Genomic DNA, 57,671 nt, shown 5'->3' with positions numbered 1-57,671 from the left:
CCAGCTCATGGTAGGAGCCGCTGACCTGGATATTGATCGGCAGCTCGATGTAGAAGTCACGCTTCTGTTCCGCCTGCAACTGTATTTCCCGCAGGGACAGGCCACTACCCAGCGCCGTGTTCGTGATATCCTCCAGCAGGCCAGGTACCTCGGTATCACTGGGCAGCTGTCGGACCAGGGCGCCGAAGGTTTCTTCCATCTCTACCATCTGCTGCTTGAACACTTCCAGGTTGGCCACCTGGTATGCCTTGCGCTCATACTCCTGGCGAAGCTCTGCCTCCTGGCGCTCCACCCGCTCCAGCTGGGCATACTGATCCTTGATGAAGAACCAGTAACCGCCACCGACGATCAGGCCGACAAGGATGAGAATAACGATGAACTTGACCGGCGCCGGCCAGATACCGGCGTTATTGATATCCAGGTCATTGATGTCAAATTCGTTCAGGCTTTTGAGAGAGTCCGACAGGCTCACTGGTTGCTCTCCTCTTCCGGCTCAGGAGTGGTCTGGTTGACCGACAGGTCAAAGGCGCTGTAGCCGGCACGGCGGTCATCCGCTGCAGCCACATTGGTCAGGTTGGGGTTGGTAAACCACTCGGACCGCTCAAAATTGCGCATCAGGCTGGAAATCCGACTATTGGACTCAGCCATCCCGTTGATAGCCAGTTGCTCGTTGGTCTTGCTCAGTTCGGTGTAGAACAGACCTTCCGGAAGCGTTCGCACCAGCTCATCGAATACACGCACGATTACCGGGCGCTTGCCCTGGAGATCCTGGATAACTTCCATCCGTGCGAGCAGTTCTTCCCGTTTCTTGCGAAGTTCTTCGATCTCCCTGATCTGGCTGTCCAGTTGGCGGGATGCCGCTTCGATGTAGTCGTTGCGAGACTCCTGGTAGGCGATGCGGTTATCCATATCGGTTTTCCAGAGAAACACCAGACCGGCAGCGACAATGGCGGCCCCCAGCAAGGTGGCCACGAACCGCTTCTGCTTCTCTGCCCTGAGCTCCTCGCGCCAGGGACGCAGGTTAATCTTGGCCATTAGTCAAAGCTCCTCATCGCCAGTCCACAGGCAATCATCAGCGAGGGGGCGTCGTTGGTGAGTGCGGACGCATTCACCCGGGAGCCAACGGCCATATCCGAGAACGGATTAGCGACGATCGTGGTGGTGGCCGTCTTTTCCTCTACCATGCTGGCGAGACCCGTAATCGAGGCGGTTCCGCCGGCCAGCAATACATAGTCCACCGCATTGTACTGGCTGGCGCCGAAGAAGAACTGCAAGGCCCGAGCCACCTGCTGCACTACCGCTTCCCGGAATGGCTCGAGCACTTCACTCTCGTAGTCATCCGGGAGGCCTCCCTGTTTCTTGGCAAGGCCGGCCTCTTCAACAGACAATCCGTAACGACGCTGGATTTCCTCGGTAAGCTGCTTGCCGCCGAAAATCTGCTCACGGGTGTAAACTGTCTGGCCACCGGCCAGGACGCTAAGGGTGGTCATGGTAGCGCCCACGTCGACAATGGCGACCACCAGCTCTTCACCGTGGGACTCCAGCTGGGGTTCGATGAGACTGTATGCCCGCTCGAGCGCATAGGCCTCGACGTCAACAATCTTCGCAGTGAGCCCGGCTATGTCCAGGGCATCCTCGCGGATATCGACGTTCTCCTTCCGGCATGCCGCCAGCAGGACGTCGACCTGGTCGGGATTGGTTTCGGAGGGCCCCTGCACTTCGAAGTCGATGGCGACTTCGTCCAGGGGATAGGGAATATACTGGTCCGCTTCAAGTGCGATCTGGTCTTCCAGCTCGAACTCGTTGAGTCCGGCATTCATCTGGATCACCTTGGTGATCACCGCTGACCCGGAAACCGCCACGGCAGCCTGCTTTACACCGGTACGGGCCTTGCTGACGACGCGCTTGATGGCGTCACCAACTGCCTCCACATCGGTAATGTTCTTCTCTACAACCGCATTTGCCGGTAGCGGCTCGACAGCATGGCTTTCCACTTTGTAGCGACTGCCCTGCCTCGAGAGCTCCAGCAGCTTTACCGAACTGGAACTGATATCCACTCCCAGCACGGTACTGGACTTTTTTCCTGATAATCCGAACACGCGCTCACCTTATACCTGGACAACCTTGCACCTGGCGTATCGCCGGGCTCCGGCCGTAAAACCCTGGCCTGACTGCCTTTTACGCTATGGTTCTTCTAATACTGCGCAGCAGTTCCATTTATATGTTTTTTATGTAAGAGAATTTCCGGGCTATTAGGTCTACAATGCCCCCTCGTTGTTTTGAGAGGTTGCGGGAGCATTGACTCCCTTTAACACCTAAAGCAATTTCTCAAATGATAGACTTATAGCCAACAGTTGTCAGAAAAAAATGTCCCGACTGATTACAGCATCACGCTTCTTTATCTGGCTGACCATTTTCGGGGCCAGCTCCGCCATGCTGGTTGCCGCCGGCTTCTACCTGCACCTGCGCCCAGAGCTCCCGGCAGTGCACCAGTTACTCGATACCCGGCTGCAGACGCCTCTCAGGATCTACTCAACGGACGACAAATTAATAGCAGAATTCGGGGAAAAGAGAAGGACGCCTGTCACAATCGACCAAATCCCCGAACAACAGCTCCAGGCCTTCCTCGCCGCGGAGGATTCCCGCTTCTATGAACACTTTGGCGTAGACTTCATCGGCCTTGGTCGGGCGGCCGTCGAACTGGCTTCAACCGGGGAGATCCAGTCAGGCGGCAGCACCATCACCATGCAGGTGGCGCGAAACTATTTCCTCACCCGGGACCGCACCTTCGCACGGAAATTCAATGAAATCCTGCTGTCCTTCCAGATCGAGAAGGAGCTCGACAAGCAGACCATACTCGAGCTGTACCTGAACAAGATCTATCTCGGCAATCGGGCCTACGGCCTGGCTGCCGCCTCCCAGGTCTACTATGGCAAGCCCGTGGACCAACTCAATCTGGCACAAATGGCCATGCTGGCGGGCCTGCCCAAGGCCCCCTCCGCGTATAATCCCCTGGCCAACCCGGAAAGGGCCAGGATTCGCCGGGACTGGATCCTCGGCCGAATGGCAGAGCTTGGCTATATCACCGAAGAGCAGCGTGACGAGGCACGCTCCCAGCCGCTCACGGCCCGCTACAACACCACACCCACCGAAGTGGACGCTGACTATGTCGCCGAGATGGCGCGGGCAGAAATGGTGGCCAGGTATGGGGATTCGGCCTATAACGACGGCTTCCGGGTCACCCTGACGGTGAACAGCGAGGACCAGCAAGCAGCAACCCGCGCGCTGCAGCAGGGACTGGAAGCCTACGATCGTCGCCACGGTTACCGCGGACCCGCCGGCACCACGAACCAGCTACCGGGAGACGAGGCAACCTACCAGGAGGTACTCGAAGCCTACCCAAGGGTTGAAGAACTCTATCCGGTGATCATTACCCGGGTCAGCGACGAAGAACAGCGGGCAGAGGCCTGGTCCCGTCACCTTGGCAAAGGGTTTATTCCCTTCGAAACCATGACCTGGGCGCGGGCCTACCGTACGGCAAACGCCATGGGCCCGGAACCCGGCAGGGTCTCGGATGTGCTTGAAGAAGGCGATATTGTCTACGTGCGCCGCCAGCCCCCCAGTGAATCGTCGGAACCGACCGAAAGCGGTGATAACCTCGCCGAAGAAACAAACTCGGGGGAGAACGAAGCGCCTGTAATCGCCCCGGTTCCCATGACCCTGGCCCAGATACCCGACGTGGAAGGCGCCCTGATATCCCTGCAGGCGAAAACCGGCGCCATCCGCGCCCTTTCGGGGGGATACAGCTTCAGCCAGACCAAGTACAACCGCGCTATCCAGGCCCGCCGCCAGCCCGGCTCCACTTTCAAGCCCTTCATTTACCTGAAAGCACTGGACCAGGGCATGACGCCCGCCACCATTTATAACGATTCGCCCATCGTGCAGGAAGGCAGTGAAACAGAACCGGGATGGCGTCCCAAAAACTCTGGCGGTGAATTTCTCGGCCCCACCCGATTGCGGGAGGCCCTTTATCGCTCCAGGAACATGGTCTCTATTCGCCTGCTCCAGGACCTGGGCGTGGATGAAACCATTGCCTTCCTGGACAAGCTGAAGCTACCTACGGATGACCTGCCACGGGAACTTTCCCTGGCACTGGGCAGCGGCTCCCTGACGCCGATGGACATGGCTCGCGGCTTTGCAGTCATCGCCAATGGCGGCTACGACGTTCAGCCCTACCTGATTCAGACCATTGAGAACAGTCAGGGCGAGGTACTCTACGAAGCATCACCGGCCATCCTGTGCGACACCGATTGCGACCGCCTGAGGGAAAACCGGCCTGACCCCATTGTCGGCTTCCCGGCTATCCGTGTGGCAGAGCGCCTGGCGGATGAGCAGTCGGTATACCTGTTGCATTCCATGCTGAAGGATGTGATCACGCGGGGCACAGCCACCAAGGCCCGAGGACTGGAACGGAATGACCTGGCCGGCAAGACCGGCACGACCAATGACCAGAAAGATGCCTGGTTCTCAGGATTCAACCATGAGATCGCCACCACCACCTGGGTAGGGTTTGACCAGCCAGCGACCCTGGGCTTCAGGGAATTCGGCGGCACGGCGGCCCTTCCGATCTGGATGGACTATATGAGTGAGGCCCTCGCAGGCACACCAGAATCGGAAATGGCACGCCCGGGCGGTATCGTGCAGGTCAGGATTGATCCCAGAACAGGCGAACGGGCAGCACCGGAGCAGGACAACGCTATCCAGGAAGTGTTCCGCTCTGACAACGTCCCCGAAGAGCAGGCCGGAAACGGCCTCAGCGGCGGCAAAGACGACGCCAACCTGCCCCGCAACCTGTTCTGAAGCGATCACCCACAAAAAACCGACGGCTCTCACCGTCGGTTTTGTGGGCTCAGTTCGCTGAAACTCAGCGAATATCGTCCATGGACTTGAGCGGATAGTGCGCCGGATAACCCTTGCGAGCCACACCGGAATCAACCGCAGCACGGGCGACGGCAGCAGGCACCACTTCCAGCAGACGAACATCCATCGGCTTGGGAATGATGTAGTCCTTGCCGAACTCCAGGCTGTCTACGTCATAGGCTTCGCAAATCTCCTTGGGTACCGGCTCCTTGGCCAGCTCCCGGATAGCGTGAACCGCAGCAACCTTCATCTCTTCATTGATGGCAGTCGCACGAACGTCCAGCGCACCACGGAAAATGAACGGGAAGCCAAGCACGTTGTTAACCTGGTTTGGATAATCAGAACGGCCTGTCGCCATGATCAGGTCATTCCGGGCTGCCATGGCCAGTTCCGGCTTGATTTCCGGATCCGGGTTGGAGCACGCAAATACGATCGGGTTCGGAGCCATCTTGTTCAACTGCTCAACAGTGAACAGGTCAGGGCCAGACAGCCCCAGGAACACATCCGCACCGTCAATTGCGTCATCCAGGGTACGCTTGTCGGTATCGTTGGCGAACATGGCCTTGTACTGGTTCAGGTCGTCACGCCCGGAGTGGATCACACCCTTGCGATCCAGCATGTAGATGTTCTCGGAGCGAACACCGCAGCTGACCAACAGCTTCATACAGGCGATAGCGGCAGCGCCAGCGCCCAGACAAACCACCTTGGCCTCTTCAATCTTCTTACCCTGAAGCTCGAGGGCATTGATCATGCCGGCTGCAGTTACGATGGCCGTACCGTGCTGATCGTCGTGGAAGATCGGCACATCGCACTTCTCGATCAGTGCACGCTCGATCTCAAAGCATTCCGGCGCCTTGATATCTTCGAGGTTGATACCACCGAAGGTATCGGCAATGCGCTCAACCGTTTCAATGAACGCCTGGGGGCTCTCGGAATTGACTTCGATATCAAACACATCGATACCGGCGAAGCGCTTGAACAGGACACCCTTGCCTTCCATCACCGGCTTGCTGGCCAGGGGGCCGAGATTGCCGAGGCCGAGGATGGCGGTACCGTCAGAAATAACGGCTACCAGGTTACCCTTGGCAGTGTACTTGTATGCATTCTCGGGGTCCTTTGCGATCTCGCGGACCGGTTCCGCAACCCCGGGGCTGTACGCCAGCGAAAGATCGCGGGAGGTCTGGGTCGGCTTGGTGATTTCGACACTCAGCTTACCCGGCCGCGGCTGGGCGTGATATTCAAGGGCTGCTTCTTTCAGATCTTGAGACATTGCCACTGTTCCGTTTGTCACGTTTAAAAGAGGACTTTCGACCATTCGCGAATTGACACCAAGAGGGGGCCACCGCAAATGTTAGCGCGCCATTATGGACCGAACCCTGACCCCAAACAAGGCCCTCCATACGTAATACCCCCTATCGGCACACAGTTGCAGGCACAAAAAAAGCACCCCGAGGGGTGCTTTCCAGACTTCGGTGCTGCCCGGAGGGCGGCGCGAAATCAGTCCTTCTTGCCACCGATACGACCACCGAAACGCTTCTGGAAGCGGTCGATGCGGCCAGCGGTATCCATCACCTTCTGCTTGCCGGTATAGAACGGGTGGCACTGTGAGCATACGTCCAGCTGAAGATCCTGGCCATAGGTGGACCGGGTCTTGAATGAGTTACCACAGCTGCAGGTTGCGGTAATCTCGTGATACTTGGGATGAATACCTTCTTTCATGGCGAACCTCTTACGGTCATGCCGCCACCTGGTCACGGGTAAAAAGACCGTTTCGCAACGATTTTCAATACCTTGGCGCCGGGCACCGCATGTTTGAATCCATTGGAAAGACAGGGCACAATCAACCCCGCCTGAATCAGACCGCGCATCTTACGTGCAATCGCTTCCCGACGCAAGATACGCAACCCCCGAAACACTTGCCCAGCACGGCCCTGGAGCCCCAGTGTCGCGCAGTAGGTCAGTGAATTAACCAAACGGGACACCAGTGAGCCAGATCGTCCGCGTTGCCCTGAATCGCCCCATCCGGCGCCTGTTCGACTACATCGCCACCGACGAGGTGCCGCTGCAGGCCGGCCAACGTGTGCAGGTTCCGTTCGGACGCTACCGGGCCACAGGCCTGGTGGTTGAAACCAACGTCGTCCCTCCGGAAGGTATTGACCTGAAACCGGTCACCTCGGCCCTGGAAGACTGGCCTGCGCTGCCAGAAGAAACACTTGAGATACTGGGCTGGGCTTCAAGCTACTACCAGCACCCCCTGGGGGAATGCCTGTTCATGGCTTTGCCCCCGGCCCTGCGCAAGGGCCGGACCACCGACGCGCCAGCTGCGGAACAGTGGTGGGCGCCAAAGCCGGATGCTGACTGCAACCAGGTCCCTGCAAATGCCCACCGTCAGCAACAATTGCTTGCACTGCTCCAGGAGAGCGGCCATGGGCTGTCCTGGGGCCAGATCAAGGAAAAGGGATTCACCCGTAGCCAGCTCAATGCCCTGGCACAACGCGCCCTGGTCAGTGCCACCGAGCCCCCCGAGTCAACGGCAACCAGCGACCAACAGCCTCTCGCCACACCGGCTTTGACAACCGCCCAGATGGAAGCAGCCCGGGCCCTCCCCGCTCGTCACGGTTTTTCGGCGAGCCTGCTCTATGGCATCACCGGCAGCGGCAAGACCGAGCTCTATCTGCATTACCTTCATCGCGAACTCGATGACAGTGGCCAGGCACTGGTGCTGGTACCTGAAATCAATCTGACGCCCCAGACGGTCGCCCGCTTCCGCTCCTACCTCGGCGATCGCGTTGTGGTCTGGCACTCAGCCCTGAACGATCGTCAGCGGCTGGATACCTGGCGACGAGTGCGTAATGGGGAGCCGGTCATCCTGATCGGTACCCGGTCTGCTGTGCTGCTACCGTTTACCAATCTGCAGGCCATTGTGGTGGATGAGGAACACGACAGTTCCTACAAACAAGGCGAGGGATTCCGTTACTCAGCCCGGGACCTGGCAGTATTCAGGGCACAAAGGAACCGGTGTCCGGTTATTCTTGGCTCAGCAACGCCTTCACTCGAATCCCTGCATAACGCCGCCCGAGGCAAATACCGGCAAATCAACCTGACGGAACGGGCTGGCTCCGCCCGGCCGCCAGCCATCCAGCTACTCGATATCCGCAGTCGCCCGCTGACTGGCGGGCTGTCCCGGCCCGCCACAGAGGCCATCCGGGACACACTGGCGGCAGGTGAACAGGTGCTGGTCTACATTAACCGTCGCGGCTTTGCGCCGGTACTGATGTGCTTTGATTGCGGCCATATCGCCGAGTGCCCCAACTGCGACACCCGCCTGACCTATCACCGCCGCGACCGGGCGCTTCGCTGCCACCACTGCGATTACCAACAGCCTGCGTTTCACCGCTGCCCCAAATGCGGGGGCGAGGCCTGCGAGCCCGTCGGCCAGGGCACTGAACAGACCGAAGCGATACTTGCCGAAAGCTTTCCGGAAGTACCGGTCATCCGCATTGACCGGGACAGCACCCAACGCAAGGGCAGCATCCAGAATATCCTGGACAGGGTAAACAGCGGCGAACCCTGCGTTCTCGTAGGCACCCAGATGGTAGCCAAGGGCCATGACTTTCCCAATGTCACCCTGGTGGTCGTGATCAATGCCGACGGAGGCCTGTTCAGCGTTGACTTTCGCGCGCCGGAACAGATGGTGCAGACCCTGCTACAGGTGAGCGGCCGGGCTGGCCGGGGTGAAAAACCGGGGCGGGTGCTGATCCAGACCTGCCACAGCGACCACCCGCTGCTGGCCAGACTGGCCCAGGGAGATTACCTGGCACTTGCGAGACAACTGCTCGCCGAGCGTGAACAAGGCGCCCTGCCACCTTACCGCGCCATGGCCATCGTCAGGGCAGAAGCGCCCACCATGGAGGCGGCGCTGGCGTTTCTCGAGCAGGTTCGCACAGCCCTTCCGGAACGTCCCCTCGATATCTGGGGCCCATTACCCGCCGCACTCGCCCGCAAGGCAGGCCGCCACCGGGCACAACTGGTACTGCAATCAGAAAGTCGTGGCCACCTCAACCGGGTCCTCACCCAACTGTGCCAGCACCTGGAACAACATCGGCAGCCGGGCAACCTGCGCTGGGTGGTGGATGTGGACCCGCTGGAAACCGGGTAAAAGAAACCGTGTGATTTTGCTAAGCCCTGCCCTTTCCGGGATAATACCCGCCCTCAAACCCTGTGCGTCTTTTGATCAGAGCATCTGATCAGAGCAACACCACATCCCGAACCAAGGGTCACCGGATAGCATGAAAAACACCGTAACCGAACTCCTCGGCGCAGCACTGGCCGCCCTCCAGTCAGAGGGCACCCTGCCCGCCGACCAGTCCTTTACGCCGCAAGTTGGTAATACCAAGGACAAGACCCACGGCGACTACGCCTGCAATATCGCCCTGGTGGCCGCCAAGGCGGCAGGCTGTCCACCACGAAAGCTGGCAGAGGCACTGGTAGAGCGATTGCCGGAAAGCCCGGCTGTTGCGAAGGTGGAAATTGCCGGTCCCGGGTTCATCAACTTTTTCATGACCGCGGAGAGCGCCGTCAGCATTGCCGGTGACATCCTGCAAAAAGGCGCGGGGTTCGGACGCAATAACGATGGCCAGGGCGAGAAGGTGCAGGTGGAATTCGTATCGGCCAACCCCACTGGCCCCCTGCACGTGGGCCATGGACGCGGTGCAGCAATCGGCGACAGCCTGTGTCGCCTGCTGGAAGCCAACGGTTACGATGTGACCCGTGAGTTCTACTACAACGACGCGGGGGCCCAGATCGACAACCTGACCAGGTCTGTCCAGGCCCGGGCCAAGGGGCTGGGGCCGGATGACGAGTCCTGGCCAGAGGATGGCTACCGGGGTGACTACATCACGGACGTGGCTGAGGCCTACCTGAAAGGCGAAACCGTGACCGCCGACGACAGGGGTGTCACCGGCAAAGCGGACCCGGACGATATGGCCGCCATTCGGGAGTTTGCCGTGGCCTACCTGCGCCGGGAGCAGGACCTCGACCTGAAAGCCTTCGGTGTGGAATTCGATGTCTACTTCCTCGAGTCCTCCCTGTATCGGGATGGCAAGGTGGAAGCCACCGTCGAGCGCCTGAAGGAAAACGGCTACACCTATGAGCAGGACGGCGCCATGTGGCTACGCACCACCGAGTTCGGTGACGACAAGGACCGGGTCATGCGCAAGAAAGACGGGGGCTACACCTATTTTCTGCCGGATGTCGCCTACCACCTCGACAAATGGCAGCGCGGCTTTACCACCGTCATTAACGAACAGGGTGCCGACCACCATTCCACCGTGACCCGGGTGCGTGCGGGCCTGCAGGCCCTTAAAGCCGGCATCCCCCAGGGCTGGCCGGATTATGTATTGCACCAGATGGTGATGGTGACCCGGTCCGGCCAGGAGGTGAAGATCTCCAAGCGCGCCGGCAGCTACGTTACTGTGCGGGACCTTATTGACGAAGTAGGCCGTGATGCCACCCGTTTCTTCCTGGCCGCCCGTCGGGTGGACTCGCAGCTGACTTTCGACATCGACCTGGCTCGCTCCCAGACTAATGAAAACCCGGTCTACTACATCCAGTACGCCCACGCCCGCATCTGCAGTGTTCTTCGCAAGCTGGCCGAAGAGCACGGAGTCCAGCGTGGTCGCAACGAAGTTGCTGGCAACCTGTCGCTGCTTGTACTGGACGAGGAAAAGGAGCTGGCCAACCAGCTGGCGAAGTACCCGGAGCTGATCCGCAATGCGGCCGCCACCCGCGAGCCCCATCACCTGACCCATTATCTCCGGGAACTGGCCGGCCAGTTCCACACCTACTACAACGCACACAAGGCCCTGGTCGACGATGTCGAACTCCGGGATGCCCGCCTGACCCTTTACCTGGCGGTACGGCAGGTGATTGCTAACGGCCTGGACCTTCTGGGCATCAGCTCACCGGAAGAAATGTAGCCGGCTGGAGACCACGAATTGGCCAGGGATTACGCCCGCAAACAGTCCTCCGGTAAGGGCGCGGTGAACAGTTCACCGCCTCCCCGGAAGACCCGTGTGCGCGCGGAAAAATCCCGCAAACCCTCTCCCCGCCCCGCGGCGGCCCGCAAACAGAGCGGAGGATTATCTGTGCGCTGGATCCTGTCACTGGCAGCCGTCGGTGCCTTTATCGGTTTTATTGTCTACCTCAATACCCTTGAGCCGGTGGATGGCGCGGCACCCGAGCAGCGGCAACCTGCAGTCAGCCAGCCCTCAAAACCTGCCACCAGCAAACCGGAGCAGAACACGGAGCAGGGGCCCAAGTTCAAGTTCTACGACATGCTGCCGGAGTCCGAAGTGGTGCCGCCCACTGTGGAGGAATATACCCCCAGCCCTGCCACCCAGGACTTCCGCTACCTGGTCCAGGCTGGCTCCTTCCGAACCGCCGGGGACGCCGAACGCCAGCGCGCGCAGATTGCCTTCCAGGGACTGCAAACGAAGGTGTCGCAGATCACAACCGATGAAGGCAAGACCTGGTACCGGGTTAATGTCGGCCCGTTCGACAGCCGCAGCCAGATGAATTCGGCGGTAGACAAACTGGTGGCCATCAATATCCAGCCTCTGGTGCGGAAGATTCCCAAGGAGTGACCAAGGGGCTGGCCATGCACCTTGAAATCCCGGGAGCCGGCTCCATATCTCGGAAATCACTTCGATTTCAGCAAATGGAGCCCCGATGACCACGATACTATCCGTTCGCCGTGATGACGAAGTCGCCATGGGCGGCGATGGCCAGGTGTCCCTTGGCAATACCGTCATGAAGGGCAATGCCCGCAAGGTGCGCCGTCTATACAATGGCCAGGTGCTGGCTGGCTTCGCCGGCGGTACCGCCGATGCATTCACCCTTTTCGAGCGATTCGAGGCCCAGCTGGAAAAACACCAGGGCAACCTGACCCGGGCGGCCGTGGAATTGGCAAAGGACTGGCGCACCGACCGCGCCCTGCGCAGGCTGGAAGCCCTGCTGGCAGTGGCGGACAAGACTGCCTCCCTGATCATTACCGGCAATGGTGACGTTATCGAGCCGGAACAGGGCCTGATCGCCATTGGCTCCGGCGGCCCGTTCGCCCAGGCATCGGCGCGCGCACTGCTGGAAAACACTGAGTTAAGTGCCCACGAAATCGTCGAGAAAGGCCTGGATATCGCCGCCGACATCTGCATCTACACCAATCACAACCGCACCCTTGAAGTGCTCTCAGCCAACGACTGAACCCGGAGCTACCATGTCTGCAATGACTCCCCGCGAAATTGTCCACGAGCTGAACAAACACATCGTTGGCCAGGAAGAAGCCAAGCGTGCCGTCGCCATCGCCCTGCGCAACCGCTGGCGCCGGATGCAGCTCGACAGCACCCTGCGGGATGAAATCACACCCAAGAACATCCTGATGATCGGCCCCACGGGTGTGGGCAAGACCGAGATCGCCCGTCGCCTGGCCAAGCTGGCCGATGCGCCTTTCCTGAAAGTGGAAGCGACCAAGTTCACCGAAGTGGGCTATGTGGGCCGTGATGTGGAATCCATTATCCGCGACCTGGCGGACATGGCCATCAAGATGCTCCGCGAAAAGGAAATGAAGCGCCACGAGAACCGTGCCCTGGACGCCGCCGAGGATCGTATCCTCGATGCCCTGCTGCCACCGCCCCGGAATTTCCAGGAAGACAGCCAGCCACGGGAAGATTCCTCGACCCGCCAGCTGTTCCGCAAAAAACTGCGGGAAGGTGAACTGGATGACAAGGAGATCGAGATCGACCTCCGTAACTCCGCCGCCGGCGTGGAGATCATGGCCCCTCCCGGCATGGAGGAAATGACCAGCCAGCTGCAGAACATGTTCTCCAACCTGTCCCAGGACCGGCGCAAGACCCGCAAGATGAAAGTGGCGGACGCCATGCGCCAGGTGAAGGACGAGGAAGCCGCCAAGCTGGTGAACGAGGAGGAAATCAAGCAGAAGGCGATCGAATCCGTCGAGCAGAATGGCATCGTGTTTATCGATGAAATCGACAAGGTGGCCAAGCGTTCCGAGAACGCCTCCGCCGACGTCTCCCGCGAAGGCGTCCAGCGCGACCTGCTACCACTGATTGAAGGCAGCACCGTCAGCACCAAGTATGGCACCGTGCGTACCGATCACATCCTGTTCATTGCCTCCGGCGCCTTCCACTTGTCCAAGCCGTCAGACCTGATCCCGGAGCTGCAGGGGCGCCTGCCCATCAGGGTGGAGCTACAGGCCCTGTCGCCGGATGACTTCCGCCGCATCCTGACCGAGCCGGATGCCTCCCTGGTCCAGCAGTACGAAGCCCTGATGGGCACCGAGGGTGTCAAACTGACCTTCAGTGACGACGCAATCCGGCGCTTGGCCGAAGTCGCCTGGAAGGTAAACGAAACCACCGAGAATATCGGCGCCCGTCGCCTCCACACCGTGATGGAACGACTGCTGGAAAGCCTGTCCTATGACGCCGGTGACAAGGTCACCGACGGCTTTGAAGTCACCGCGGAATACGTGGACGAGAAGCTGGGTGACCTGTCGGAAGACGAGGATCTCAGCCGCTATATCCTGTAATCCACCTGCGAAAGCCCCGGGTGCCATCGCTGCAGCACCCGGGAACTCCGGAACCTGCCATGTCCCAACGCCCCTCAGATATCCGCATCCGTAAACAGAGCCGCCTGCTTCAGCTCGATTACGACGACGGTACCCGCCTTGAACTCCGCTTCGAGTTCCTCAGGGTCTGGTCGCCATCCGCCGAGGTGCGTGGCCACGGCGCAGGTCCTGGCACCCTTCAGACCGGGAAGAAGGATGTCATGGTGACCGGAGCGGAAATGGTGGGCAACTACGCGCTGAAACTCAGCTTCAGTGACGGCCATGATTCCGGGCTGTTCACCTGGGATTACCTGCGGGATCTGGGTGAAAACCAACAGGCCTATTGGGAGGATTACCTGAAGCGCCTGGAAGCCGAGGGTGGCAGCCGGGAAGCCAGCGGACCACAACTGTTTGGTGGCCCGACCAGTCACTGATCCAGCATCCCGGTCAGGCCCGGTTCAGAATCCGGGTCACACTGCCCAGCACACCCCGATTTTCCTTCTGTTTACGTTTCCTGGCCACGTAGAGCGGCAGCGTTTCACCATAGAGCGCAGTGCTTAACGTGCGCTCACTGTCTTCCAGCACCTCCCGATTCAATCGTATGCCCTGCTTTGCCAGCACCGGTTCCAGTTGGTCAGCACGACGTAGCAGGTCCCGCCGGGTCATCTGATAGGCATGCTCGCACACCTGCCGGCGGGAGCGGAAACTGAATACGCTGGAGTTGAACAGCGTCGCGTCATCCCGGGTGGGCTCGAAAAGCACCACATTCCGGTCGGGGTAGTCACGGGCATACTGGGCGATCCCCTTTTGCATACGGGAATACACCATGGCGCGGTACATCTGGGACAACATGTTAGGCATGCCAGAGCCGGTGAGCTCATCGGCGGCCATGGTCCCGGCGGCCTCTGCCGCCCGGGCATCAATGGGTACCTGGGGGTTGATGGCCAGCACCAGGTCAGCGCCCTGGTCAAAGGCTACCGACGCGTGCAGCCCCTTCCGCAAGGTGCCGTCAACACAGTATCGCCCCTCCACTTGCACCGGTACGTAGAGCCCAGGCGAGGCCATGCTGGCCTGGATCGCCTTCGAGACGGGAATATGATCAAGGCCAGGCTCACCGAAGAAGACCGGCTCGGTGGTTTCCACGTCGACAGCAATCACGTACAACCTTCGCCGCAGTTCCCGGAAGTCATTAGTGCGCCCGGATATGGTGAACGCCCGCTCCAGGTATGCCTCGAGCGCTGTATTATCAAACAGGCCAGCCGGCGCCGCCTGGGCCAGGATGGTCATGGCTTCCAGGAAACTCTGATCGTGGGGGTTGCGCACAAAACGGGAGACCGCGCTGCCGAGCAGGCCGGGAACCGCCCGCAGGCGCCGCCCCATTTCCCGCAGTGCCGGACGATAGAAAACCTCCGGGTGAAATGGATGCACTTCGGCCTCATGGCGGACAAAAATCCGGCACAGCTGGGCCGTAGTGAGCTGGTTGGCCAGGTTGGCCGCGACAAAAGCGCCGGCATTAACACCCACGTAGACTTCCAGGTTGTTGAAGTCCAGGCCGTCGAGTGCCTCGTCAAGCGCCCGCAAGGCGCCAATCTCGTAGATGCCACCGAGCGGTCCGCCACCACCAAGGGCAAGGCCGATACGGGGTGCAGGTCTGAGCTGGGTCGGTTCTGTCGTCATGATGCCCTCCCAAGGCCGGTGCGCCGGCGTCGCTTTCCACCGTCATCAGACATCAGGCTACCAGCCTGAATTAGAGTACTCACCCCAGAAATGGCCTTGGGGCAGACACCGCGTTACTGGGAACTCTCGAAACTGGTCACCGGCACCGCACCGCGCCCCGGACGCAGGTAGCGGGCAAAGCCGGCACTGCGAAGGGCCAGGTCGACACAGCTCTTGATGACGTGGGGCGAATCCAGCAACAGGACATCCTCCAACAGCTGCGCCGCCCATTCCCGGCTGATGCTTCGAATCACAGACTTGACCTTGGGCAGGCTGGCCGCGTTCATGGACAGGGCGTCGTAGCCCATCGCCATGAGCAAAAGGGCGCCCCCGGGGTCTCCGGCAAGTTCGCCGCAGATGGTTACCGGCTTGCCCACGGCATGGGCATCCTGGGCAATGCGGACCAGTGCCTGCAGTACCGCAGGGTGGTAGGAATGGTAGAGCTGGGCTACCCGGGGATTATTCCGGTCCACCGCCAGCAGGTACTGGGTCAGGTCATTGGAGCCAACAGACAGGAAGTCCACCCGCTCGGCCAGTTCCCTCACCTGGTAGACCGCGGCCGGGACTTCAATCATCACCCCTACCCGGGGCATGTGGATCTGATAGCCTTCCTCCCGGACCTCATGGTAAACCCGGTAGATCAGGTGCAGGGACTCCTCCACCTCGGAAATATTGCTGATCATTGGCAGCATGATTTGCAGGTTGTTAAAGCCCTCACTGGCTTTCAGCATGGCTCGCACCTGCACCAGGAATATCTCCGGGTGATCGAGGCTGATACGGATACCCCGCCAGCCCAGGAAGGGGTTCTCCTCGCTGATCGGGAAATAGCTCAAGGCCTTGTCACCGCCAATGTCCAGGGTACGCATGGTAACCGGGTTGGGGGCAAAGGCTTCCAGCTGCTCCCGGTAGTATTCTCGCTGCTCTTGCTCTGACGGAAACCGTTCCTTGATCATGAAGGGCACTTCCGTACGGTAGAGCCCGATGCCCTCAGCACCGTGGCTCAGGGAGCGGACCACATCGGTCATCAGGCCGGTGTTGACCAGCAACGATACCCGGTGGCCGTCGGTGGTGACACAGGGCTTGTCCCGCAATGCCTCCAGACCCCGGAAAAGTTCGTCTTCCTCGTCGCAGATTTCCTTATAGAAACTTCGCAACTCGGCGGAGGGCGAGGCAAAGATCTGCCCCTCGAAACCATCGACCACCAGCTCCTTGCCATCAAGCTGGTTCACCGGGATATCAACCAGCCCCATTACGGTGGGCACACCCATGGCACGGGCCAGGATCGCCACATGGGAGTTACTGGAGCCGCGCACGGAAACCAGCCCCACCAGCCTCCCACGGGGCACCTCGCCCAGCATCGCGGGGGTCAGCTCCTCGCTGACCAGCACCGTATTTTCCGGATAATCCAGCTCGCGGGTGTCCCCTTCCTGCAAGTGGGACAGGATACGACGACCCAGGTCACGGATATCCACTGCCCGCTCCCGCAGGTAGTGATCATCCATCATCTCGAAATGGCGCACATACTGGTTCACCACCTGCTTGAGCGCCCCCTGGGCCCAGAGGCCTTCGCCCTGGATACGATTGGCGACCTCCCCCGGCAGGGCATTGTCACCCAGCATGCGCAGGTACACATCAAACAACGCCTGTTCTTCCGGCCTGAGCTGGTCAGAGAGTCGCTGCGACACCCTCTGGATATCTTCCTGCACGGCGCTGACGGCCTCCCGGAACGAGGCCAGCTCAGCCTCGGGGTCGTCCGCAATCTTCTCGGGCACCGCATCCAGGTCCGCCGGGGGATAGACCACCACGCCCTTGCCGATCGCGACACCCGGCGCACCTGGCACACCGTTGAAGGACACATCCCGGGCCTCTTCACCGGTGAGGGACATACCACTGATGGCGCCGGTGGCTTCGCTGTGGGCAATAACGCCCGCGAGCTGCGCAGAGACGGTGACCAGGAAGGCTTCCTCACCCTCGTCAAAGTTACGGGACGCTTCACGCTGCTGTACGACCAGCACACCCAGCACCCGACGATGGTGAATGATGGGTACACCGAGAAACGATCGAAAACGCTCCTCACCGGTCTCGGGGAAATAGCGGTAGCGCGGGTGGGACGGCGCATCCTCAAGGTTGATGGGCTCCTCCCGGGAGCCTACCAGGCCGACCAGGCCCTCGGAGTGGGCCAGGCTGACCTTGCCGACGGCCTTTTTGTGGAGGCCCTCAGTGGCCATCAGGATGTAGCGATTGGAGACCGGATCCAGCAAGTAGACGGAACACACCTCGGTGTTCATGGCTGCCTGTACCCGCGAAACGATAATGTCCAGCGCCTCCTGAAGGTCCCTGGCACCGTTTACTTCCTGAACAATACTTCGCAAGATACCGAGCATATCGGGTGTCAATCCGTCATTGTTGTTGGTCCTGTCGGCGCTGTGCTTCTTCGGCACGCTGCCACTGATCTACCGTACTGAACAATCGGGGGGCCAGCTCTCGAAGGGCACGGCGATAGACCTCCCGCTTGAAAGACACCACCTGCCCCAGCGGGTACCAGTAGCTTACCCACTGCCAGCCATCAAATTCCGGCGAATCTGTGTGGTCAACCCGCACAGACGCATCCGGGGAAAGCATCCTCAGAAGGAACCATTTCTGTTTCTGGCCAACGCATACGGGACGCGAATTATGGCGCACCATGCGTCTCGGCAGACGGTAGCGCAGCCAGCCCCGGGTGCAGCTGATGATTTCCACATCCCCTGCCCCCAGGCCGACTTCCTCGGCCAGCTCCCGGTAGAGAGCCTGTTCCGGTGACTCGTTGTGCTTGATGCCACCCTGTGGAAACTGCCAGGAGTCCTGCCCGATCCGCCTTGCCCACAAGACCTCGCCCTTGTGGTTGGCCAGAATGATTCCGACGTTGGGTCTGAAACCGTCTGAATCAATCACGGCACAGTCCTGTCTCAAAGTGTTACGGAAGAAGCCCCTTTTTGCAGGGACTTTTATTCCAGATTGACTCCATTCTTACAGAAAGCCTACCGGTCGGCAAACGAAGCAGGCATTCTTTTTCAGCATGTTAGAATACCCTGTAAAAGCACCTCTGAAGGAGAATCCCCTTGACCCTGGCCATTTTCGACCTGGACAACACCCTGCTGGCAGGAGACAGCGACCATGCGTGGGGAGAGTTCCTCGTAGACGCCGAACTGGTGGACCCCGAAAGCCACCGACAGCAGAACGACCAGTTCTACCAGGACTACCTTAACGGCGAACTGGACGTATACCGGTACCAGCGCTTTGCCCTTTCCCCCATTGCCGGACGCGAACCGGAAGAAGTGGCTGCCTGGCGCAAGGCGTTCATGAACAGTCGGATCAAACCCCTGTATCAACGCAAGGCCGACACCTTGCTCGCCAGCCACCGGGACCGGGGGCATACGCTGATGATCATTACTGCCACCAACCGCTTCGTAACCGGCCCCATCGCCGAGGCCATGGGCATCGAGCACCTGCTGGCAACGGAGCCGGAAGTGGTCGACGGTCGCTATACCGGTGATATTGTCGGGGTGCCTACCTACCAGGACGGCAAGGTCGTCAGGCTCAGGGAATGGCTGGAAGAGCACGGAGAAAGCCTGGAGGGCGCCTGGTTCTATAGCGACAGTCACAATGACCTGCCGCTACTGAAGCTGGTAGACAACCCCGTGGCGGTGGACCCGGACCCGACCCTGGAACAGTACGCCAGGGAGCAGGGGTGGCCCGTTATGTCGTTACGGGATTAAAGAAACTCGGTCAGGGAACGGACAAAGCAGGCTTTCAGGTAATCCGTTTCGGGAATACCCGGCACCATGGGGTGATCCGGGCCCTGATAGCCTTGTTCCAGCAGCTGGACGAAACGGTCTACCTTGCGGGCGCTACCACGGATGATATCCACCAGCTTGTCCCGGGACAGATGCATGGAGCAGGACGCCGAGACCAGCAACCCGTCACGCTCCAGCAGGCGCAGACCCAGCTGGTTCAGGCGGGCATAGGCCTGCTCGCCGGCTTTCTGGTCACGACGGCGGGGGATCAGTGCCGGCGGGTCCAGGACGACGATATCGAACTTCTGTTTATCATCTGCCAGGCCCTTGAGCACCTCGAAGGCATCGCCCTCCAGGGTGTCCACATTATTGAACCCGTTGAGCGCAGCGTTATGGTGCACCGAGGCCAGAGCCTGCCGTGAGCTGTCCACACAGGTAACGGAGCTGGCACCACCAGCCGCGGCCTGCAGGCCCCAGCCACCAGCATAGCTGAACACATCCAGCACCCGGCACCCCGGACTGTACTGCTGCAGGCGGGCGCGGTTCATACGGTGGTCATAGAACCAGCCGGTCTTCTGGCCACCACTGAGGGGCACCTCAAAACGAACGCCATTCTCACGAACGTGCAGGACGTCCACCGGCTCGCCCTCGACCTGTTCGACGTAGGAGGACAAACCTTCCACCGAACGCATCTTGCCGTCATTCTTCAGAATGATGGCCTTCGGATGCACCAGGCGCTGCACGCCCCGGATGATGGCCTCTTTCATGGATTCCATTCCGGCGGTGGAAATCTGTACCACCACCACGTCATCAAAACGGTCGATTACCAGTCCTGACAGGCCGTCGCTATCCCCGTAGACCCAACGGTACCAGGGCTCGGGGAAAACCCGGCCGCGCAGCTTCAGGGCGGTTTCCAACCTGTCCGTCAGTCGCTTCGGGGTCATCCCGGTGGTGGCATTGCGGCTGATCAGCCGACCGCAGATCAGGGCATGGGGATTAACAAACACTGTCCCCAGGGGCTTGTCATTGGATGCACGCAACTGGGCCTGGCTGCCGGCCTCGAAATCCGTCAGTGGCGAGCGGCGGGTATCCACCTCATTGCTGTAGACCCACAGGTGCCCGGCTTTCAGGCGACGTTCGGCGCCCTTGCGAAGGTAAAGAACAGGAAAGTCCATCAATGCCGGCCCTTATGCATCGGCCAGCGACTCGCCATAGGTAGCGGCGTCCATCAGCCCGTCCAGTTCACCCTGGTCTGCCAGCTTCACCCGGTACAGCCAGCCCTCACCGTAGGGGTCCTCGTTAACCATCTCCGGCTCGTCTTCCAGGGCGCCGTTGATTTCAATCACCTCGCCGGTGACCGGGCTGAACACATCGGAGGCGGACTTCACCGACTCAGCCACGCCGGCTTCCTCACCGCCGGTAACCGTTTCGCCGACCTCGGGAAGACCGATATAGACCACGTCACCGAGTTGCTCCTGGGCGTAATCGGTGATGCCTACTGTGGCGGTGCCGTCATCCGACACCCGAACCCACTGGTGAGTGTCGATGTATTTCAGATCCGCAGGTATCTCACTCATGTCACTTATCCATTGGCTGGAAAATTTGCCGCAGTTTACCGGAAATCACCCGGAAACAGGAACGCCAGGATGGCGGGCACAACCCGTTCGAACCGCTGGAACCGGTGATCTCCCCCTGGCTGGATCCAGGTTCGGGCTCCCGGGTGCTTGGCCAGGATTTCCCGGTAGTCCAGGGTTTCGTCTTCGGTCTGCAACAGGATAAACAGGTTGTCTGCCCGAACCGTGTCCCCGGGCTCCATGGCTTCCAGGGTGTCCATGTGGGCGGGGGTCAGCTCGTAGTCCTCACCGGTATAGGGGTTATGCTGTAGCCCCAGGTGGGACTGCAATAATCGGTATGGCCAGGCAGCCGGGTTAATCAGCGCGGCCTTCACCCCATACTTCGCCGACAGGACCGAGGCATAGAACCCGCCCATGGAGCTGCCAACCAGCCCCACCGGTCGGTCCCCGGCAGACTCTACCGCCGCACTTGCTCTGATCAATGCCAATTCAGGGTCGAACCCCAGCTCCGGCACAACAAGCTCTATGTCAGGCGCGACAGCAGGCAGCAACGTCCGGAGCTCAGACACTTTCTGCGAGCGGGGCGAACTGTTGAAGCCATGAAGGTAGACCAGAACCGGGTCTCTATCACTGGAGGCCATGAATGTACCGGATAGAAGGAATGGGCCTGTCAGTATAGCCGTCCGAACAGCGACTCAATAGCCGTTGCTGTTCATATCCAGCTCATATTGAAAGTCTGTCGCCCGAACTACCCCTGTATCCAGGGTGCCATTGCTGTGAAGGTCAAGCCACCGGAACCCCGGAGCCAGCCGCTCAACGGCAAAGTCCTCGGACCCCGCCTCGAACTGGATGCAGGTGGATGGTGTCGCAAGCAGCCGGACGTCGCCCCGGTACAAGTCAAGGTCCTGGTGGATATGGCCCCAGAGTACGGCCTTGACCTGTGGAAAGCGGTCGATAACCTCCCAGAACTGGTCACGGTTATGCAAGCCGATGGCGTTCATCCACTCGGTATCGATGCGAACGGGGTGGTGATGTAAACTCACCAGCGCAGGACGATCCGGGAAGGCGGTCAGAGCCTCCGCCAGGAACCTCAGTTCTGCCTCTCCAAGCTGGCCGTACACCTGCCCTCTTACAGAGGAGTCCAGCATGATGACCTGCCAACTTCCCACCAGGAACTGGCGCCCACCGGCCTGGTATTGAGCAGCAATCCGGTTGAGCACCTGGCTGTCGTCATGGTTGCCGGCAATCCAGCTTTGGGGGCAGTCGAAGGCAGCGGCCTGGCGGGCAAATTCATGGTACGCAGCCTCAGAGGCGTCCTGGGCGATATCACCGGTCGCAAGCAGAAGGTCTGGTTGTGGCTGTCGCGCCCTTGCCAACTGAATGACCGCAGCCAGGCTGTCACGGGTACGAACACCCAAAAGGGCTCCGCCGCCATGCCCCATCAGGTGGGGATCGGTAATCTGGAGAACGCTTGCTACGGCGCTGTCGCCGGCGGCAATGGAATGGGTGTCTCGTTTTCAGGTGACGACATTACGTGTTTTTCGTCCAGCGGCTGATGTCTTCGATACTAGCCGGATTCTACGTATACAACTTCTACTTTAGTCACAAGTCGGCAGTGGAAGCAGGGCAATTTTTACAAAAGTTGACACGAGGAGGACTGATCAGGACCTCAGCGGGCAGGCGCCTGGTCTTCAAGGCCATCGGCAGAGCGCCACGGGCTGGAATCCGGTGTAACGTGACCGAACCTGAGGCAGTAGTCGAGCCAGTCTGCCACAAAACCGTTGAGCTGGACCTTTTCATCCGGGTGGTGCATGAAGCGGTTGGGGTAATCGTTGACGGCGGCTACCTGGCGATTGCCATAAAAGCTGATCACTTCAGCCATGCTGGCGTCGTGGTATACCCGCACGGTGAGCTCCGGGTTATTCAGCCAGCGTCCGCTGTTATGGACCTGTTCCAGCAAGAGCGTTTCCGTATACCGGGTCTGCTGCAACACCGAAATACTGACGCGCCCAAGGTAATGGGCCTCACGGTGCAGGTCGAACTGCAGCACATCCGTGTCCCCACCCTGGACCCGGCGAAGTCGACGCAGGCGCTGGTAGTTGCCTTCGCACAGCGCACCGAGTCGTTGCAGGTCAGGTACGTAGCGCTGCCTGCGCAGGGTCTCGGCGCTCACGACTGCCCCCACTCCCGCCGCAGGCGGTCACGGTTAAGCTGAAGCCACTGGATCGCCATGATGGCCGCCGCGTTGTTGATCCGCCCATCGTGGATCATGGCAAAGGTTTCTTCGGCACTGAAAACATGGGCGCGGATATCTTCATGCTCATGGTCCAGTCCGTAGAGCCCACCGGCGTTTTCGGTACTGACCTGTCCAGCGTAGAGGTAGACCAGTTCGGTAGTGCCACCGGGTGACACCAGGTATTCACAGATTTTTTCAAGGCGGGTAAAGCTCAGCCCGGCTTCCTCTTCGGCCTCACGATGGGCAACGTCCTCCGGGTCCTCGCCTTTTTCGTTCATTCCGGCTACCAGTTCCAGCAACCATGGGCTCTGATCCCGACCGATGGCTCCGAGGCGGAACTGTTCGAGCAGGACCACTTCATCCCGCTCAGGGTCATAGGGCAGCACGCAGGTGGCGTCGCCACGAACGAACAGTTCGCGGGTAAATTCGGGCATGGTGGTGCCATCAAACCGCGGGTGGGTAAGCCACAGCTTGTCCATGCGGAAGAAGCCTTTAAAGACGGTCTCCCGCTTGTGGACCTGCACGTCGCTGGCCTTGAACTGGAAGGGTTCGGGCTTCTTTTCGGTCATGGTGGTTCTGGGGTTTCCGGTGGTATGGCGTGATGGTGAACGATAGCCGTTCGGGGTTTGGTATTGCAAGTTCGGTTTGGGTGGCTGTATCGCGCAGCTTTCAGGTCGCGGTGCCAGCGGTCGCCGGACGAGGATGCTTTTCGGGACACGCCGTGAATACGTCCCTGTAGGCTCTTCAAAAACGTCCATGTTTTTGAAGGTCCCGAAAAGCATCCTCGCCCGGCCCCCGTCTATCCTCCCGATATCGCGTGGCTTGCAGTTACACCGTCATGAACTGATCCCAGGCTCTTTCTGCCATTAGTTCTGCTCTGGCTATCAGCTCCCTTGCCTACACGGACTTGTGAAGTTTTTGTAACGGTATCTCGGAGTTCAAGGGGTAGCGGGTTGAGAACGTTTTTCGGGAGCGTCGGCAGCCAGGGATGGCTGCCGTCGAGCCCTACAGGGACGTACTTGCGGGGCGTCTCCCGAAAAATGTTATCGGCCTGCTGCCCCCGGCACCCAACCGACAGGCTGGAGAATTACCGAACCAATCACACCCGGTCGTAGATCTTCCCACCGGCAGCCACAAATTCCTCGGCTTTCTCTCGCATGCCAGCATCCACCGCAGACACCTCATCCAGGCCATGCTCCCGGGCATAGTCCCGCACCTCCTGGGAAATCTGCATCGAGCAGAACTTCGGTCCGCACATGGAACAGAAATGTGCCACCTTGGCGGACTCCTTGGGAAGCGTCTCGTCATGGAACGCCCGGGCGGTGTCCGGGTCCAGGCCGAGGTTGAACTGGTCTTCCCAGCGGAACTCGAAACGGGCCTTGGAGAGGGCGTTATCGCGGACCTGGGCGCCAGGGTGGCCCTTGGCCAGGTCGGCGGCGTGGGCGGCGATCTTGTAGGTGATGATGCCGGTTTTCACGTCGTCCTTGTTAGGCAGGCCCAGGTGCTCTTTCGGGGTCACATAGCAGAGCATGGCGCAGCCATACCAGCCGATCATCGCCGCGCCGATGCCGGAGGTGATGTGGTCATAGCCCGGAGCAATATCCGTGGTCAGCGGGCCGAGGGTGTAGAACGGCGCCTCGTCGCAGCATTCCAGCTGCTTATCCATGTTTTCTTTGATCAGGTGCATGGGCACGTGGCCAGGGCCTTCGATCATGCACTGAACATCGTGCTTCCAGGCAATCTTGGTAAGTTCTCCCAGGGTTTCCAGCTCGCCAAATTGTGCCGCGTCGTTGGCATCGGCAATGGACCCCGGGCGCAGGCCGTCACCGAGGCTGAAGGAGACATCGTAGGCCTTCATGATTTCGCAGATGTCTTCGAAATGCTCGTACAGGAAGCTTTCCTTGTGGTGCGCCAGACACCACTTGGCCATGATCGAGCCGCCCCGGGAGACGATGCCGGTGGTGCGTTTGGCGGTGAGTGGCACATGGTGCAAACGAACACCCGCGTGGATGGTGAAGTAATCCACGCCTTGCTCGGCTTGTTCGATCAGGGTGTCCCGGAAGATTTCCCAGGTCAGGTCTTCCGCAACGCCGCCCACCTTTTCCAGCGCCTGATAGATAGGCACGGTGCCGATGGGAACCGGGGAGTTGCGGATGATCCACTCGCGGGTTTCGTGGATGTTCTTGCCGGTGGACAGGTCCATCACCGTGTCGGAACCCCAGCGGATACCCCAGGTCAGTTTTTCTACTTCGTCTTCGATGGACGAGGTCACCGCCGAGTTGCCGATGTTGCCGTTGATTTTCACCAGGAAGTTGCGACCGATGATCATCGGTTCGGTTTCCGGATGGTTGATGTTGGCGGGAATAATCGCACGGCCCCGGGCCACTTCATCCCGAACAAACTCGGGGGTGATCTCCGGCGGCAGGTTGGCACCGAAGGACTGGCCGGGGTGCTGGTCCGCCAGCAAGCCGTTGGCCCGGGCCTCCTGCAGCTTCATATTTTCCCGAATGGCAACGTATTCCATCTCCGGCGTAATGATGCCCTGGCGAGCATAGTGCATCTGGGATACGTTTCTGCCGGGCTTGGCGCGCAGTGGCTTGCGCTCGTCCATAAACCGCAGGGGGTCAAGCTGCGGGTCTTTCATGCGGCGGCGAGTGAATTCGGAGGTGTAGCCGTCCAGTTGCTGTACATCGCCCCGCTCGGCAATCCAGGCGGCGCGAACCGGCGGCAGGCCCTTGCGGAGATCAATGGTGGCTTCCGGGTCTGTGTAGGGCCCAGAGGTATCGTATACCACCACGGGCGGGTTCTTTTCGCCACCCATTTCAGTGGGGGTGTCGCCCACGGTAATTTCCCGCATAGGCACGCGCAGATCGGCTCGGCTACCCTGCACGTATATTTTTCGTGAGCTTGGTAATGGTTTGATTGCTGCGGAGTCTACTTTTGCGGAGTCGCTGAGGTATGCTGGTAAGTCCGTCATGATCTGCTCCCGGATGGTCTTGTGGTATCGGGTCGCGTATGACGGAGTTGCGACAAATAGCCCTACAGGCATGGTGTCGCGGTTCATCTGGCCTTAATCCCTACGCCGGTATTATCCGGATCAGGTCGCGGGTTCTGCGTTGCAATCTCAGCCGATCGCCAGTTTATGGCGAATCAGCACCCCATCAAGACGCGATTCTGAATTCGTTTGTCCACAAAATACGTGGACTTAGCAAGTCTAGAGACGGGAACGATTATTGTCCATAATGGTCAACCAATACCTTTGGGTCATTGCCGGGCAGATTCCCGGAGTCAGTATTTCAGGAGAACCAATGAAAAACGTTTACTTCCAGGATTGATCAGCCTGCTCGCAGCCCAGCCTGCGTTCTCTCTGGATCTGATGGAAACCTATGAAAAGGCACTGTCCTATGACTCCGGCATTGCCTCGTCCCTGGCGCAGTTCCAGGCACAGCAGGCAACCAGCGATGTCAGCAAGAGCGCCCTGCTGCCCAAAATCTCGGCGGTTGGGTCAGCAAGCTACACACGTTTCGAGCCCAGGAATATACCCGGGGGGGCAAACGCCGATGAGCTGACGCGGCAACTCTTCTCGGGAGACAGTTATCGAACCTACCGCTACGGCGTCGAGCTGACCCAGCCACTGTTCCGGGCTCAAGACTGGTTCAGCTACGAAGCCAGCCAGTTCCAGACCGAGGCGGCCGAGGCCCAGTACAACCTGGCCCAGCAACAGCTGATTCTTGATGTAGCAACCGCCTACTTCGATGTCTTGCGCGCCAAAGACACCGTCACAACCGCCAAAGCAACTGAAACGGCCATCCAGCGCCAGTACGAACAGGCCCAGGAACGGTTTGACGTGGGGCTCATTGCCATCACCGAAGTCTATGAGGCGCGTGCCAGCTACGACGATGCCAGAAGCCAGCGCATCGCCGCCGACAACGACCTCAATGTGGCCAAAGAACAACTGGCCGGTTAACCGGAGAATATCCGGACGCCATGGAAAATCTCAGGCAGAATTTTCCGCTCGGGCGCCCCGAGCCTATGGATCCAACTTCGTGGGAAGCAACCGCGGTGGAGCAAAACTGGTCTATTCAGGCGGCCCTGAGGCAACTCAATGCCAGCGAAGCCAGCCTGAAAGCGGCAAAGTCCGGTCATTTACCAACTCTTGAGCTGAGCGCCTCCTACCAGGAAACCAGTCTGGAGAACGCCCTTTTTACTCAGCAAGAAGGCAACCAATCGATTGTCTCACTGTCACTGACCATCCCGTTCTACACGGGCGGCGGCACCCAGGCCGGCGTCCGGGAACAGCGCTCGCTGCTCACCGCCGCCGAACAGGACCTGAATACGGTGCGCCGGGACGTACGGGTGAATACCCGCAGCCTGTTCCTGACGGTGAACAACAATATTGAAACCGCCAACGCCTTCGAGCAAACCATCATCTCCCGCCGTAGCGCACTGGACGCTACCCGGGCCGGCTATGAAGTAGGTACGCGGAACATAGTGGAAGTACTGGATGCGGAGCGGGCTTACTACGTTGCCCTGCGGGATTACGCCAACGCCCGCTACGACTACGTGGTCAATACCCTGCAACTGAAACAGGCGGCCGGCACCCTGAGCCCGCAGGACCTGTTGGAACTGAACAAGTGGCTCAGCGAGACGGCGCCGGGCATTGAGGCGCTGGCCAATGAGGAAGAAACCCCGGACTCCCCAATGAAGTAAGCCGGATCAGGCCTGCCCGCCAGCGGCTGTGTTTCCGCCCTCCGGAGCAAGCCGCGCCAGCACGCCTTCAACCACCTGGTTGAGGGCGCCCCGGTTGGCTTCGACAGTCTCTAGCGCAGCCGTGCCAAGCCGGGAGGCCTCATCTGGATCCGAAAACAACCTCGCTACCGCCTCTCCCAGGCCTGCGCTATCTGACACCCGAACCAGGCCATGGTGCTCCTCCAGCTGCCGGTACACGGTCTCGAAGTTGAACACGTGGGGCCCGGTGATCACCGGCATCCCCCAGGCCGCCGGCTCCAGCGGGTTGTGGCCGCCTCGCTCGATCAGTGAGCCGCCCACGAAGGCAACATCTGCCGCGCCGAACATCACCATGAGCTCCCCCATGGTGTCGCCAAGATAGACCTGCGCCCCGGCGGCCGGCGGCTCCCCGGCCGAGCGCCGCGCCAGCGAGAACCCCCGTTGGCTGATCATGTTGGCCACCGAATCGAATCGCTGCGGGTGCCGGGGGACGATAATCAGTACGGCATCAGCAAAGGCCTCCCGTACCCTGGCGTGGGCCTCCAGCAGCTGCTCGTCTTCCCCCTCATGGGTACTTGCAGCGATCCATACCGGACGATCCTGGAACTCCTCGCGGAGCTCCTGGGACTGCTCTCGCACGGCGTCAGTGATGTTTACATCAAACTTGACGCTACCGGTCACCGAGATCACTTCTCCCCGTGCACCAATTTCACGGAACCGGCCCGCATCTTCATCGGCCTGAGCAGCAATCCAGTCGATTCGCCGCACCAAACCACGCGTCCATTCACCGAAACGCTGATAACCCCGGGCAGACTTCGCCGACAAACGGCCGTTAATGAGAAAGATCGGGCACTGCCTCCCGCTCACCCCGGTAATCATGTTGGGCCAGATCTCGGTCTCCATGATGACCAGTGCCCGGGGCCGGACACGCCTCAGAAAGCGTCTGACCGAACCCGGGGTATCGAAGGGCGCATAGGCATAGTGAACCTGGTCGCCAAACAGGGTTCTGGCCTGCGCTGCCCCGGTCGCTGTCATGGCAGTGACCAGGATGGGCACGTCGGGCCGGCGGGCCAGCAGCGCCTTCACCAGCGGAGCGGCGGCAATGGTTTCACCCACAGAAACCGCATGCACCCAGATCACCGGTTCGGACAATGCCGGAACCCACCCGAGGCGCTGCTGCCAGCCTTCGGAACTCGCCCCGTTGCGACGGGTGGACCACCAGAGATAAGCCAGGGCAAAGGGCAACAGCAGCCGATAACAGAGGGAATAAACGGTATGCAGCATGGAGGCTCCTGACTCGAACGTGAGGCCATTCTAACCAATTGACCTGCCGGTGACACCGGCGAACCGGCCCTGATAAACTCTCTCCCTTTGAGCCTCCTCATTGGCCCTTTGGAATCCTCGGTAAAACGTGAAGCGCAAACATCGCAAGAAAGAACGTGATCTGGATTACAGCCATTACCTTCATCCGCGCTGGTGGCCGACCTGGCTGGGTGTGGGCGCAATGTGGCTGATGGCTCGCCTGCCCTTGGGTATGCAGTGGAAAATCGGTAAGCTGATCGGCGAGCTGGCCTGGCGCTTCATTCCGCAGCGGAGACACATCGCCGAGACAAACATCCGCGCCTGTTTTCCCGAGCTCTCTGACAATGAACAACGAGCACTGGTCCGCAAGGCTTTCCACTCTAACGGCATTGGTTTGATGGAAATCGGGGTGGCCTGGTTCCGCAATGCGTCCGATTTCATGAACATTACCCGGGTTCATGGGCTTGAAAATCTGGATAAGGCCCGTGCCGGAGGAAAAGGTGTGATGCTTCTTGGCGGGCATTTCAGCACCCTGGACCTGGGTGGCTGCCTCTCCACCGAGGTCATCGAAGCGGACGTCATGCAGAGGGATCACAACAACCCGCTGATGAACGCCGTAATGACCCGGGCCCGACAGAGACGATATGGCGCCGTACTCGACTCCAAGGATTTACGAGGCCTGCTCAAGCGTCTGAAGGCCAATCGCACGGTCTGGTACGCCACGGACCAGGACTATGGCCGCAAGGGCATCGTATTCGCGCCCTTCTTCGGCATTCCTGCCGGCAGTATTACCGCCACCTCCCGCATTGCCGAGCGCAGCGGCTGTGCCGTGGTACCTTTCAGTCACTTCCGCCGGGACGACAAACCTGGCTATGACATTTACTTCCACCCGGCACTGGAGAACTTCCCGTCTGGCGACGACCTGGCCGACGCCACCCTCGTCAACCAGGCCATCGAGCGGGAAATCCGCCGCCAGCCTGACCAGTACCTGTGGATGCATCGGCGGTTCAAGACCCAGCCCAACCGGGATGACCCTGCCTTTTACGGCAAGAAACGCAAACGCTGAAGGACAATTCCACCTATGGCACTTAACAAGGCCTCCCTTGCCATCCTTGCGCTGCGACTGGCCGGCAAACTCTCCTTTGATATGGCGCAACGCATCGGCCGGGTGCTGGGCACTGTGGGAGGCTGGCTGCCAACCCGCTCCAAAAAGGTCACCACGGCAAACATCAGGCTGTGCTTTCCTGAGATGCCAGAAGACCAGCGTCGCCGCCTGGTTCGCTCCAGCCTGCGCCATACCGGACAAACCTTTATGGAAATCCCCCTGATGTGGGAGTGGCCGGTGGAGAAATGCCTGGGCCTGATCCGGGAGGTTGAAGGCCTCGAAATGGTGGACAGGGCACTGGCGGAAGGCAGGGGTGTGGTCCTTCTGGCCCCTCACCTTGGTAACTGGGAGCTGGCGGGTATTTATTTCTCCTCCCGCTACCAGATGGCAGCACTCTATAGCCCACCCCACATGGCAGAATTCGAAGACTACATGATCCGCGTTCGGGAACGGGCAGGCTCCACGCTGGTAAGGGGCGACCGCCGCGGCCTTGTGCGGATGGTGAGCATACTCAAGGGCGGGGGGATTGCCGGAATACTGCCGGACCAAAGCCCGGACAAGAACAGTGGGTACGCCTATGGCCCGTTCTTCGGACATAATGTACGCACCATGACCCTGGCGTCCAAGCTGATCGCCCGGTCAGGCGCTGCATCGTTTACCACCTTCGCAGAGCGACTCAAGGACGGGCGGGGCTTCCGTATGGTGATCCGCCCCACCGAACCCGGCATTGACAGTGCAGATCCGGTCGAAGCAGTAACCGCCCTGAACCTGTCGGTGGAAAAGTGCGTGCGGGAAATCCCGGAACAGTATCAGTGGGAGTACAAACGCTTCCGTCACCTGACGCCCGGAGAGATCAATCCCTACAACCCCAAAAAGCGCTGCAAGTAATCCGAGCCCGGCTCTATTCAATCGCCAACTGACTCCGCGATATCCCTGACGGGCAAGCCCGGGGCTGACTGTGTATAATTGCCGCTTGTTTTCAGCCTGAACCTGTCGGTACCTATGTCCCAGCACCAAGCAACACCGCAATCCATAGGCGTGGTGATCACCACCTATAACTCCCCTGCCTGGCTGGCAAAGGTGCTGACTGGCTATGAGAATCAGTCGAACAAGGACTTCCGGGTGATCATCGCGGATGATGGCTCAACCGACGAGACGCGTCAGCTGATCGAGCGCTTCCGTGACCGGGGCATCCTCACGATCGACCATGTGTGGCATGAGGATGACGGCTTCCGTAAATGCCAGATCCTGAACAAGGCGATCCGGGAAACCAGCTGCGACTACCTGATCTTCACTGATGGCGACTGCATTCCCGAACCGGGCTTTATTGCCACCCACCGGCGGCTGGCCGAGCCGGGACATTTCCTTTCCGGCGGTTACATCAAGCTCACCATGCCGGTATCCGAGAAAATCACCGACGACGACATCCGCAGCGGCGTGATTTTCGAGCCGGATTGGCTGGTTGCCAATGGCCAACCGAAGAGTCACAAACTCTGGAAACTGTCCCCCTCAAAGGGGTTCCGGAAACTGCTTAACGCCGTCACCCCGGCTGCGGCCAGCTGGAACGGCATGAACAGCTCTACCTGGACCCGTGACCTGATCGCCGTCAACGGCTTCAACGAAGATATGCAATACGGCGGCCTTGACCGGGAGCTGGGCGAACGCCTGTGGAACTACGGCCACAAGTCAAAGCAGATCCGCTACAGCACAGTATGTCTGCACCTGGACCACGCCCGGGGTTATTCGAAACCCGAGATATGGGAGAAGAATCGCGCCATTCGAAAGGCCGTCAAGGAACAGAAAACCTGGTGGGCCGAGAACGGTATCGAGAAATCCCGTCCCGATTCTGCCGGCGCCTGACCCATGAGAACCCTGGTCGTTATCCACAGCCTCAAAATGGGCGGCATGGAGCGGGTTGCCGTGAACCTTGCCGACGCCTTTGCCGAACAGGGCCATGACAGCCATCTGCTGTCCTGCCGTAACCGCCCCAACGACCTGAAGCCAGCCGACAACCGGGTTACCCTGCACCATTGGGACCAGCTAAAGCACCTGATGGCTTCGGTCATCGGTATCCCCGTGTTCCTGCTTTCCCGCCTGTTGCTGGGTGTGATATTGCCCCGCTCCCACTTCATGTGGGTGGGCTGGCTGCATGGCTGGCTACTGAAACGTCATATCCGGAAGCTGGAGAGACGGCACGGTCGCTTCGATCGCATCATTTTCCGGGGCCTGGGTACGTTCAAGTACTTTTGGTCTTTCCGGGATGATCGCTGCGTCTACGTGCTGGAAAACGTCATCCACCATGACCGGCCGTTGTGGCAAAAACGGTGGGAGTGGAAACTGGTTTTCGATGACCGCCACCTGGTTTGCGTCTCATCGGGTGTGATGGAATCCGCGAAAGAGGCCTTTGCCCTCGGCAGGATCCATCCGAAAAGCCTGAGGGTGATCACCAACCCTTGCCCGGTGGAATCGATCCAGTCGCTGGCGCAGGAAAACGACCCGGATATCCCTGACAAACGCTACATCGTCAACGTCGCCCGCCTGGTACCTCAGAAAGGCCACGCCCTGCTGATGGAAGCCTTCGCCCGGGCCGATATTCCACATCAGTTGGTGATTGTCGGCGAAGGCCCCCTGCGGGAAGAACTTGAGCAGAAAGCCAGGGATCTCGGCATTACCGAAAGGGTCCTGTTTGCCGGTAAACGCCGTAATCCCTACCCCTGGATGCGAAAGGCTGACCTGTTTGTGCTCGCCTCTGAATACGAGGGGCTGGGCATTGTGCTGACAGAGGCCCTGGCGTGTGGAACGCCCATTCTGTCCACAGATAGCCGTGGTGGAGTCCGGTTCGTTTTCCAGGGTGCACTTGAACGGTACCTGACACCACCGAACCCGGAAGGCCTGGCGGCGGGCCTGGAACGTACCATCCGGGAACTCCCCATCACAATCCGGCCGGAGTGGCTGGCGCCTTTTCGCAGTGACGTAGTGGTCAGTGCATTCCTCACAGCACCAGAGGAGCCAACGCCATGACAACATCGCCCCCCCTGCCCCTCAACATCCTTGTCGCAGGTATCTACTGGTCCGGCTCCGGGGCGGTTGTGGACTACCTGAAAGGCCACCCGGACTGTGTTGTGCCCCGGGGCGAGTTTACCGACTTCAAGCGCCAGGGCCGGATTGGCAGCATGCTCGAGGCAGCGTCGGGCAAAGAGGCCCGACAACTGGCACGCCGGATGTGGCTTGAAACCGCCCTTGGTAAGCTACCTGCCGCTGCGTGGAAGCAGCGCAAGGTGAGGACGCCCTCAGAACTCCCGCTAAAGGAGCAGGTGTTTCATAACCGCCTGAAGCTCGAGTACCTGAAGCAGTATCGCGCTCACCTTGCTGCGGGCGGTGCACCGTCCGACGATAGCGTGTGGAACCAGTGGCTCCAGGCGCTGGGCGCAAGGCTGGCAGGTCACCACAAGGCTGTGGTCTGGAACCAGCCCATCTGGGTAGGCAAGCACGAGGCATGCTGGCCTGGAGTGTTCAGCCCCTACCGGCTGGTGGTCGTTCACCGGGACCCGCAGGACCAGTTTGCGGAGGTGGTACGCCAGGGCAAGATCGGCAAACGTAAATCCGACCCCGCTTTCGACGACTCCGAGCAGGACGATATTGCCTATGTTCTCAAGGGGATTGCCGCAAAACTGGAGCACCTGAAGGCACTGGAACAGACCTTGCCTATGGGCCACCTGTTGACCGTCAACTTTGAAACCTTCGTAAAAGACCACTCCCGTGAGGCGGAGCGCATCACCCGGTACCTGGGCCTGGAAAATCGTCAGGGCAATGACGCCCCCTTCGACCCCAGCCAGTCCATCAAAAACATCGGCATTGGCCAGGAAGAAAAGATCCAGTCCATGCTTAAGCCCTACCGGCCACTGGTGGACCGGCTATACGAGCTTCGGGAACAACTCAGGGAATGATCGCCCGGCCGCAGGTTCAGTCAAGCAGGCAATAGGTGTCCAGTTTGCCGGAGGCCGCCATGGCCTCATAGGCTTCCAGCTCTTCGGCTGTGTCCACTTCCAGCCACCCGTTATCCACCAGGCAGGCCTGTACCGGCCACCCGGCATCGATCAGTCCCTGCACCAGGCTGGTCATGTACATGTTGTCGAAATCCTTGCCATCATAGCGGGCCTCTCGGTCGAGCCCGTCGAAGAATGCCTTGAACGCCGCCACCTGGTCACCACGGATCTTTACCAGGCCCATGTATTGAGCCTGGACCTGGTCATAGCTTTCAGGTTTCTTGCCCAGCTCCGTAACCTGTCCCATGTCGTCCATCCGGAAGGTTTCGGCGTCATCCAGCGGCTCATCCATGCGCAGTTTCCAGAGTCGTCTCCACGCCCGGTCCGCGGCCAGGCAGACCGGAGCATCGCAGTCGAGCACCGCCTGCAGGACACGGGGCTCATAGACAATATCCCCGTAACTGATCAGCAGGTCTTCGCCATCCAGCATCCGGTCACGGGCCGCAAACAATGTCAGCACCATGTTGGTCTGGTCAAAGCGCGGGTTAATCACTATGTCACTACCAGGAGCGTCCAGGTCACTCGCCCGGTAGCCACCAATAACGGTGATGTCGGACTCAACGCCGCAACGGGCCATGGCGGCCAACTGTCGGTGGAGCAAGGGTTTGCCTGCAAGCTCTACCATGCACTTGGGACGGTCATTGGTGTAGGGACGAAGCCGGGTACCCTGCCCCGCCGCCAGAATCAGTGTCTGCATAAACCTTCTCTGAAAATTCGGTTAAAAAGTGCCTTGTCTGCCTCCCGGAAAGGGGTCTCCCGCTCCGGGTGCCACATAATGCCTGCCCAGGGGAGGGAGTTGTGGGTAAAGGCCTCGATATAGCCATCTTCACTGAAGAGCTGGGGGATCAGTTCAGGGGCAAGGCCGCCAGCCGGCACACCCCAGTCGTGGAAACTGTTGACCTCCGTGAAGGCGTCGAAAGCGGTTTCCGATGGCGTACCCTGGAGCCGATGACGAACAGCGGTGTGCCCCGTGACGGGATCGAGGCGACCACCGATCCAGTGGTTGAGCATCTGCATGCCCCGGCAGACCCCGAGCACCGGAATCCGTCGGGAGCGGGCCAGGGACAGACATGCCGCTTCCGTCAGATCCCGTTCCCGGGCCTGGTTCCGGCCGTCGACCAGGACCGAAAGATCATTGCCACCGGTCAGTACCACGCCGTCCACGCCCTGGCCATCCAGCCACTGCTCCGGCGACCGCAGGTTGTTGGGAACCGGCAAGGCCACCAGCCCCAGCTCCTCCAGGAAGGGGGCCCACTGCTGATCCAGGCAGTCACGGCGTTCGCCGTGGGAGGCAACGACCTCCACCCGCTGGGTAATGGCAATGCGCATCAGTGAACCACCTCCAGCCGCTTGTTGGCCGGATCGAGCTCCACTACCGCAGCACCCGCCAGGCGGGCATACCGCGCCTCACCAATACCAATGGCCGCGGGCAATCCAAACTCTGCAGCGCGGATCGCCATATGGGAATTGGCGCCACCATACAGGGTTACCAGGCCCGCAATGCCATGGCCGAAGAGCCAGTCGTATCCCGGGTCAGCCTGGGGAATCAGGACAATGCGACCGGCCAGCGACGGGCGTTCTGCTTCGGCCGCCAGTCCGTCCGATGACAGGTCCACGCATTCCGCCTGAACCCGGTTGGCGCCAATATAATTGGCATGGCTATCCGCAAACAAAAAGCCCTGAAAGTCCTCCTGGCAGGTCAGCAATGGCGGCAGCTCCACCAGGGCCGCCCCCCTTGCCGCCTCATGTCCCTCTTCCGCCTGCTGTGCAAGCCAGCGCCCGACATCGTTCACTTCCGCGGTGCCCGCCCTCAGCGCTGAAAGGGCTTCAACAGGAATACGGGCCATCTGCTCGCGGTCAATACCATGGCCAGCGCCAAACTCCGCCAGGCAGTCCAGGGCCAGTGAAAGATGGCGGGTAAACTCGAACTTTGCCAGCTCACGACCTTCAATCGCGCCGCGCAGAAACCCCTCCACCAGCCCGGGTTCGGAGGGCAAGCCTGACTGTGCCAGGGCGTCCAGAAACGTATTGCGCTCAGCCTGCCATAGATCCGGGGTCGCCTGGCTGGCCCGGCCCGATGCACCATGACCGCCACGCTCCACCACCGGACGCAAGTAGGTATCCGGCAACTCTCCGTAGCTGGCCGAGGTAATATCGTAGGTGCCCGGGCGCAGGTGCCCCCAGGTTTCCACCAGCTCCGCAAAGGATCGCTTGCCTTGCCGAACCAGCTCCGCATCCTCGGTAAACCGGTGAGACACAGTGCGGATCGACTGCATGAAAGCTTCCTTCGCCGCCCCCGACAGTACACCCTCGGACACCGCTGAGCGCAATAACGTCACCGCCACAAAGGCACTGCGGGCCAGGTGTGAGAACGTACAGGTGCCATACCGCCGACACTCCTCCAGCAATGCCAACGCCTTGTCCAGGGGCGGCAAGGAAGTCCCACGCAACCGCTCGAAGCGCTGCCGGAACCCATCCACAGCGGCCAGGTCAGCCTCCGTTCTGTGAAATGCGGCGGTGGTTATGGCTCTTAGGCCCTCAGACAACTCGTCAAGCTCTCCGACACTGAAGGCCCCATGGGTTTGCAGGCGCTCGCGCCAGTGCTGGAAGTCAAGCGAGTAACAGGTAGGCACGACCTCGAACTCAACCTTGTCATGCAAGTGGGGATGGGCCTGCAGCCAGTCCAGGTAGAACTCCACCAGCCGCCCCGCCAGGTCATCGCTCAGGGTGGCCGGAACAAAGGAGTTAAAGCTGGCGCGAATATCAATATAGGGGTGGCCTGCAAACTGGACCAGTAACGGTTGCGGGCGCACATCCCGGTAACCGTATTCAGCCCTTTGCCGGGCCCAGACATCGTCCAGGATCAGGTAACGGTACAGGCTTGCGGCCAGGCGACCTGGCCGGGTGCCAATAATCTCGGCTGGATTCCAGTCCGGCATCACGCCAAACATCGTCCTGCGACCGACCAGGAAAGGACCGGGCGCCTGCAGCTCCGCAAAGCGTGCCTGTGCCCGCATCATGGCCTCTTCGGCCGCATCGGCGCTGTCCAGTTCATGCTGCACCGCAATGGGACGCACCTGGAGGATATGGATCAAACCGCCTTCGGAAATGGCAAATTCGATATCCAGCGAATCGAAATCCAACAGCGACTCTACCTCCCGCAACGCGGGTATCAGGCCTGCCAGGTTATCGGGGATATTGCGGTGTTCGTCCGGGGCGCTGCGGTGGAGAAAAAGTGTCTTGTGCTCCCGGCTTGAGCCGCTGGTGATGGATTCGGTGCTGCGAGTGATATCGTCGTAGTTAACCACATAGTAAGGCGCGCCGGTGGCGAGTACACGAGTGAACGCCACACCGCTGGCGACCACACTCTCCAGCATCGGCTGCACCAGCACCTGGTTCTCCGGGTGTCCATCCGGGTAGGACGCAATCACCTTATCAATCGCAGCACTCAACGCCTGCGCCGACGCCCGCTCAATGTTTAGCAGGCTGGTATAGGCGCCGGCGTTGGACACACCAAACCCATCCTCCGACAGTGCGCTGCTGCGCACAACCAACCGGCCGGAATCAGCAAGGCGGCGGGAAATGTCTGAGAGAATATCAGACGGATTTTCCTGCCAGGCTGACACCGTGAAGCTGACCTGGTCCTCAATACGACTGCAACTCACCATCCCCTGTAGCCGATGCAGGGTCTGGGCCTTGGTTCCCAGGATGAAACGGCTGAGATCACTGGGGTCATTGAGTTCCGCCCAGTCGCCAGCCACGTCCACGGCTTCCGTGGAAAAGCCCCTGACCCGCAAGTATTCCACCAGCTGCGAAAGGCTGCCGCTGCGGAAGGCCCCGGGGAGCTGGTCCCGGTGCTGGTCAAGGTATGCCACAACCCGGGGCGACAGCTTCACCAACCCCACAAATTCCGCATCCGCCAACTCCGGTAAAATATCACGCCCCAGCCGGGTCACCTGGGAACCGTGAAGATTGACCTTTTCACACCGGACAAGGTCGTCGCCTGTGCGGTCCACCCGCGACCGCCAGTGGGTGTCCACCAGCATAGCGATATCGGCGGTATTGTCAGCCAGCGCGCTCACAGACGACTGACGAAACAGAATGTCGGCAAAGGAAACATAGTGGGTGAAACGGTCATTCAGTGGCGCTTCCAGCAGTGATGCCGCAGCGCCGGTAGTTGCCCAGTTGGGGTTAACCACATAGTGGAGGTCAGGGTAGCACTGGGCCACCTCATCCAGCTGGTAGCCACCGACAAAGTGAACCTCCGGTTGCGCACTGGCCATGGCATGCAGCAACCAGTCCAGAACCCGCCGGTGGCCAGTCGTGCCCCTCAGAACGCTGTGCTGCTCGCCACGAAACGGCTTGCCGGCACCGAGGATGATCAGGCGGTTATTTATCGCCTTCCCGGAGGTATTCACCACAAACTCACCCACCTTTCTGCTCAATGAGGGATACGACAGAGTCAATTCCCTCAAGTTTTAACAATGCGCCAGCAAAGTCATGGTCGGACTCACTCCAGCGTCTCAGGAACACGAAGTCCAGCCCGGCCCGGGTCGCCGCTTCGATGTCATAGCGGCTGTCACCCAAAAACAGCGCAGGCTTGCGTAGAACACCAGACTGGATTGCTCGTAACAGGATTTCGTCCTTGGTATCCGGGCTACCATAGATGCCCCCGTCAAAGTATTCCGCCAGACCACGCTCTGAGAACACCGCCCGCAGCTCAGCCTGGTCACCACCGGAAACCACCAGCCAGGAGGATCGCGGCGTCAACGCCCGTAACCGCTCCAGCCCTTGTGCCACCTCGCAGGACAACAACCCTTCCCAGACATAGCCCGCGTAACACTGAAGCAAGGTGTCGAGTTCTTCCTCATCCACCTGTTCACGGCCGACAATATCGGAAAGGAAGGTCCTGAACTTGATGTAGCGGGAGATTCCGCCATTGCTGATATGGTAGTCGACCAATGCCCTGGCCTTGTCCGTGCCGTAGGGCTCCGCGGCGCGATAGAACGCATCGGTTTTGACCCGGTTCGAATGCAGCAACACACCGTCACAATCAAATACCCAGGTGGAATACGCTTGCAGTGACGACATAGTTTCTCCGGTCAGTGGTGACGGCAAGGACCTCGGCCCGGCCACGTCAGGGCACCTGCCGCAATTGTGGCAGGTATTTCAGGGCAGAGGTATGGACACAGCCCAACTGGGCCGGGAAAGGCTGATCCATCAACATGGCGATCGCAAAGCGGTGACAGCCCGCTCCGGAAAATATCGGCTCGCCTTCCGGACCCAGATGCATGAGTATGCCGCCCACCTCACGATAGTTGTCCGGATCCAGCTCCTGCCGTGAAGGAAAGCGCCCACGTTGCAGCACATCCTCCCGGATACCGTCCAGGTTATCAAAACGGGCCTGGACATCCGCCGGCGTCCGGCAATGGTCGGTAACGCCCGTGGGTGAAACGGCAATACGGCTGAGCATGAACTCGATGGCACCAGCCTCTTGCCAGTCCTGGCCGTCGCGCCAGTGATTCCAGCAATAGGTCAGCTTTGGGTGGTTCTCAAAAGGCTGCTCCAGCTCAGAGGGCCATTGCCGAATAACCTTGCCCGACATCTGCCGGACCCGCGAGCCCAGGTGCTTCGCCAGGTCTGCGGCCTCGATATAACGATGACATGCGGACGGCTGGATCCATACCCGCTCGGCATAGCGCGGAGCCCGTGCACCATAGCGGAGCCGGTTTAAGGCATCAATCCAGACAGCCCGAAGCTGGTATTTCAGAGACAAGTTACGCCCTTATATCACGCGTGGTTTACTCACGCCCAAAAAACAGTCGGTTGGTTTCCCGGATCATCCGATCCATCCCGAATTCTGATTCGATCCAGGACCGAAGCTCGCTTTCATCAAACCGCTGTTCGCCCCGGATCAGTGAATCAATCGCAGCGGCCATGGCTTCGATATCATCGATATCGACCAGCACGCCATAACGGCCATGCCCCAGCAATTCCTCGCTACCGGGCACCCGCGTGGAAACCACAGGCACCCCATGACTCAGGGCTTCATTCAGCACATTCGCCATGCCCTCATTGCGGGAGCACAACAGGAACAGGTCGAGCCCCTTGAAGAAACGGTGCATGTCCTTTCGGTAACCAAGAAAGTGGATGCGACGGGATTCCGGGCGTTGCTCGATAGCCGAGCGGATCTCCTGCTCGAACTCGCCTTCACCGGCATGGACTACGTGAACATGTTCCGGCAACCTCGCCAGTATGTCCGGCAACTGGTCGAAGCCTTTCATGGGGCTGAACCGCCCGGCACAACCCACGATGACCGACTCCTGTGGAAGATCGAACATGCTGCGGAAGTCCAGGGAATCTGCTTCTACGGATGGTCTGGCAAAACCGTTGTAGACCCGTACCACGTTACCTTGGTCAAAGAACCTCGGGTACTTCAGCATATCCTCCCGGAGCGAGTCACTGTTGACCATCAGGATCGCCCTGAATACCCGGAAAATGAGGAAGAACTTCACCGGACTTTTCACCCGACGGGCAATCCCGAGGTAAAGGACAATGCGATCAACCCCTGCAAGCCTTGCCGATAGCGATACCAGCCACCAGTCCTTCTTCAGGGCCGCAAAGACCACGTCCGGCCGCAACCGGCGCAGGATCCTCACGTAACTGGCAACAACGAAAACGTTGAAGTCGCCCCCACGGGACTTCACCTCAATCACCGAGACATTCTCAAGGCCATCAAACCGGTCTGCGAAGTAGCCCTTGAGCAAAACCACATAGACCTTCACCCCACTTTCCCCAAGAAAGCGGGCACGCAGCAGGACGTTTTTCTCGATGCCTCCCCAAACCGTGGAGGGACAGAAAAGTACGGCTGTTTTCATCAATGCCTATCCCTTTTTCGGCCACGTAGCTGACGTTTCAGATTTCGACGCGCAAAACTCAGGTTCTCAAGCCTGTGGGCGATCTGCAGCCACAGGGACCCGCTCTCCTCTGGCGTCAGGTGATGCCGGGCTTCAGGGCAGCTTCGCAAAAAACGGTCCAGTTCCCGAGCTTTCTGAAGCCGAGGAAAAACCCTGGGCCGCTTCAGGCGGAAATCGATAAACACTACCTCACCATCATCACTGATCAGGAAGTTAGCCAACTGGGCATCCGAACGCAGATACCCCTGACTGTGTAAAACTCTCAGAGCCCTGAGAACCGCGGGGGCATCCTCACCGTTTGGTCGGCGCCCCTCAATAAATCGGTAACAGACAAACGAATCTGTCACCATGCCATAATGGCGCAACTCACCGGCAATCAGCGGCTCAGGAGCTTGAAGACCCAGCCCTGCCATGCGCTCCAGGTGCCGGAAAGTCCTCAGGGCATCGCTACCGCGAAACAAGCTGAGAAGGCGCTCCCACCGGCGCCGGTTTCGAGCTCTTGGGACTTTGAGCAAAAGTGTATGTCCGCCGACCCGAACCCGGGCACTCAGGGTTCGCCAGTTATCCCGGAAGACCTGTTCCCGCTCAACAGCTCCATCACGGATAGCCTCACCCAAAGCCAAAGCCGTATCCTCACCCTCTGTCGAGAGCAGCCGCCAGGGGCCGAGATAATAAAGCCGGGAAGTCATCAGAAAAGGGCCCGGTTTACTGCGCCGTACGCCTTTTGCAGCTCCTTCAGGTAGCCTGCCAGGTCAAGCTTCATAACATATTCAAAGCGCGCGTCGCCCTGTATAAAGCCGTTCGACCATAGCCGATGCATAATCCTGTACTGCAGAACCGGGTCGTGGGTCTTGATGAAAGAGCGGGTATAGTCGGTTTCCTCATTACCCGCTTCCCGGTATCCGGCAAACCTTCCCGAGGACAACATAAGGTCTGTATTGAACACACAGATCGTTGAAGGCCTGAATCGCAATAAGTCCAGCAGGGCATTTGGCCCTGCGTTCAGGTGGGTATCAGGCAAAAACCATTGCAGGGATGTCAGTTGTCTCAGGTTGGCCGGGGCGGGGCGGAAACGGGAGCAACCTTTCCCGTTATGGCAAACGCCCCAGCGCAGCTCCGAAAACACCGGCGCAAAGTCAGACTCAGCAAGTGTCTTCGACTGAGCGTTATTGTAATAACTGACGTCAACCCGCTTGCCCTGAAAGCGCGGATCACGTCCCCGGTTACCGCCCCGGTAACCGAACTTGACCACCACATCGTAACCGTCAATGTCAGGGCCGGACTCTACCTCCGAAGCCACGGGGCCCACCACCGCAATACTGCTGCCCTGGATGAGGTGACCGAACTCAGGGTCAGCAGGAGAATCCCCCCAGAGAAGACCGTCGGCGTCACCTTCATGGCCGCCCGACATCAATCCTGAAAACCAGCGCACCTGCGAACAGCGCTGGGGCGCGCAGCCTGACGATTCCATCCTCTCTAACCACTCAGCTGCCCTGTCGTACTTTCCCTGCTCGAGACTGGCGTAACAGGCCATTGTCAGTTCAGACAGCCTTGCCTCAGGAGCCGAGGCATCCTGTATCATCCGTAGCACCGCCTTGTCGCGGAGAGTGGCTGCCGGCTGAAAAAAGCCCAGTCCTATGCAGAGTCTGAACAAATCAAGCCAGCCAGAAGCTGGCAGCAGGGATGTGTCCAACGAGGCGGCACGGGCCTCGACGCTTTCAATATCACCCGCAGCAAGTTCTGGGCGACGTGCAGCGCTGACTTCCAGTAGTTCCCGCCAGAAGGCCTGCAGCGATTCAGACATGGGGTATCCAAGTCGACGAAAAGCTTTGTTCAGGCGCGCCAACGCGGCGTGTTCTGGCCGGCACACTGCGCTGTCCTGAACATAGCCATCCTTCAAAACATGGTAACGCCACCAACGGTCGCTACGTTTTCGACGATCAGTCAGATAACCAAGCATGCTGAGTCACATTGCGTATATGGACTGCGTAGGCAGCTCATGTCGGGTTGGTGTCACCGCCAGCAACTCCCGTGCACCGGTTGTTGACTGATATTGCGTCAGCAAGTCTTTCATTTCACGGGTGCGCGGGTCATCAGCACTGTACCCGTCAAAACCGGCAAGAAGCACTCTGGCGGACTCTCCACTGGCAGCAATAGCCAAGGCATAGGCAACTACCAGTGAGGTCGGCAAGGTGCAAGATCGTTCACCGAAAACAAAGGTTCCCGCCTCTACCTGCAAACCAAAATCCAGGACCTCTTGTTGGCAAGTGATGTCCTGAGATCATCGCTCAGAGCTGACCAGGGGGTGATAAGGGGCTGTGGCAAACGAGTGTGCGCCTGATGATCGGCGAGCAACCTGACCGGGTGACACGCCACGCGATAATCGATCAGGGCGGAATCCACTTCTGCCTGAGTGTTTAGCGCAATAACGACGGGGTTAGTTCTGCGAATAAAGCGTTCAATGGCTCCACGGTGGCGACGCACTCCAGGTCCCGTGCCAAGCAGCAAAATTTCCCGGCCTCGCAAAACCTCACTCGGGTACCAACTGCCGCCCTCTGATTCCCTGTAGAAGTGCCTTGCCGTATCCAGGGCATCAAAACTGAACTTCTTGCCGCCATTAATCCTGAGGTGCTCGATAACAGCCAGCACATCCTCCTCACTATATCGGGAGTCACTCAGCATTTCCTGGATATAGGTCGGGTGAATGCCGTAACGGCCCGCCAGATAATAGTAAGGATTGGTTCCCCAACCGTAACGCTCCTGCATTGGACGAAAGTCTGTCTTTATTACCTGCATGAGGGGGACGATTGATATCGTCGTCCCCCTGGCGCTAGCGACTTCAATTGCCAACTCCTCGGTGCGGGCGTTTCCGGGGCCGCGGCCCATACCGGTCACGGTGGAGTCGACCCAGGTGACCCCGGCATCCATCGCCGACAGCGTGTTCTGCAACGCCATACGCAGGTTATCGTGGGTGTGAATTCCGATCTCGCCCTTCCAGTGACGTCTGAGCCAGGACACAATTTCGCAGGTTTGCTGCGGCCCCATACTGCCCAGACTGTCAGCAAAGTAGAGAACATCAACCGGATACCCTGCACAAGCCCGGGCCAGGGCCTCGACCTCAGATTGCTCACGGTCGGCCACCTGCATCAGGTTGAACCCGACCCGATAACCCCGATCCCGGAGCCAGAGACTTGCTGCAAGGGCTTCTTCAAATTCGTGGACATGGCAGGCAATACGAACCAGGTCAACCGGGGAATCATCCGATCTGGCCGGAAACAGTGAAGCCAGAGGGCCTGATACCGGACCAGCGCCAATCAGCTCGGAGGCATTTACCATTACCCCAATACTCAGGGTAGCGGGCAACGGTAAGCTGGCCAGGAACTCATCGGTGGTGTAAGCACAGGCGCCTCTGAAGCCGTCTCTGCGCAGAGACCGAAGCCCCATTTCAACGACATCGACACCAACGGCAGACATCGCCGCGAGATAGCGCTCGATCAGTGCGGGGTCGAAATCCCAGTCGTTGTAATAGCCACCATCCCTCAGTGTACAGTCCAGCAGGGTATACTTCGCAGAACTCATGCGCTTCTCCTAGGTCTGTCCGACACCGGCAGCAAGCATCGCCTCGGCGATCAGGAAGTCATCTTCCCAGTCGATGTCAAAACCCTGGATTTTATCCAGCACGTACTTGAAGGGGCGTTCGCCGATCCTGTCTCCGGACGACCGATACACCTCTGAAGGGGCGAGAAAAACTGCACTGTTCACCTCGTAAAGCGGCTCCAGTGTCTGGGTGCGAGGCCACTTTTCGATACCCCTGTCATAGTTGACAGGTCCGTTCTTATCCCACAGAAACCCCCGAATCTCCGTAACCGACATCAGCGAGTCATAACCTTCTTCCCGTCGCCGCAGGTACTCTTCAATCATTTGATCGTAAGCTTCTGCATTAAGGAACGGAGAAGTCACATGAGTCCATAGAATATCGCCGTCAGGAATCTGCCCACCTGCGTATTCAATCAACTGGTCCGTACTCGTGCTGCTCGCGGCTAGTGCATCATCCCGTTCCCGGATCACAAGCCTTTCATCATTCACCGTTTTTGCGTAGCGGATGATATCCGGATCATTGGTTGACAGGAGGACCTGGTCTATCTGACGACAGGCCAGCAGTTGACGAAGCTTGATCTCGAGCAGCCCGAATTGCCGGCCTGCGATAGGCCGGATATTTTTCCTGGGCACCCGCTCGCTACCTTTCCGGCAGGGCAAAAAACAGGTTATCGTCAAAGCTCGCTTCTCCCATTCCTGGGCGCCAGAGTTATAAAACCACCGTGCACACGATGTTTAAACAGAATGTGCATCAGGAGCCCCCTCATCTGCACGCTCCTCAGCCTTGAGCGTACCCCAGACAAATACCACCACGAAGAGAAACATCATTACCCCGATGTTTCGTTCCAGCATGCTTTGTGTCAGGTTGACAGCCCCATGCAGCATCAGGAACAGCGCACCAGCAAGTCCCACTGCCCGAACTGCGGGTGATCCGTGCCGGGCTTTCTTCAGAAAGAGGAAAAACGGGACCAGCAACAATGCCAGGTATGATACCAGCCCAACCAAGCCGTAACGGGCCATATTGTCGATATACTGATTATGAAGGTGGCGATAACGGGCAACATTTTGGTGGACCTCGCCTGACCCGGCCATCGCGTCCACCTTAGTCTCGATGCCACTGGGCCCGATGCCGATGAGCGGGTTCTCGCTGAATGCCGCGAGTCCAGCCTTGTACATATCCAGCCGTAAGCCTACCGAGGTATGATTTACGCCTTCCTCGAAATAGCCTTCGACTTGCTGACCGGCAATGATTGTACGCTCCCGTACCACGTCAACTGACACCATTACGGCGACCAGCAGCCCCAAGGCTGCAAGAATTATTGGAATCAACCACTTCTTGTCCAGAATCCGATCGCGATAAGCAAACAAAATGACCGGAACAATCAGGGGAATCGCAACCCAACCACTACGGGTCCCTGATAGAAAAGAGGCAACCAAACCTCCAGCCAGACCGCAAAGGAACAGGACATTCCAGAGGAATCTGTATCTTTGACGAGATGCCCAGGCCAGGCCGGCCAGGGAGAGACAGCTTAGAGCTAGCGCTCCGTTTCCATAATGAATGGGGTTATCAAAGCTCTGCAGGCGCGCAGCACCTCCGAGCCCCCACCGGTACAAGGCGAAGCCACCCGTCAGGGCGCCACCCAGGCCCACCGCGAAAAAAAAGGTGTTTGCCCGAACCGGCACCATGAGAAGGAACATCAGTACAAGCGACGCGCCCAGATAGCGGGTGGACAGATCGAACTCAGAAAGCCCTTCTCCATGCATCATTAGTAACAAGGCCTGAAGAAGGAAATAGCCAAAGAGCGTAGCGATCAGCAGCCAGCTTTCCCTATCTACCCTAGTGCGGAGGCTCGACCAGCCAAATATCAGGGCAACCAACGCCATCAGTAAGAGAATGGCAGGCCCCATATCGTACGCCCACGCCGTTAACACATAGAAAACAAGGTACGATCCCATCGCTGCAATCGTCACCCAGGACACGAATACCCGTAGTCTACTTTCAAACACCGGCCACACCTCTAATTCCGGGTACATCTGCGCACAGATTGTTCCTGATAAACAACAAAATCACCTTCGAGACCACCAACGACCACCGAGACAGACACCAGGAATGGAATTAGCTACGGCGATCACGGCCTGACTCACCTTACCCATGGTACTCGTTAGCGAGGGATTGCCACAGCGCGGTGCGTCGCGGCGATGTTACCTGGGTGATACGTTTGGCAACAGATCTATGTAAACGATCGAGATTCCGATTGCGCCAACTTCCTCCAGAATCCGCGAGCCGCAACCGGCACCGATCAAAATCAATAAGATAAACCTCACCACCAGCCACCAGAACGTTGTCACAGTTCAGGTCCACATGGTCCAGCCCTGCGTCGTGAAAACGGCGAATCGTCCGCCCCACCTCACGCCAAAGCCCTTCATCCTGCAGGTTATCCACCTCCGGGAGGGGGACCGCGCCAGGAATGCGGCGGATCAGGATGGCCGCCTCGTAAAAGAGGCCATACCGTTTAGCTCTGGCGGCTATGGGGTCGGGAACGGGCAGGCCCTGGTCATACAGTCGCCTGAGCAGTTGGTATTCCCGATACGAACGGGTCCGCTGCCAGCCGGTAAACACATACCGACGCTCCGACAACCGCGCTATCAGACCTCCCCGGCGATACTGGCGCAATACCATTTCGCCCTGATCGGTATCCACGAACCAGGCGCTGCCGCGGCCGCCCGCGGATACCGGCCTGGCCTGGCTTCCCCACCAGTCGGGATCAAGCCAGTTCCCGGAAACCCCTGGACAGGCAGGATTTGTAATCAGCATCAGACAACCTTCAAGACAGGCCCTGCCGATTCGGCACAGACGACACCAGCGGCAGTAGGCTAGAATGGGGCGCAGTTTAGCAGGAGCCATGCCAACGGCTCCACCTGTTAAAAACCGAACAGTCACGAGTGGGCCCTTGATCAACTCCATCTGCATCCTCCGTCTTTCTGCCATTGGCGATGTTACCCATGTGATTCCTGTCGTGCTCAGTCTCCAGGAACAGCTGCCCGGGGTAAAAATCACCTGGATCATCGGCAAGCTCGAGGCAAGGCTGATCGGTGACCTGCCCGGCGTGGAGTTTATCGTTTTCGACAAGAAGGCGGGACGCAAGGGGTACCTGGACTGCGCAGGAAACTCAAGGATCGGAAGTTCGACGCGCTGCTGCACATGCAGGTGGCGTTCCGGGCCAACCTGGCCGCTGCCCTGATTCCGGCAAGGGTCAAGATCGGCTACGACCGGGATCGGAGCAAAGACCTGCACGGTGTGTTCGTGAACCGCCGGATTGCGCCGGCACGCCACCAGCATGTCCGGGACTGCCTGGCCAGTTTCCTGGAACCCCTGGGCCTTGAGGCCGCACCTCCCCGCTGGCAAATCCCACTCAGTGAATCGGACTACGAGTTCGCCCGCGCCCACCTTGCGAGCGACCGCCGCAACCTCGTGATCAGCCCCTGCGCCAGCCACACCCTTCGCAACTGGCCCGCCGAACGATACGCCCGCCTTGCAGACCACGCCATCCGACAGCATGGGATGAAGGTCATACTGGTGGGCAGCCCTGCACCGTTCGAGGCCGAATACTGCCAGGCGATAGAAGCCAGCATGGAAGAAGCTGCCCACAACATCTGCGGCCAGGATACGCTCAAGCAGCTAACCGCCCTGCTTCAGCAGGCCGACCTGGTGGTCGCCCCGGATACCGGCCCGGCCCACATCGCCAGCGCCATGGGCACCGACGTACTGGGCCTGTTCGCCGCCAGCAACCCGAACCGGTCCGGACCCTACAATTCCCTGAAATGGTGCGTAAACCGGTATCCGGAAGCCCTGAAGAAGTTCACAGGCAAAACCGTGGAGGAGGCCCGCTGGGGAGCCAAGGCAGAGTACGAGGGCGCGATGGAGTTGGTGACGGTAGAGGATGCGACGGCGATGCTGGACCGCTGGGTGAGGGGCCAGGGAGAGGCCTGACCACAGGTTCCCAAACACCTACTCTGCCAGCCCTGCCGCCAAGGCAACAGGACCGTTGATGGTAAATTCCTCTGGAGTTCGTTCGGGCTGTGCGGAGACTGTTTTTAACCCGGAAAAGGTGTCTGAGCGCAGCGAGTTCTTTTCCGGGTTAAAAACAGTCTCCACGCAGACCAGCCCGCAAACCATCAGGCTAAAGAGAAATCACTTCCGGGCGGTATAGTCCTGGTAAGACTTCTCCTCGACAAACCGCGACCCCAGCGCCAGGTTCACGTCTTTCTTGATCGCCGCCCGCTTGTCATTGGTCACATAGACCGCCCGTGCCAGCTCAATAAACTTCGGGCCGAAGTCCTGGGCCGCTTCCTGGTCACGGATATCGTCCTCGATGACCCACAGCTCTTCGTTAACGGCCTTCAATTGCTTGCGTAGCTCAGCAATATCAGCAGCCTTGTCACCAACAGCCTCATCCCAGGTCTTGCTGAGCTCTTCCAGCTCAAGCCGTACGTTTTTCACCTTGGTTTCGTCCTTGATGCGCTCGGACTTGATCTCAAGGATGGTGATCTTGTCCAGCACCTCACCGAAAGAAACGGGAACCCTGATAACGTCTGCCATGGTCTTGGTCCTTTGCAAATACGGATCTCAAAAATAACAAAACCGCCGGGCTGAAACAGCCAACGGCGGTCAGGTGAAATGCTTGTGAATCAGCCTTTAACCAGCGTCAGCCACTCCTGATGCTGGGGCAGCTTGCCCTTCACCGCATCGAAATACAGGCCCTGCAGCTTCTCGGTCAGCGGGCCGCGCTTGCCTTCGCCAATGATGCGGCCGTCCAGCTCGCGAATCGGCAGCACTTCGGCTGCGGTGCCGGTGAAGAAGGCTTCATCAGCGATGTAGACTTCGTCACGGGTGATGCGGCGCTCTTTCACCGGGATTCCCTCTTCCTTGCAGAAGTCCAGGATGGTCTGTCGGGTAATGCCTTCCAGGCAGGACGTCAGTTCCGGGGTGTGCAACACACCGTCGCGATAGATAAAGATATTCTCGCCAGAGCCTTCGGCCACGTAGCCTTCGTTGTCGAGCAGCAGGGCTTCTTCCGCTCCACCCGAGATAGCTTCGTTAAGGGCCAGCATGGAGTTAATGTAGTTGCCGTTGGCCTTCGCCTTGCACATGGTGATGTTCACATGGTGGCGAGTATAGGAGGACGTCCGCACCTTGATACCCAGCTCCTTGGCCTCCGGCGACATGTAGGACGGCCAGCTCCAGGCAGCGACCATCACGTGCACCTGCAGGTTGTCGGCGCGCAGGCCCATACCCTCGGAGCCCAGGAAGACCATGGGGCGCAGGTAGGCTTCGTCCAGGTTGTTCTCACGAACAGCCGCACGCTGGGCTTCATTCAGCTCATCCTTGGTAAACGGCATCTTCATGTTCAGGATATGAGCCGAGCGAAACAGCCGATCGGTGTGCTCTTTCAGCCGGAAGATGGCCGGGCCCTGGTCCGTATTGTAGGCCCGCACGCCCTCGAAACAGCCCAGGCCATAATGCAGCGTATGGGTCAGGACGTGGGTCTTGGCTTCCCGCCAGGGAACCATCTCACCGTCCAGCCAGATCAGGCCATCGCGATCAGCCATTGACATTGTTCTTACTCCTGGAAAACGTTCTTCGGAAAAACGGCAGTCTATCAGGAAAAATCGCCGAAAAGAAGTATAGCAAGCTAACTACTCATTACTTTTTGCCACATCGCCCGGACATATTCCCGCTCCCCTGGAAAGGCGTCCCCGGACACCTGGCTATTCAGGTTCTGCAAGGCCCGGCGATGGATGGTGGAGCGCAGGGTAATAAAGGTTTCCCGCAGCTTCTCGGTGTCCTCCACTGGCAATACGCCTACCCGGCCCAGCTCTTCCATCTGCCGGATATTGTCAGACCACTGAGTCAGCTCCGGGTGGTCATGGGACTGGCTCAGCATCAGGTACTGCACCATGAATTCGATATCAATCAGCCCCCCGGTGTCATGTTTGATGTGGAAAACCTCCGCCTGCCGGGATTCCGGGGTGCCCAGACTGGCACGCATCTTCTCCCGCATGTCCACGACTTCCTGGCGCAGTTTTGACGGGTCACGCTGCTGGCAGAGAATCTCGTGGCGCAAGGTCTCGAATTTCTCAAGGGTCTGCTCACAACCGGCAACTCCCCGGGCCCGGGCCAGGGCCTGGTGCTCCCAGGTCCAGGCGTCGTTGCGCTGGTATTTGTCGAATGCCGTTACGGTGCTGACCAGCAGCCCGGAATTACCGGAAGGCCGCAGGCGCATGTCCACCTCATAGAGCTGGCCGGACGGGGTCTGGGTACTGAGAATGTGGACAATGCGCTGGCCGAGACGCGTATAGAAAACCGCATTGTCGATGGATTTATCACCATCGGTGGATTCCTCGGGGTCTGCATCGTGAATGAACACCAGGTCCAGGTCCGAGGTATAGCCCAGCTCCAGTCCGCCCAGCTTGCCATAACCGATGATAGCGAAATCCGTGTCACAGGCCGAACCATCCGCACGTCGAGGATAACCATGACGGCTGACCAGGTTGGCGAAGGCTACATCGACCACATGGTCCAGCACCACCTCGGCAATCCAGGTCAGGTAATCGCTCACTTTCATCAACGGCAGGGTTCCGTGCAGCTCGGACGCCGCTACCCGAAGGATATGCGCCTTCTTGAAGTGCCGCAGGGACTCCATCTGCTCTTCCAGGTCCTCAAAGGGAATCCGCAGCATCTGCTGGCGCAGGTCGTCTTCCAGCTCCGCCTTGGCCGGGGGATGGTAGAGGCTTTCTGCGTTCAGCAGCTCGTCCAGCAGTAACGGTGTCTCCGCCAGTTGACGGGCGATCCACGGGCTCTCACTGCACAGCCACACCAGCTGCTTGCGGGCACCGGGGTTCTCCAGTAACAACACCATGTAGGCGGTCCGACGCAGGATGGCTTCGACCAGTTGCAGAACCCGCTCAAGGGTCACTGAAGGCTGCTCGACGTGGCTCAGTGCCTCGAGCAATACCGGCATGAACTGGTTAAGCCGCTGCCGGCCCTGGCTCTGCATGACCTGGACCGTGCGGCTCTCCCGCAGCTCTTTGACTGATTCGAGGCTGGCCGGTGGATCCTCGAAACCCTGCTCGCCAAGCCAGCTAAGGGCATCTTCCTCCTCCATCTCTGACAGCCACAACTCCTGCCAGCCTTCATCCAGGTCCGTGGCGCTGTCGCCTTCATCCTCCAGGGCAATAATATCGGCAAAATGCCGGGCCACCCTGTCCCGGTGTGCATTCAGGGTATCCAGGCAGGCCTGCCAGCTTTCGAAGCCCAGGATCAGCGCTACCCGGGCCTGGCTCAGCTCGCCTTCCGGCAACAGCTGGGTCTGCTTGTCTTCCATACCCTGCAGGGCATGCTCCAGGTTGCGCAGGAAAATATAGGCATCCCGCAGTTCCCTGACCACCGTTGAAGGCAACAACTCCAGTGCCTCAAGTTCCCCGAGAATGGCCAGCAATTCACGTTGCTGCAACTCCCGGTCCCGGCCACCACGAATCAGCTGAAAGGCCTGGACCACAAACTCGATTTCCCGGATGCCACCGCTGCCCAGCTTGATGTTGTTTTCCAGCCCCTTGCGCCTGACTTCCCTGTTGATCATGGCTTTCATGGAGCGGAGGGATTCGAAGGCACTGAAGTCAATGTATTTGCGATAGACGAAGGGGCGCAGGCTCTCCATCAGCACCTTGCCCGCCTGCTGGTCACCGGCAACCACCCGCGCCTTGACCATTGCGTAGCGCTCCCACTCCCGCCCCTGGTCCTGGTAGTAGGTTTCCAGGGCCGCAAAGCTCAGGGCGAGAGCCCCGCTCTGGCCATAGGGTCGCAGGCGCATATCCACCCGGAATACAAACCCGTCTGCCGTGATCTGGTCCAGCGCCTGGATCAGCTTCTGCCCCAGGCGGATAAAGAACTGCTGGTTATCCAGGGAGCGGCGACCGCCCCGGGTCTCCCCCTTGCCGGGGAACGCAAAGATCAGATCGATGTCCGAAGAAATATTGAGCTCATGACCGCCCAGTTTGCCCATGCCCAGCACGACCATTTGCTGGGGCACCTCCTCACCAGTGACAGGGTCGGCCCCGTAGGGTGTGCCATATTGCTCGCAAGCCTGCGGATACAACCAGTCCAGTGCAGCCTGGATACAGGTGTCAGCGAAGTCACTGGCAGCGGCGACGGTCTCGTGATAGTCCGCCAGCCCCATGACATCACGCCAGATCATGCGGAACTGGCTTTCCCGACGAAAGCGGCGCAGGGCCCGATGCAGGCTGGCTTCATCGGTGACTTCGGCCAGGTACTCTTGCCAGCGGTCACGCAGGCTGTCACCGGTTGTGGGTTGCGTTAATGGCCGGGCTGTCAGCGCCTGTTCAACCAGGTCACCATGGCGCTCAAGGGTCTCATGAAGAAACGGACTGCGGGCCAGCGCCCCGGCAACATCCGCCTCGTCCAGGCCAGCGTTACCGAGCCAGGCCGGGAAACCTTCCGGAAATACATGCCTCCAGACCTCGGCCACTTCCGCCGCTAACGGCTCCGGCAGACTGCTCCACGGCTCAGACATAACGCAACCCTCTGTATCTCTGTTATATTCCGTCTACTCTATACGTAAGGAGCCTGTGCACAACCCCTGTGGCTGACCGTACGGGTAGAGCACTCCAACAACCACCTGACTGGAACCGCCGGGAATCCGCCCAGATGCTGCCCAACCGCCGTCCCCTGAACCCGGAACACGAGCTGACCCACCTTCCGATGTCGGGCATCATCCGGAACCGGCTGAAGCGGCTGTTCATGTTGCTGCTTGCCCTGATCCTGGTGCACACGCTCATCCTCTGGGCTGCCGAGCCATTCAGTCTGCCCGAATCCTTCTGGCTGGCAATGACAACGCTGACCACGGTCGGCTTCGGTGACCTGGCACCGCAAACGTTCATCGGACGGGTCAGCACCATACTGCTGATGTACCTTACCGCCATCACCCTGCTGACACTGATCATCAGTGACTATATCGAATACCGCTTCTACCGCCGGGAACGAATCCTGACCGGCCGCTGGAGATACGACATGAAAAACCACGTGCTGATTATCAACACCCCCAGACGCGGCGGCGAGCAGTATTTCATGCGCATCGCCACCCAACTGCGCTCCGTACCCGGTTACGAGAGCATTCCCATCATGCTGCTAACCCAGGAATACCCCTCCGGGCTGCCGCCGGAACTTCGGGATATAGGCCTCGTTCACTACCACGGCACCGGCGCCAGCGAAAGCGACCTCAAGGCTGTCCACGCCGGCCTGGCCCGCCACATCCTGGTACTGGCCCTTGATGAGACCGACCCCGGATCTGACAGCTACACCTTCGACATCGCCCACCGCCTGAGCGAACTCAACCTGGCGGGTAAAACCACCGTAGAATGTGTACGGGATGACAACCGGCAACGCTTCCGCTCCATCGGTATACGGTCAACCATCCGGCCGGTACGCACCTACCCGGAAATCATGGTTCGCGCGGTAGTGTCACCGGGTACCGAGAAGGTACTGGAGGATATGTTCAATTATGAGCAGGATCATCCACACCGGTACAACCTGACACTGGACGACCTGATCTGGTCTGATATAGTCAGCGCCCTGATTCGCCACGGTATCGGCACGGCCCTGGCCTATATCGACGACAACGACAACGTCGTCTGCCACCCCGAACCCAACGAGGAGGTGGAAGGCAAGGGCCTGATCGTGCTGGTCAAATCCAGCGAAACCCCGGACGTCTCGGTGGTGGAAGAAGCCCTTGAGCGGTACCGGCAGTTCCTGGAGAAATGGCACGCGATGCACGAGCCACCCGCGAATCCGGCAGCTCCCCGATAACGCCTACGGGCTCCCTTAGAGGCAGTGCAGCGTGGCATTCCTGGACTCGGACTTTTTCCAACCACTCGATTCCGCCCTGGTTTCCGGCGACCCGGAGGCCATTCGCGCTGCAGCGGCAGCTTTCAATGCGGCGGACCTGGCCGAGTTCATCGAGCATACCCATGATGAGGACGGCCGCCACGGCCTGAAACTTTTGCAAAGCCTGCCCATGGAATTGCAGGCCAAGGTATTCGGCTACATTGGGCCGGACATGCAACGGGTCTTTGCTCGCCTGATTCCCAACCGGGAGCTGGCCGGCATCGTCACGGACATGTCGGCGGACGAACGGGCCGACTTCTTCAACTTGCTGGACGAGAACCAGCAGCATGCCCTGTTCCAGTCCCTGGCCAGCCGGGAGCGGGAAGACCTGCGCCGGCTGGCCAGTTTCGAGGAAGGCACCGCCGGGGCCCTGATGACGTCCGACTACGCGGTGGTCAGCTCCGGCATGACCGTGGCGTCCGCCCTGGCGCTGCTGAGGAACACCGCCCCGGACAAGGAAACCATCTACCAGGCCTATGTGGTGGACCAGGACCACCGGCTGATCGGCGTTATCTCCCTGCGCAACCTGATCACCAGCGCCCCCGGTGCCATGGTGGACGGCCTGATGGCCACCGGCCTGGTGTCCGCCCATACCCACACCGAGCAGGAGGAGGTCGCCCGGCTGATCTCCCGCTACGACCTGCTGGCATTGCCGATTGTCGACGATGACGAGCGCCTGGTGGGCATCGTGACCTACGATGACGCCATGGACGTGGCCGAAGCCGAAGCCACCGAGGACATGCACAAGGGTGCCACGGTCGGCCGGCTGGAAACGGGCCTGAAGACGGCATCACCCTTTTCGCTGTACCGTTCACGGGTGCAGTGGCTGGTGATCCTGGTGTTCGCCAACATCTTCACCGGCGCCAGCATCGATCATTTCCAGCAGACCATCTCCAGCCACATCGCCCTGCTGTTCTTCATGCCGCTGCTGATCGCCAGTGGCGGTAACGCCGGCGCCCAGTCCGCCACCCTGATGGTGCGGGGCCTGGCCACCGGTGACGTCACCGCAAAGGACTGGGGCATGCTGCTGGGCAAGGATATCCTGGTGGCCACAGGTCTGGGCCTGACCATGGCGGCGGCGGTCACCGTGGTGGGCGTGGTCAAGGCGGGCCCGGATATCGCGACCGTGGTGGCGATTTCGATGCTGATTGTTGTGCTGATGGGCAGCATCATCGGCATGCTGCTGCCCTTCCTGCTGGATAAACTGCAGTTCGACCCGGCGACGGCCAGCATGCCGCTGATCACCACCATTGCGGACGTCAGCGGGGTGCTGATCTATTTCACCGTTGCCTCGGTGGTGCTGGGTCTGTGACGGCCCGCCCCGTCATCCTGTTACTCTTCGGGCAGCTCCAGCAGAGCGAGCTGTAGTTGCCCGAGCCTGGTGGTGCCGGCGGCCAGATCAGCCACATTCTCGCCCGAGTCCAGCGCGCCCTTCAACCAGGCCAGTTCACCGGCGAGCGTGTCTGGCAGCGCGTCCCGATCCGAAAGCCCCCGCAGGTCCGCCGTCAACGCCTCATCCACGGCCCCCGACAACCACGCCCGTGACAGACCGTGCAACACGCGGTTCACCAACGGATCCTGCTCCGCCAGCGGGACCGGCTGATGCAGCCCCGCGAGCGCATAACCCTGCTCCGCCTTGCTGATCAGGTTCAGGAACACAGGCACCCTGCCCGCCAGTGCCCGCGCCCAGTCCAGCAACGGCCCCGGGTCGCCCTGTTTCAGCTCAAGTTCCAGCTCGCACAGATCCCGACGCTGCCCGCCGGCCAGGATGCTGCCCTGATCGAGGGCGCATTCGATGGTGGTACCGCTCCCCTCCAGCATCCGTATGCGCCGCACAAAATTGGTCTCGAACACCGGCTGCAGTGCCGCCAGGTTCACATCCTGGCCCACCGGGGTGTCGGCAATCAGGCCGATGTTGAGCTCCCTGCCCATCAGGGGCCATTCCCACTCCTGACGCCGATGAGCACCATCCACGAACTCACCCTTGGTTTTCAGGGTCTGGATATACTTGTCACCTGCCTGACGAACGCGCAGGGCCACTTTCTGGTGGTTGAGGTCTCCGGCCGGGGTATCGTAGTAACGGTTAATCAGCGTCTTCTCAGCGCCTATACTGACACCGGTCTGGGCCGACAGCCACTCTGCGGCCTGGTTCAGGGCAACCGGGGTAAGACTCAGCTTGATTTCCAGTTCTTCTGCCATCTTTTCCACCACTCAAGAGAAAACCGAAGTCTATCGCCGATCGCCAGACTACCAGAGAAGGCAAGCCACGACCTGAATTTGGAGGAGAGGTGTCAATCAAACATTAAAGGCATGCCGGACCTACCAACCATGCATTGGCAGATCGACCAACAAACATCTATAGTCTAACGATATTTTTTTCGGAGCCTGACGTAATGAGTCATGATCACACCCACATTGATCCGTCTTCCCGAGACAAACGGGTTGCGCTGGCCATCTGGGCGAACGCCACCCTGACTCTGGCACAGATCGCTGGCGGTATCTTTGCCGGCAGCCTGGCTTTGATTGCCGACGCCCTGCATAATTTTTCCGACATGGCATCGCTCGTGATCGCCTATGCCGCCCGGAAAATCGCACGCCGTCCGGCTGACGCACGCATGACCTTCGGATACGGTCGGATCGAGATCGTCGCGGCCCTCATCAACTACACGTCATTGATCATTATCGGACTCTACCTGGTCTACGAAGGCGGCATGCGCATCATCGACCCACCGGATATCAAGGGCTGGTGGGTCGTCTGGCTCGGCTGTGTCGCTCTGGTGGTGGACACACTGACCGCCTTGCTGACTTATTCCATGCAGAAGGACAGCATCAATATCCGGGCGCTGTTCCTCCACAACCTCTCGGATGCTCTCGCCTCGGTTGCCGTGGTTATTGCCGGGGTCCTTATCCTGCTCTATGACATGAGATGGGTTGATCCTGCCATCACCATAGGAATCGCCGGCTATATTCTCTATCTCGGTCTGACGGAAATCGGAGGCACGATCAGAACGCTTATGCTGGCCAGTCCCACGAACATTGATACCGATGCGGTGATCCAGACGCTCTTGGACATTGAGGGTGTCATCGACCTCCACCATGTACACTTCTGGCAGATGGGAGAACATGATTCCTCGCTGGAGGCCCATGTGGTCGTGGAAGACAGCCTGTGGGACCAG

General features: G+C 59.6%; 50 protein-coding genes, 1 pseudogene and 1 riboswitch (2 of these 52 cut by a window edge). Of the genes and pseudogenes, 19 read left to right on the top strand and 32 right to left on the bottom strand.

Translation table 11 applies throughout. The features are described 5' to 3' along the window. The 3 genes in view from LJ360_RS04870 to LJ360_RS04860 are tightly spaced (each overlapping or abutting the next) and all read right to left on the bottom strand, a layout consistent with a single transcriptional unit that may run on beyond the window. Window positions 1-472: the 5' portion of a type 4a pilus biogenesis protein PilO gene (locus LJ360_RS04870; RefSeq protein WP_091851307.1), read on the bottom strand. Its footprint begins 140 nt before the window's first position; only the first 472 of its 612 coding nucleotides appear in the window; its start codon is at window positions 470-472; its stop codon lies beyond the left edge, outside the window. After that, window positions 469-1,035, bottom strand: coding sequence for a PilN domain-containing protein (locus LJ360_RS04865; RefSeq protein WP_264995441.1), 567 nt, complete (start codon window positions 1,033-1,035; stop codon window positions 469-471). The genes LJ360_RS04870 and LJ360_RS04865 overlap by 4 nt, the downstream gene beginning before the upstream one ends. Next, complete coding sequence (locus LJ360_RS04860) at window positions 1,035-2,099, bottom strand: pilus assembly protein PilM (RefSeq protein ID WP_091851301.1); 1,065 nt, start codon at window positions 2,097-2,099, stop codon at window positions 1,035-1,037. The genes LJ360_RS04865 and LJ360_RS04860 overlap by 1 nt, the downstream gene beginning before the upstream one ends. 277 nt (window positions 2,100-2,376) lie before the next feature. Between LJ360_RS04860 and LJ360_RS04855 the strand changes: the two genes are divergently transcribed. After that, window positions 2,377-4,860: a penicillin-binding protein 1A gene (locus tag LJ360_RS04855; protein ID WP_413774416.1), complete on the top strand. Its 2,484-nt coding sequence runs from the start codon at window positions 2,377-2,379 to the stop codon at window positions 4,858-4,860. A 64-nt stretch (window positions 4,861-4,924) separates the two neighbouring features. On the opposite strand, the gene LJ360_RS04850 is transcribed toward LJ360_RS04855, so the two are convergent. Beyond that, window positions 4,925-6,190 (bottom strand): malic enzyme-like NAD(P)-binding protein, encoded by a 1,266-nt coding sequence (locus tag LJ360_RS04850; RefSeq protein WP_264995438.1) that lies wholly within the window; start codon window positions 6,188-6,190, stop codon window positions 4,925-4,927. A gap of 227 nt (window positions 6,191-6,417) precedes the next feature. Further along, window positions 6,418-6,639 carry a 50S ribosomal protein L31 gene (rpmE, locus tag LJ360_RS04845; protein WP_091851289.1) on the bottom strand — a complete coding sequence of 74 codons (222 nt, stop codon included), beginning with the start codon at window positions 6,637-6,639 and terminating at the stop codon, window positions 6,418-6,420. Window positions 6,640-6,904: 265 nt separating this feature from the next. On the opposite strand from rpmE, the gene LJ360_RS04840 reads away from it, so the two are divergent. The 6 genes from LJ360_RS04840 to LJ360_RS04815 all read left to right on the top strand — a co-directional run bounded on the left by LJ360_RS04840 (window position 6,905) and on the right by LJ360_RS04815 (window position 13,974). Further along, window positions 6,905-9,079: a primosomal protein N' gene (locus LJ360_RS04840; protein WP_091851286.1), complete on the top strand. Its 2,175-nt coding sequence runs from the start codon at window positions 6,905-6,907 to the stop codon at window positions 9,077-9,079. Window positions 9,080-9,209: 130 nt separating this feature from the next. Then, window positions 9,210-10,898, top strand: a complete 1,689-nt coding sequence (gene argS, locus LJ360_RS04835) for an arginine--tRNA ligase (protein ID WP_264995436.1) — start codon at window positions 9,210-9,212, stop codon at window positions 10,896-10,898. Between the two features lie 18 nt (window positions 10,899-10,916). Beyond that, window positions 10,917-11,564 carry an SPOR domain-containing protein gene (locus LJ360_RS04830; RefSeq protein WP_091851280.1) on the top strand — a complete coding sequence of 216 codons (648 nt, stop codon included), beginning with the start codon at window positions 10,917-10,919 and terminating at the stop codon, window positions 11,562-11,564. An 85-nt stretch (window positions 11,565-11,649) separates the two neighbouring features. Beyond that, window positions 11,650-12,180, top strand: coding sequence for an ATP-dependent protease subunit HslV (hslV, locus tag LJ360_RS04825; protein ID WP_091851277.1), 531 nt, complete (start codon window positions 11,650-11,652; stop codon window positions 12,178-12,180). Between the two features lie 13 nt (window positions 12,181-12,193). Continuing rightward, complete coding sequence (gene hslU, locus LJ360_RS04820; protein WP_264995435.1) at window positions 12,194-13,522, top strand: ATP-dependent protease ATPase subunit HslU; 1,329 nt, start codon at window positions 12,194-12,196, stop codon at window positions 13,520-13,522. 59 nt (window positions 13,523-13,581) lie between these two features. Beyond that, entirely contained in the window at window positions 13,582-13,974 is a 393-nt protein-coding gene (locus tag LJ360_RS04815) for a DUF971 domain-containing protein (RefSeq protein ID WP_264995434.1), read from the top strand. A 13-nt stretch (window positions 13,975-13,987) separates the two neighbouring features. On the opposite strand, the gene LJ360_RS04810 is transcribed toward LJ360_RS04815, so the two are convergent. From LJ360_RS04810 to LJ360_RS04800, 3 genes are all read right to left on the bottom strand, one after another. Beyond that, a complete protein-coding gene (locus LJ360_RS04810) occupies window positions 13,988-15,217 on the bottom strand; it encodes a patatin-like phospholipase family protein (RefSeq protein WP_264995433.1) in 1,230 nt (409 codons plus the stop codon). A gap of 113 nt (window positions 15,218-15,330) precedes the next feature. Then, window positions 15,331-17,640, bottom strand: coding sequence for a phosphoenolpyruvate--protein phosphotransferase (gene ptsP / locus LJ360_RS04805; protein WP_091851264.1), 2,310 nt, complete (start codon window positions 17,638-17,640; stop codon window positions 15,331-15,333). A 16-nt stretch (window positions 17,641-17,656) separates the two neighbouring features. Next, window positions 17,657-18,187 (bottom strand): RNA pyrophosphohydrolase, encoded by a 531-nt coding sequence (locus LJ360_RS04800; RefSeq protein ID WP_091851261.1) that lies wholly within the window; start codon window positions 18,185-18,187, stop codon window positions 17,657-17,659. A gap of 167 nt (window positions 18,188-18,354) precedes the next feature. On the opposite strand from LJ360_RS04800, the gene LJ360_RS04795 reads away from it, so the two are divergent. Further along, window positions 18,355-19,011, top strand: coding sequence for an HAD family hydrolase (locus tag LJ360_RS04795; RefSeq protein ID WP_264995432.1), 657 nt, complete (start codon window positions 18,355-18,357; stop codon window positions 19,009-19,011). Here LJ360_RS04795 and LJ360_RS04790 read toward each other — a convergent pair. From LJ360_RS04790 to thiC, 7 genes are all read right to left on the bottom strand, one after another. Then, complete coding sequence (locus tag LJ360_RS04790) at window positions 19,008-20,204, bottom strand: class I SAM-dependent rRNA methyltransferase (protein ID WP_264995431.1); 1,197 nt, start codon at window positions 20,202-20,204, stop codon at window positions 19,008-19,010. The two genes, LJ360_RS04795 and LJ360_RS04790, sit on opposite strands and share 4 nt — an antisense overlap. A gap of 12 nt (window positions 20,205-20,216) precedes the next feature. Beyond that, on the bottom strand, window positions 20,217-20,606 hold the full coding sequence (gene gcvH, locus LJ360_RS04785; RefSeq protein ID WP_264995430.1) for a glycine cleavage system protein GcvH: 390 nt from the start codon (window positions 20,604-20,606) through the stop codon (window positions 20,217-20,219). A gap of 35 nt (window positions 20,607-20,641) precedes the next feature. Further along, complete coding sequence (locus LJ360_RS04780; protein ID WP_264995429.1) at window positions 20,642-21,244, bottom strand: YqiA/YcfP family alpha/beta fold hydrolase; 603 nt, start codon at window positions 21,242-21,244, stop codon at window positions 20,642-20,644. A 54-nt stretch (window positions 21,245-21,298) separates the two neighbouring features. After that, complete coding sequence (cpdA, locus tag LJ360_RS04775) at window positions 21,299-22,045, bottom strand: 3',5'-cyclic-AMP phosphodiesterase (RefSeq protein ID WP_264995428.1); 747 nt, start codon at window positions 22,043-22,045, stop codon at window positions 21,299-21,301. Window positions 22,046-22,272: 227 nt separating this feature from the next. Then, complete coding sequence (locus LJ360_RS04770; RefSeq protein ID WP_264995427.1) at window positions 22,273-22,776, bottom strand: DUF1249 domain-containing protein; 504 nt, start codon at window positions 22,774-22,776, stop codon at window positions 22,273-22,275. Then, a complete protein-coding gene (locus tag LJ360_RS04765) occupies window positions 22,773-23,408 on the bottom strand; it encodes an NUDIX domain-containing protein (protein WP_264995426.1) in 636 nt (211 codons plus the stop codon). The genes LJ360_RS04770 and LJ360_RS04765 overlap by 4 nt, the downstream gene beginning before the upstream one ends. Window positions 23,409-23,938: 530 nt before the next feature. Next, window positions 23,939-25,816, bottom strand: a complete 1,878-nt coding sequence (gene thiC / locus LJ360_RS04760) for a phosphomethylpyrimidine synthase ThiC (RefSeq protein WP_264995425.1) — start codon at window positions 25,814-25,816, stop codon at window positions 23,939-23,941. An 80-nt stretch (window positions 25,817-25,896) separates the two neighbouring features. Then, a riboswitch (TPP riboswitch) is annotated at window positions 25,897-26,010 on the bottom strand. 88 nt (window positions 26,011-26,098) lie between these two features. On the opposite strand from thiC, the pseudogene LJ360_RS04755 reads away from it, so the two are divergent. Next, window positions 26,099-27,549: pseudogene (locus LJ360_RS04755) on the top strand (TolC family outer membrane protein). 6 nt (window positions 27,550-27,555) lie between these two features. On the opposite strand, the gene waaA reads toward LJ360_RS04755, so the two are convergent. Next, complete coding sequence (gene waaA / locus LJ360_RS04750; RefSeq protein WP_264995424.1) at window positions 27,556-28,851, bottom strand: lipid IV(A) 3-deoxy-D-manno-octulosonic acid transferase; 1,296 nt, start codon at window positions 28,849-28,851, stop codon at window positions 27,556-27,558. 127 nt (window positions 28,852-28,978) lie between these two features. Here waaA and lpxL point away from each other — a divergent pair, with 127 nt between their 5' ends. The 5 genes from lpxL to LJ360_RS04725 all read left to right on the top strand — a co-directional run bounded on the left by lpxL (window position 28,979) and on the right by LJ360_RS04725 (window position 33,921). After that, entirely contained in the window at window positions 28,979-29,935 is a 957-nt protein-coding gene (gene lpxL / locus LJ360_RS04745) for an LpxL/LpxP family Kdo(2)-lipid IV(A) lauroyl/palmitoleoyl acyltransferase (protein ID WP_091851228.1), read from the top strand. Window positions 29,936-29,950: 15 nt separating this feature from the next. After that, window positions 29,951-30,862 carry a lysophospholipid acyltransferase family protein gene (locus LJ360_RS04740; RefSeq protein ID WP_091851225.1) on the top strand — a complete coding sequence of 304 codons (912 nt, stop codon included), beginning with the start codon at window positions 29,951-29,953 and terminating at the stop codon, window positions 30,860-30,862. Between the two features lie 114 nt (window positions 30,863-30,976). Beyond that, window positions 30,977-31,834: a glycosyltransferase family 2 protein gene (locus tag LJ360_RS04735; RefSeq protein ID WP_091851454.1), complete on the top strand. Its 858-nt coding sequence runs from the start codon at window positions 30,977-30,979 to the stop codon at window positions 31,832-31,834. 3 nt (window positions 31,835-31,837) lie between these two features. Continuing rightward, window positions 31,838-32,995, top strand: coding sequence for a glycosyltransferase (locus LJ360_RS04730; RefSeq protein WP_091851222.1), 1,158 nt, complete (start codon window positions 31,838-31,840; stop codon window positions 32,993-32,995). Further along, window positions 32,992-33,921, top strand: a complete 930-nt coding sequence (locus LJ360_RS04725; RefSeq protein ID WP_264995423.1) for a sulfotransferase — start codon at window positions 32,992-32,994, stop codon at window positions 33,919-33,921. The genes LJ360_RS04730 and LJ360_RS04725 overlap by 4 nt, the downstream gene beginning before the upstream one ends. Window positions 33,922-33,937: 16 nt before the next feature. On the opposite strand, the gene LJ360_RS04720 is transcribed toward LJ360_RS04725, so the two are convergent. The 12 genes from LJ360_RS04720 to LJ360_RS04665 all read right to left on the bottom strand — a co-directional run bounded on the left by LJ360_RS04720 (window position 33,938) and on the right by LJ360_RS04665 (window position 47,349). Beyond that, the gene (locus LJ360_RS04720; RefSeq protein WP_091851217.1) at window positions 33,938-34,717 is read right to left on the bottom strand and encodes an NTP transferase domain-containing protein; all 780 of its coding nucleotides are present in this window, start codon (window positions 34,715-34,717) and stop codon (window positions 33,938-33,940) included. Further along, window positions 34,705-35,349: a gamma-glutamyl-gamma-aminobutyrate hydrolase family protein gene (locus LJ360_RS04715; protein ID WP_264995422.1), complete on the bottom strand. Its 645-nt coding sequence runs from the start codon at window positions 35,347-35,349 to the stop codon at window positions 34,705-34,707. Before LJ360_RS04715 ends, LJ360_RS04720 begins: the two co-directional genes overlap by 13 nt. Then, window positions 35,349-38,465 carry a PEP-utilizing enzyme gene (locus tag LJ360_RS04710; protein ID WP_264995421.1) on the bottom strand — a complete coding sequence of 1,039 codons (3,117 nt, stop codon included), beginning with the start codon at window positions 38,463-38,465 and terminating at the stop codon, window positions 35,349-35,351. The genes LJ360_RS04715 and LJ360_RS04710 overlap by 1 nt, the downstream gene beginning before the upstream one ends. Next, complete coding sequence (locus tag LJ360_RS04705; RefSeq protein ID WP_091851209.1) at window positions 38,446-39,111, bottom strand: HAD family hydrolase; 666 nt, start codon at window positions 39,109-39,111, stop codon at window positions 38,446-38,448. The genes LJ360_RS04710 and LJ360_RS04705 overlap by 20 nt, the downstream gene beginning before the upstream one ends. A gap of 46 nt (window positions 39,112-39,157) precedes the next feature. Next, on the bottom strand, window positions 39,158-39,796 hold the full coding sequence (locus LJ360_RS04700) for a hypothetical protein (RefSeq protein WP_091851206.1): 639 nt from the start codon (window positions 39,794-39,796) through the stop codon (window positions 39,158-39,160). Window positions 39,797-39,821: 25 nt separating this feature from the next. Then, the gene (locus tag LJ360_RS04695) at window positions 39,822-40,898 is read right to left on the bottom strand and encodes a glycosyltransferase (protein WP_091851203.1); all 1,077 of its coding nucleotides are present in this window, start codon (window positions 40,896-40,898) and stop codon (window positions 39,822-39,824) included. Continuing rightward, window positions 40,898-41,626 (bottom strand): hypothetical protein, encoded by a 729-nt coding sequence (locus LJ360_RS04690; protein ID WP_091851200.1) that lies wholly within the window; start codon window positions 41,624-41,626, stop codon window positions 40,898-40,900. Before LJ360_RS04690 ends, LJ360_RS04695 begins: the two co-directional genes overlap by 1 nt. Beyond that, window positions 41,626-42,741 (bottom strand): hypothetical protein, encoded by a 1,116-nt coding sequence (locus LJ360_RS04685; RefSeq protein WP_091851197.1) that lies wholly within the window; start codon window positions 42,739-42,741, stop codon window positions 41,626-41,628. Before LJ360_RS04685 ends, LJ360_RS04690 begins: the two co-directional genes overlap by 1 nt. Window positions 42,742-43,166: 425 nt before the next feature. Continuing rightward, a complete protein-coding gene (locus tag LJ360_RS04680; RefSeq protein WP_264995420.1) occupies window positions 43,167-44,516 on the bottom strand; it encodes an aldolase catalytic domain-containing protein in 1,350 nt (449 codons plus the stop codon). Window positions 44,517-44,525: 9 nt separating this feature from the next. Further along, a complete protein-coding gene (locus LJ360_RS04675) occupies window positions 44,526-45,167 on the bottom strand; it encodes a cytidylyltransferase domain-containing protein (protein ID WP_264995419.1) in 642 nt (213 codons plus the stop codon). Window positions 45,168-45,269: 102 nt separating this feature from the next. After that, complete coding sequence (locus LJ360_RS04670) at window positions 45,270-46,568, bottom strand: O-antigen ligase family protein (RefSeq protein ID WP_091851188.1); 1,299 nt, start codon at window positions 46,566-46,568, stop codon at window positions 45,270-45,272. 112 nt (window positions 46,569-46,680) lie between these two features. Continuing rightward, on the bottom strand, window positions 46,681-47,349 hold the full coding sequence (locus LJ360_RS04665; protein ID WP_177186041.1) for a 3-deoxy-D-manno-octulosonic acid kinase: 669 nt from the start codon (window positions 47,347-47,349) through the stop codon (window positions 46,681-46,683). Window positions 47,350-47,485: 136 nt separating this feature from the next. Between LJ360_RS04665 and LJ360_RS04660 the strand changes: the two genes are divergently transcribed. Continuing rightward, window positions 47,486-47,776, top strand: coding sequence for a glycosyltransferase family 9 protein (locus LJ360_RS04660; protein ID WP_264995418.1), 291 nt, complete (start codon window positions 47,486-47,488; stop codon window positions 47,774-47,776). Next, the gene (locus tag LJ360_RS04655) at window positions 47,737-48,525 is read left to right on the top strand and encodes a glycosyltransferase family 9 protein (RefSeq protein ID WP_264995417.1); all 789 of its coding nucleotides are present in this window, start codon (window positions 47,737-47,739) and stop codon (window positions 48,523-48,525) included. Before LJ360_RS04660 ends, LJ360_RS04655 begins: the two co-directional genes overlap by 40 nt. Window positions 48,526-48,726: 201 nt before the next feature. Here the strand turns inward: LJ360_RS04655 and LJ360_RS04650 are convergent, their stop codons facing one another. The 3 genes from LJ360_RS04650 to glnE all read right to left on the bottom strand — a co-directional run bounded on the left by LJ360_RS04650 (window position 48,727) and on the right by glnE (window position 53,125). After that, window positions 48,727-49,134: a DUF6165 family protein gene (locus LJ360_RS04650; protein WP_264995416.1), complete on the bottom strand. Its 408-nt coding sequence runs from the start codon at window positions 49,132-49,134 to the stop codon at window positions 48,727-48,729. An 89-nt stretch (window positions 49,135-49,223) separates the two neighbouring features. After that, the gene (locus LJ360_RS04645; RefSeq protein ID WP_091851178.1) at window positions 49,224-50,150 is read right to left on the bottom strand and encodes a branched-chain amino acid transaminase; all 927 of its coding nucleotides are present in this window, start codon (window positions 50,148-50,150) and stop codon (window positions 49,224-49,226) included. A 77-nt stretch (window positions 50,151-50,227) separates the two neighbouring features. After that, window positions 50,228-53,125, bottom strand: a complete 2,898-nt coding sequence (gene glnE / locus LJ360_RS04640) for a bifunctional [glutamate--ammonia ligase]-adenylyl-L-tyrosine phosphorylase/[glutamate--ammonia-ligase] adenylyltransferase (RefSeq protein ID WP_091851175.1) — start codon at window positions 53,123-53,125, stop codon at window positions 50,228-50,230. A gap of 134 nt (window positions 53,126-53,259) precedes the next feature. Here glnE and LJ360_RS04635 point away from each other — a divergent pair, with 134 nt between their 5' ends. Both LJ360_RS04635 and mgtE read left to right on the top strand, forming a co-directional pair. Continuing rightward, window positions 53,260-54,417, top strand: coding sequence for a potassium channel family protein (locus LJ360_RS04635; RefSeq protein WP_091851173.1), 1,158 nt, complete (start codon window positions 53,260-53,262; stop codon window positions 54,415-54,417). Window positions 54,418-54,448: 31 nt separating this feature from the next. Beyond that, window positions 54,449-55,807 carry a magnesium transporter gene (gene mgtE / locus LJ360_RS04630; protein ID WP_245742560.1) on the top strand — a complete coding sequence of 453 codons (1,359 nt, stop codon included), beginning with the start codon at window positions 54,449-54,451 and terminating at the stop codon, window positions 55,805-55,807. 20 nt (window positions 55,808-55,827) lie between these two features. On the opposite strand, the gene LJ360_RS04625 is transcribed toward mgtE, so the two are convergent. Next, the gene (locus tag LJ360_RS04625) at window positions 55,828-56,694 is read right to left on the bottom strand and encodes a CYTH domain-containing protein (protein ID WP_091851170.1); all 867 of its coding nucleotides are present in this window, start codon (window positions 56,692-56,694) and stop codon (window positions 55,828-55,830) included. A 194-nt stretch (window positions 56,695-56,888) separates the two neighbouring features. On the opposite strand from LJ360_RS04625, the gene LJ360_RS04620 reads away from it, so the two are divergent. Further along, a protein-coding gene (locus LJ360_RS04620) for a cation diffusion facilitator family transporter (protein ID WP_091851167.1) crosses the window boundary here: on the top strand, window positions 56,889-57,671 show its 5' portion. Its footprint extends 126 nt past the window's final position; only the first 783 of its 909 coding nucleotides appear in the window; its start codon is at window positions 56,889-56,891; its stop codon lies off the right edge, out of view.

Source organism: Marinobacter sp. AN1 (assembly GCF_026013985.1).
Taxonomy (GTDB): Bacteria; Pseudomonadota; Gammaproteobacteria; order Pseudomonadales; family Oleiphilaceae; genus Marinobacter; species Marinobacter segnicrescens.
Note: the sequence above shows the minus strand (reverse complement) of the source record. Positions and strands in the feature narration are given on the sequence as shown.

Coding starts and splice junctions, on each gene's coding strand:
- LJ360_RS04865 (WP_264995441.1), bottom strand. CDS start 1,035: ATGGCCAAGATTAACCTGCGTCCCTGGCGCGAGGAGCTCAGGGCAGAG.
- LJ360_RS04850 (WP_264995438.1), bottom strand. CDS start 6,190: ATGTCTCAAGATCTGAAAGAAGCAGCCCTTGAATATCACGCCCAGCCG.
- rpmE (WP_091851289.1), bottom strand. CDS start 6,639: ATGAAAGAAGGTATTCATCCCAAGTATCACGAGATTACCGCAACCTGC.
- argS (WP_264995436.1), top strand. CDS start 9,210: ATGAAAAACACCGTAACCGAACTCCTCGGCGCAGCACTGGCCGCCCTC.
- hslV (WP_091851277.1), top strand. CDS start 11,650: ATGACCACGATACTATCCGTTCGCCGTGATGACGAAGTCGCCATGGGC.
- hslU (WP_264995435.1), top strand. CDS start 12,194: ATGTCTGCAATGACTCCCCGCGAAATTGTCCACGAGCTGAACAAACAC.
- LJ360_RS04815 (WP_264995434.1), top strand. CDS start 13,582: ATGTCCCAACGCCCCTCAGATATCCGCATCCGTAAACAGAGCCGCCTG.
- LJ360_RS04810 (WP_264995433.1), bottom strand. CDS start 15,217: ATGACGACAGAACCGACCCAGCTCAGACCTGCACCCCGTATCGGCCTT.
- ptsP (WP_091851264.1), bottom strand. CDS start 17,640: ATGCTCGGTATCTTGCGAAGTATTGTTCAGGAAGTAAACGGTGCCAGG.
- LJ360_RS04790 (WP_264995431.1), bottom strand. CDS start 20,204: ATGGACTTTCCTGTTCTTTACCTTCGCAAGGGCGCCGAACGTCGCCTG.
- gcvH (WP_264995430.1), bottom strand. CDS start 20,606: ATGAGTGAGATACCTGCGGATCTGAAATACATCGACACTCACCAGTGG.
- LJ360_RS04780 (WP_264995429.1), bottom strand. CDS start 21,244: ATGGCCTCCAGTGATAGAGACCCGGTTCTGGTCTACCTTCATGGCTTC.
- cpdA (WP_264995428.1), bottom strand. CDS start 22,045: ATGGGGCATGGCGGCGGAGCCCTTTTGGGTGTTCGTACCCGTGACAGC.
- LJ360_RS04765 (WP_264995426.1), bottom strand. CDS start 23,408: ATGACCGAAAAGAAGCCCGAACCCTTCCAGTTCAAGGCCAGCGACGTG.
- thiC (WP_264995425.1), bottom strand. CDS start 25,816: ATGACGGACTTACCAGCATACCTCAGCGACTCCGCAAAAGTAGACTCC.
- waaA (WP_264995424.1), bottom strand. CDS start 28,851: ATGCTGCATACCGTTTATTCCCTCTGTTATCGGCTGCTGTTGCCCTTT.
- LJ360_RS04740 (WP_091851225.1), top strand. CDS start 29,951: ATGGCACTTAACAAGGCCTCCCTTGCCATCCTTGCGCTGCGACTGGCC.
- LJ360_RS04735 (WP_091851454.1), top strand. CDS start 30,977: ATGTCCCAGCACCAAGCAACACCGCAATCCATAGGCGTGGTGATCACC.
- LJ360_RS04730 (WP_091851222.1), top strand. CDS start 31,838: ATGAGAACCCTGGTCGTTATCCACAGCCTCAAAATGGGCGGCATGGAG.
- LJ360_RS04725 (WP_264995423.1), top strand. CDS start 32,992: ATGACAACATCGCCCCCCCTGCCCCTCAACATCCTTGTCGCAGGTATC.
- LJ360_RS04720 (WP_091851217.1), bottom strand. CDS start 34,717: ATGCAGACACTGATTCTGGCGGCGGGGCAGGGTACCCGGCTTCGTCCC.
- LJ360_RS04715 (WP_264995422.1), bottom strand. CDS start 35,349: ATGCGCATTGCCATTACCCAGCGGGTGGAGGTCGTTGCCTCCCACGGC.
- LJ360_RS04705 (WP_091851209.1), bottom strand. CDS start 39,111: ATGTCGTCACTGCAAGCGTATTCCACCTGGGTATTTGATTGTGACGGT.
- LJ360_RS04695 (WP_091851203.1), bottom strand. CDS start 40,898: ATGAAAACAGCCGTACTTTTCTGTCCCTCCACGGTTTGGGGAGGCATC.
- LJ360_RS04690 (WP_091851200.1), bottom strand. CDS start 41,626: ATGACTTCCCGGCTTTATTATCTCGGCCCCTGGCGGCTGCTCTCGACA.
- LJ360_RS04685 (WP_091851197.1), bottom strand. CDS start 42,741: ATGTCTGAATCGCTGCAGGCCTTCTGGCGGGAACTACTGGAAGTCAGC.
- LJ360_RS04680 (WP_264995420.1), bottom strand. CDS start 44,516: ATGAGTTCTGCGAAGTATACCCTGCTGGACTGTACACTGAGGGATGGT.
- LJ360_RS04670 (WP_091851188.1), bottom strand. CDS start 46,568: ATGTACCCGGAATTAGAGGTGTGGCCGGTGTTTGAAAGTAGACTACGG.
- LJ360_RS04665 (WP_177186041.1), bottom strand. CDS start 47,349: ATGCTGATTACAAATCCTGCCTGTCCAGGGGTTTCCGGGAACTGGCTT.
- LJ360_RS04655 (WP_264995417.1), top strand. CDS start 47,737: ATGCAGGTGGCGTTCCGGGCCAACCTGGCCGCTGCCCTGATTCCGGCA.
- LJ360_RS04650 (WP_264995416.1), bottom strand. CDS start 49,134: ATGGCAGACGTTATCAGGGTTCCCGTTTCTTTCGGTGAGGTGCTGGAC.
- LJ360_RS04645 (WP_091851178.1), bottom strand. CDS start 50,150: ATGTCAATGGCTGATCGCGATGGCCTGATCTGGCTGGACGGTGAGATG.
- glnE (WP_091851175.1), bottom strand. CDS start 53,125: ATGTCTGAGCCGTGGAGCAGTCTGCCGGAGCCGTTAGCGGCGGAAGTG.
- LJ360_RS04635 (WP_091851173.1), top strand. CDS start 53,260: ATGCTGCCCAACCGCCGTCCCCTGAACCCGGAACACGAGCTGACCCAC.
- LJ360_RS04625 (WP_091851170.1), bottom strand. CDS start 56,694: ATGGCAGAAGAACTGGAAATCAAGCTGAGTCTTACCCCGGTTGCCCTG.